The following is a 56,624-nucleotide window of genomic DNA, read 5'->3' on the forward strand; positions in this document are numbered from 1 at the left end:
CGCCGTCCTCCGCCTTCGCCGTCCTCCGCCTTCGCCGTCCTCCGCCTTCGCCGTCCTCCGCCTTCGCCGTCCTCCGCCTTCGCCGCCCTTCGCCGCCCATCGCCTCCCGCCATCGACCGCCTCCGCCTGTCGCCAGCTCCTCGCAACCCGTCTCCGCTCCGTCGCGACGCGCCTTCGGACCCCACCACCCGTCCGTGTCTCCGCCATCCGGGCCCGTCGCCACACGTCGCCAGCTTCCTCGCGACCCGTCTCCTCATCCGTCGCCACGCCCCTTCTGGTTCCCACCACCCGTGGACCGTCTCTGCCGTCCGGTCCGTCGCCACGTATCGCCGGACCCTCGCAATCAGTCACCGCGTCCGTCGCTACACGCCTCCAGACCCCGCAACCTTCCGCGGTCTTCGCGTCCGTCGCCACGCGCCTCCCGCCACGCGCCTCCCGCCACGCGCCTCCCGCCACGCGTCTCTGCGCCCGTCGCTACGCGCGCCTCCGGTCCCCGCAACCTTCCGTCGTCTAGTGTCCGTCGTTTCCGGCGTCCGGCGTCCGGCGTCCGGCGTCCGGCGTCCGGCGTCCGGCGTCCGGCGTCCGGCGTCCGGCGTCCGGCGTCCGGCGTCCGCCGTCTTCCCGCTTACTGGTTGGGAGCAACGCCGTCTTCGCCGCGCTTCTGGTGGCCTTCCGATGCCCGCTGTCCCGGCACCATGTACCGGCAGCACCATCACCGAGTGCGTGTGGTTATAGGAGGAGGCGCTTCCGGCTTCCCGCTGCCGCCACCCATCTTCCGACGTCGAAACCTGCCGCTCTCACCGCTGCTCGACGTCCGCCGGTCCACCCCCAATTCCCCCGTTGAAGGCAAGGTCGGCTGCGCCGCGCTTCTGAGTGGCGACCTCCCTACCTCCTCCGCCTTCGCCGCCTCCGTCTGTCCGCCAGCTCCTCGCGACCCGTCTCCGCTGCCACGCCTCTTCGGCCCTACCCCCGTCCACCGTCTTCGCTGTCCGGGTCCGTCGCCACGTATCGCCGGAGCCGGCAACCTGTCTCCGCGTCCGCCGTCTCCCGCTTATCCGTTGAGGGCAACGCTGTTTTCGCCGCGCTTCTGGTGGCTTTCCGCCGTCCGCTGTCGCGGTACCCGCGTACGGGACGTCCATCGCCGAGCGCGTGTGGTTGAGCAGGCGAGCTTCCCGGCTTCTCTGCCGCCACCCATCTCCGGCTCCCGAACTTTCCTGCTTCTCGGCCGCCGCTTCTCGGGCTTCGCCTTGCGGCGATCGCGGCTGTGGGGGTGGGTTGCTTCCTGTCCTTCGATCGCAGCGCCTTTCGGGTGGGCTTGCTGAGTTGATCCGAGCTGTCTGGGGTGACTGAGGGGTGGTGCGGTCAGCTCGACTCAACGAGGTTCCGCCTTGCATTCTCGCGTCCGGGATGAGCAGCAGGGGGCTCAGGTGAGTCTTCTCGCCTGGGTGGAAAGGGCTTTCTCGTCGCTGGTTTCACGTGAAACACGTGCGGCGGAGGAGCCATCGAGTCGACCATGCGGGCGTGTTTCACGTGAAACGCAAGAGCGTGGGGGAGCGGGGCAAGCGGGGGCGAGCGTGAGGATCAGCGTCAGCGCGTGCCGTCCAACGCATACGCCGCCCAGCGTTCAGGTCGTTCGACGGACGTGCCGCCTCGCGGGCGCGCCGTTCGACCCATGTGGCGCCCGACGCCGGTGCCGCGCCCCGCGTGCGCGCCGTCCACGTACGTCGCGCGTGCGCGCCGTCCACGTACGCCCGGCGTGCTTGTCGCCCGACGCCTGCGGCCCGGTGCGAGTGCGGTCCGGCTTGCGTGCGGCTCGGGGTGCGTGCCGTTCCACGGGTGCGTGCTGTCCGGCGCACGCGCTCTCCGCCGTGTGTACCCCGTCCCGATGTACACGCGCCGCCGGATGTGCGTCCGCCCGGTGTGCGTGCCGCCCCGGCGTGCGCGACGTTCGATGTGCGTGTCGCCGGGTGGGCGGGCCGGCCAACGTCGCGTGCCGCCGGGTACAGACGCCGCAAGGTGTGCGGGCCGTTCGGCGTGCGTGCGGTCCGACGCAGGTGCCGTTGGACGTGCGTGTCGCCGGGTGGGCGGGCCGGCTAACGTGCGCTTGTCGCCGGGTGCACGCGCCGCATGTGGGCTGCTCGGTATGCGCGGCGTTCGGTGTGCGACCGGCGTGCTTGCCGTTGGACGTGTGTGACGCCGGGTGGGCGGGCCGGCCGACGTGCTGGTTGCCTGGTGCGGGTAGTCCGCCGTGCACGCGCCGCCGGGGGTGTGGGACGCCCGGCGTGCGTGGGGTTCGGCGTACGTGCCGCCTGGGGTGCGGATTGTTCGGCCTGCGCGCTGTCGCGCGTCGTGCAGGCCGTCGAAGGGTGACATTGACCGAGGCGTTTCGATGCCCGTCCGCTGCCGACCGACTGCGTCCGCCGGTCGGGTGCGGCGGATAAAGGCGTGGGGTGAACGCGTGGATCGCCCTCGCGTAGATCGTCCTCGCGTGGATCGCCCTCGCGTAGATCGCCCTCGCGTAGATCGTCCCCGCGTGGATCGCCCTCGCGTAGATCGTCCCCGCGTGGGGAGTTGTCGGTGATGTTGCTGTGGAGGTCGTGCCGTTGCGGTGCCGGTCGGTGTTCTTGGTGGCGGTAGTTGGATGTGTCTGTGTGGTGATCGACTTTTGCGGTGATCCAGTTCGCGAGGCTTCGGGTTTCCCGTCTCCCGGGGCCCGGTGTTGCTAGGCGGAGGCGGCCTTGTGAAGGTCGTCGAGGAAGTCGTCCACTTGTTCCGGGGTGGTGTCGAAGGCGGTCATCCAGCGGACTGTGCCGGCGGTCTCGTCCCAGTAGTGGAACAGGTAGCGCTGGCGGAGGGTCTCGGCGACGGCGATCGGAAGCGTGGCGAAGACGGCGTTGCCCTCGACGGGGTAGGCCAGTGAGACGCCGGGGACGTCGGTCAGTCCGTCCGCGAGGCGGGCGGCCATGCGGTTGGCGTGGGCCGCGTTCTGGCGCCAGAGTTCGTCCGTGAGGAGCGCCGACAGTTGGGCTGAGATGAAGCGCATCTTCGAGGCGAGTTGGAGCGACTGGCGGCGAAGGAACGGGACGCCGTCCGCCAGCGACGGGTCGAGGACCACGACGGCCTCCGCAGCCAGGGCGCCGTTCTTCGTGCCGCCGAAGCTGAACACGTCCACTCCGGCGTCCGTGGTGATGGCCTTCAGATCGCAGTCGAGGTACGCGGCCGCGTTGGCGAGTCTGGCGCCGTCCACGTGAAGCCGGAGCCCCTTTGCGTGGGCCGTCTCGGCGAGGGCGGCGATCTCGGCGGGGGAGTAGCAGGTGCCGAGTTCCGTGACCTGAGAGATGGAGACGACGGCCGGCTGAGATTCGTGGGGGTTGCCGACCCCGCCGAGGCGTGACTCGATGTCGGCCGGGCGCAGCTTGCCGTCCGCTGTCGGGATCGTCATGAGCTTCACCCCGAGCAGCCGCTCCGACGCCCCCGCTTCGTGGGTGGCGATGTGGGCGCTGTCGGCGCAGAGGATGGCGTCGTACCGGCCGAGCATGAGGGCGAGGCCGACCATGTTGGCGCCCGCCCCGTTGATGACGGCGAACCCCTGCGCCTGCGGGCCGAACGTCTCCTTCGCCTTGGCCTCGAACGTCGACGTCCAGCTGTCGTCGCCGTACGCGGGGGCGTCTCCTTGGTTCGCCGCGGTGATGGCTTCGAGGATGGTGGGGTGGACGCCGGCGTGGTTGTCGCTGGCGAAACTCTTGGGGTACATCGAATCGATCAGCACAGGGCAAGGCTACTTCTGGGACGGAGGTTGCCAGTGCCCACCCCTACGAGCCAAGCCTCGTGCTGTCCGGTCGGAGCCAACTCTCGTCTGGACGTCTGGTCTCGGCTCGGCACTGCTCAATTGGTCTCGGCTCATCTCGCCTCACCTCGGTTCGGACCGGATAGGTACCCGTGCTGCCGTCTCGGGTGTCCCTCGCTCGGCCGTCTCGGGTGGCGGCTCGGTTCGGCTTGGGCGGGTCAGTGAGGTTGCCGGTTCGAGTTCGGTGCCGCCACTGGTCGGCTGTCCTCGCTCAGGCGTCATTCCCGCTCGATCGTGCCGGCGGACTTCGGCGCACGACCAGAGGTGGAGGCGTCCGAGGGTGGCGCTGGAGGCGTCGCACCGTCGGGTGAATGGTGAATGGGGGGAGACGACGTGGGTGTTGGAGGCGGTGCAGACGTCGGAGTGGGTGGCTGTCAGAGTCCGTTGTTCAGACCCGGACGTCATCGCTCGGGCATCTGGGATTGGTCGTCTCGGCCTGGGGTTGGCTCTGCTCGGCGGTCGCCTGCCCGGATGAACGCACTCCGTATAGCTAGGGCGGCAGAGTGGGAAGCGATGGCACGGTCACAGCCGGCCGGGACGATCGCAGCGGATCGTCCTGCTGCGTGCCCAGGGTGCGCGGACGGTCAGCACCGAGTTTGCGCCGCTGCCATTCAGGTACGCCGAGGGCATCGTTCTCCGCCGCGCCGGGAAAGCGTGCGCGTGCGTACGGCACGCCGTCGAAGAGTCCGAGCCGGTCCCGCCGACCACCCGCGTACCGCGCGTTCTCCGACGCAGCCTGTGCGGTGGGTTGCTCGCGGGCGGTCGGGTCAGGTGCGGGAGGCGGCGTTCTGGAGGAGGGTGCGGCAGAGGTCACCGAGGTCCTGGCCGGCGGCCTCCGCCGACATCGGCAGCAGCGACGTCTCCGTCATGCCGGGCGCCACGTTGACCTCCAGGAAGTGCGGCACCCCGTCGGCGTCCACGATCAAGTCGGTACGGGAGATGTCCCGCAGGCCCAGGGCGGTGTGTGCGGTGACCGCCGTCTCGGCGCAGGCGGTGGCCGCCTGGACGGACAGGCGGGCCGGGGCGAAGAACTCGGTGTGGCCGGCGGTGTAGCGGGCCGCGTAGTCGTAGACGCCTTCGTCCGGGACGATCTCGACGGCGGGCAGGGCCACGGGGCCGTTGCCGAAGTCGACGACGGAGACCGCCACCTCCACGCCCTCCACGTACCGCTCGATCAGCGCCGTGTCGCCGTAGGCGAAGCAGCCGACCATCGCCGCGGGCAGCTCTTCGGCGGTGCGGACGATGGAGGCGCCCAGCGCGGATCCGCCACGGGCCGGCTTGACGAAGAGAGGCAGCCCGAGCCGCTCCACGATGCGCCCGAGCACCACCGTGGCGCCGAGGTCGTGGAACGTCTCCTTCGGCAGCGTGACGGACTCGGGCGTACGTACGCCGAAGGAGCGGACGACGGCCTTGGCGGTCGGCTTGTCGAAGGCCACCCGGCAGGCGTCGGGATCGGCACCGACATAGGGGACGTTGAGCAGCTCCAGCACGGAACGGATGGCGCCGTCCTCTCCGGCGCCTCCGTGCAGGGTCACGAACACCGCGTCCGGCGGGTCGGCCAGGATCGAGGGGACGAGTGAGGCGTCGGTGTCGCGGGCCTCGACGTCGACGCCCGCCGCGCGCAGCACCTCGCTGACCCGGCGACCCGAGCGCAGAGACACCTCCCGCTCATAGGAGAGGCCTCCGGCCAGCACGAGCACGTGGCCCAGATCGCTCATCACATCTCCTCTGCTGATGCCGCTGATGGCACGCTGTCCAACCGTACCGGCGTGGGCGGTGAAGGGTGTACGGGGAGGTGTCTTCTGGTGCCCTCTCCCTCAGAAGTCCGCTGGAGCGCCGGCCCGTGCCCCGGAAGGACGTCCGCTCCTCCAGGAGCGGCCACACCGGGAGGCCAGGAGACGGAAAGGGGGCCGGCGTCGCCCGCCGGCCCCCTAGAAGTCCTCGCGGCGGTCAGGCCAGGTCGGGCCCGGGCGTGTCGACGCCTTGGTGGTCGCGGGTGGACGACGTGCCGAACGTGTCTCTCAGCTGCATCTCCTGGTCGATCACCCCGGCCAGCCGCCGCACCCCCTCACGGATCCGGTCGGGCTCGGGGTAGCAGTAGGACAGCCGCATGTGCCGCGCCCCGCTGCCGTCGGAGAAGAACCCGGTCCCGGGTACGAACGCCACCCGCTCGGCCACGGCCCTGGGCAGGATCGCCTTCGAGTCGAGCCCTTCGGGCAGCGTGGCCCAGACGAAGAAGCCGCCCCCAGGCCTGGTCCAGGTGACCTCGGGCGGCATCAGCGCTTCGAGCGCGTCGAGCAGCGCGTCGCGGCGCTCGCGGTAGAGCTCCCTGAACGTCTTGATCTGCTCCTGCCACGGCTGCGTGGCCAGGTATTCGCCCACCGCGAGCTGCGTGAACGAGGAGTGGGACAGCACGGCCGACTCCATGGCGAGCACGAGCTTCTCGCGGATGGCGTGCGGGGCCAGCGCCCAGCCGACGCGGAAGCCGGGGGCGAGCGTCTTGGAGAACGAGCCGAGATAGACCACGCCGTCGGGATTGTCGGCCCGCAGCGCCGGCAGGGGATCGCCGTCGAAGCCGAGCAGCCCGTACGGGTTGTCCTCGATGATGAGGATCCCGGCCCGCTGGCAGATGTCGAGGACCTGCTGCCGGCGGGCGATGTTGAGCGTGACGCCGCCGGGGTTGTGGAAGGTCGGGATCGTGTAGAGGAACTTGATCGGCGCCCCGGCCGTCTCCAGCGCGTAGATGGTCTGCGCCAGCGATTCAGGCACGATGCCCTGATCGTCCATGGCGATATGGACCACTTTCGCCTGGTAGGCGGCGAACGTCCCCAGGGCTCCCACGTACGAGGGTCCCTCGGCCAGGATCACGTCACCCGGGTCGATGAAGATCCGGGTGATCAGGTCGAGGGCCTGTTGCGAACCGACGGTGACGACCACGTCGTTCGCCCCGGCGTTGATCCCCTCCAGCCGCATGACCTCGCAGATCTGCTCACGCAGATGCGGGTCGCCCTGGCCGGAGCCGTACTGCAGCGCGACGGGGCCGCGCCGGGTGACGAGCTCGGAGACGAGCTCGCCGACCATGTCGAGGGGGAGCGCCGTGACGTACGGCATGCCGCCGGCGAGCGAGACCACCTCGGGCCTGGACGCGACGGCGAAGAGAGCTCGGATCTCGGAGGCGACCATCCCGGTAGCTCGCGCGGCATACCGATCGACGTAGGCGTCGATGCGCGACCCTTGGGTCGCGGGTGTCTGACCGTGATCCCGCTCTTCCGTCACGGCCCACCTCCTAGGTTCATATCGGACGGAAATACCAGATTACGCCAGACGGACATGTCGCCCGTCGCCGGGCTCGCCGGTGGTGGTGTCCGCTGGCGGCATCTTCACTGAGCTACGATGCCACCTGTAGACGCGGTTTTCGCGCGCTTTTCCGGGTCAAGGATAGGGGCCGTAGTTGTCGCGCCGGCTGGTCAACATAACCCTGGACAATGTGGAAGATCTACCGCGGCGCTGCCGAAGGTGCGTCTTCTGGGAGCTCGATCCCATGAGCGGGGAGCGGGCGGTCGATTCAGGCGATCCTGCGCTGGAGAAGGAGGCCTGGATCTCCGGCACCCTGCTCGAATGGGGCAGTTGCGGGAAGATCGCCTATGTCGACGGGGTGCCGGCGGGGTTCGTGCTCTACAGCCCGCCGCTCTACACGCCGCGTTCCGTGGCCTTTCCCACCTCGCCGGTCAGCGCCGACGCCGTGCTGCTGATGACCGCGCACATCATTCCCGAGTTCTCCGGTGGCGGGCTGGGCCGGATGCTGATTCAAGGGGTGGCCAAGGACCTGACGCGGCGCGGGGTGAAAGCCATTGAAGCTTTCGGGGACCTCAAGTGGGAAGAACCTAGTTGTGTAGTTCCTGCCGAATATCTGCTTTCTGTGGGGTTTAAGACGGTTCGTCCGCATTTGCGATTTCCGCGGCTCCGACTGGAACTGAAGAGCGCCGTTTCGTGGCGTGAGGACGTCGAGGTGGCGCTGGAACGGCTGCTCGGCTCCATGAGCCCGGAACGGGCGCTACGTCCCGTCTGAGAGCGACTCAGAGCCGCACAGACGAACGCAAGCGGCGCCGACGAGAGCCGGCCGACGCAGACCTGTACCAAGCCGGGCCAAGGGAGCCTGGACACGCGAAAGCCCCTCGTGAGCCAGAACGAGGGGCTTTCGGCGGGCCGAGCACGCCCCGAGACCGGGCGAGCCCCCGCAGGGGGCGTGCTAGATGATGCCCTCGAGCTCGCGAAGCAGCATGGCCTTCGGCTTGGCGCCGATGATCTGCTTCACGACCTCGCCATTCTTGTAGACGTTCATCGTGGGGATCTGGAGCACACCGTACTTGCGCGGAACCTCAGGATTCTCGTCGATGTTCAGCTTGACGATCTCCAGCTTGTCGCCGTGCTCCTTCTCGATCTCCTGAAGGATGGGCGCGACCTGACGGCACGGGCCGCACCACTCGGCCCAGAAGTCGACCAGGACGGGCTTGTCGCTCTTGAGGACCTCGGACTGGAATGTGGCGTCGGTGACAGCCTTCACGGTGACGCTCCTTTACTTCTCGTGGTTCGCGAGCCAGCGCTCGGAGTCGAGCGAGGCCGCACAGCCGGTGCCGGCCGCGGTGATGGCCTGGCGGTAGGTGTGGTCCACCACGTCACCTGCGGCGAAGACGCCGTCGATGTTGGTCGCGGTGGTCGGCGAGGCGACCTTGATGTAGCCGTCCTCGTCGAGGTCGATCTGGCCCTTGACCAGCTCGGTGCGCGGATCGTGGCCGATGGCCAGGAACATCGCGTCTGTGGCCAGCTCGCACTCCTCGCCGGTCTTGACGTTGCGCAGCTTCACGGCCTCGACCTTGGTATCGCCGAGCACGTCGACGACCTCGGAGTCCCAGACGAAGCGGATCTTGTCGTTGGCCAGGGCCCGATCCTGCATGATCTTGCTGGCCCGCAGCGAGTCACGGCGGTGCACCACCGTCACCATGCGCCCGAACCTGGTCAGGAACGTGGCCTCCTCCATCGCGGTGTCGCCGCCGCCCACGACCACGATGTCCTTGTTGCGGAAGAAGAACCCGTCACAGGTCGCGCACCAGGACACGCCGTGCCCGGACAGCCGCTTCTCGTTCTCCAGGCCGAGTTCGCGATAGCCGGAGCCCATGGCCAGGATGACCGACTTGGCGTAGTAGGTCTCGGTGTGGGTCTTGACGACCTTGGGGTTGGCCTCCAGGTCGACCTCGACGACGTCGTCCGCGACCAGCTCGGCGCCGAACCGCTCGGCCTGCTTGCGCAGGTTGTCCATCAGGTCGGGGCCCATGATGCCGTCGGGGAACCCGGGGAAGTTCTCCACGTCGGTGGTGTTCATCAGCGCACCACCGGCGGTGACGGAACCCTCGAAGATCAACGGCTTGAGTTCGGCGCGCGCGGAGTAGACGGCCGCGGTATAGCCTGCTGGGCCGGATCCGATAATGATCACGTTACGAACGTCGCTCAACGCTCCCACGCCTTCCTCGTCTGCTGTTGCCACCGGCGTCAACAGATCCTAGGCCGCCGAGATTCCCGCCCCTACCGGGCAACGCCATGACACGGCCGAGACAAAACGAAAGAGCCCGCCGAAGCGGGCTCTGACGTGCAGCTTTGCCTACCAGCGGCCCAGGGAGGGCTTGCGCAGGTTCTTGCAGCTGAACGGATCGACGACGTCGATGCGGACCTTCTTGGCGGCCCGCTGCTTCCACGAGGCCACGATGAGCGCCTCCTGGCCGTTGTACTGGCCCTGGTCCACCGCGAACACGTCGAGCTTGGCCCGCCGCGACACGGTGGTGACGCACTTGGCGACCTCGTCAGCGCTGGACGGGCTGCCGATGATGGGAGCCGGACCCAGGAAGCTCTGCAGGGACATCCGCAGTTCGGGGTCGCTGTAGTTGTGGTTGCTGTCGGTCAGCGCGTAGGACTTGGCTCTCACCGCGTCTCTCGTCGGCTGCTGGGGCGTCGACGGCTGCGACTGGGTCTGCGGGGGCAGGGCGACCGGTGCCGCGCCGCCTCCGCCGCCTCCTCCCGCGGCCAGCAGGTTGGTGGAGGCCACGGCCGTGCCGACCACGACGGCCGCCGCCGCCGCCGCCGCGACCGCGGGCATCGCCCATCGGCGCCGCCGGATCGTCCGGCTCCTGGCCGGGACGATGTCGCCGTCGTCGGAGACCACGCCGAGCCGGACCGGCTGGGGGACCTCATCGACGCCCGTCACGCCTGGAGGCGCGGGCTGTGGCGTCTCGGCCTGCCGCTCCCACGGGGAGTCCCGCATGAGCTCGTCCCAGTCCGGTGCTTCCGCCAGGCCGACACCTCCGCCGCGCCTGGAGTCCGCCTCGGCGGCCAGGGCTTTGTCGATGCGCAGTGCGACACCCATCGGCATGGCCGGAGTGGGGGTCGCCGCCAGCACCTCGCGAACCGCCGCCAGGTCGGCCAGTAGCTCCCCACAGGGGTCGCAGACCGCGAGATGCCCGCGGACCTGGCGCGCCGTGCCGACGTCCAAGAGGTCCTCGGCCAGTTCGGCGAGGATCTCAAGATCGTAGTGCGTATCACCCGTCACGAAGTTCTGCTCCCTTCGCGGATGAGACGCGATTGAGTTCCGATCGGTTCCGCAGATGCGAAAGAATTGGGGCAAGTTTCGCGCGTCCTCGGGCACACCTGCTCTTCACCGTGCCGCTCGGCACCTGGAGCACCTGAGCTGCGTCTTCGACCGAATAGCCCATCATGTCCACCAGCACCAACGCTGCGCGCTGGTCGTTGGGCAGCAGTTTGAGCGCGGCCGAAACCTCCATCGAGACCTCGCGCTCGACGGTCTGGTCGGGCAGCGGGGTCTCGCGCTCCGCGGCCTCGATGAGCTCGTCGTCGGCGACCGGTCTGACGGACTTGCGGCGCATCCGGTCGAGGCAGGCGTTGACCACGATCCGGTGCAGCCAGGTGGTGACGGCCGCCTCGCCACGGAACGTGGCGGCCTTGCGATATGCGGAGACGAAGGCGTCCTGCACGGCGTCGGCGGCCTCGTCGGGGTCACCGAGCGTACGCAGGGCGACCGCCCACATGCGGTCGCGGTGTCTTTTGACGATTTCGCTGAAGGCGTGTGGATCCCCATGGATGTGCGCGGTCAGCAGCTCGGCGTCTGTGACCGCCGGCCGCTCCGCTGCTGAGGGTGTCTCGGGTGGGGAGTTCACAAGAGAGTTTCCTGATTATGCCGATCCGGGAGAGTGCACCACTACCTCATAGATGGTGCCATGAAAAGTGCCTGCATCCGTCGGAACACGCGTAAACCAGATCAAAACGTACTGACCGCTTGCTGCCTGGTCAGGGGTAAGGGTGGTTTTACCTGCGGCGTTCTTCTTGGTCGCCACGGTCTTCAACGAGTCGAGATCGGCTGAGTCGCCCACCTTGAGCTCGACGTTCGCGCCCGGCGCATCCGACAGCGTAGCGACCACGTCGCTGATCTGCACGGACTTGCCCATGTCGAGCAGCAGGCCCACGCCGTCCTTGAGGCGGCCCAGGTCGGCGCTGGTGTAGGTCTCGGTCTTCCACAAGGTGCTGGGCTTGCCGTCGATGGCCAGCTTCGCCAGGTCGGGCTTCTCGTCGCCGTCGCCCAGCGGGTCGAAGCCGCGCGCCTTGTCCGGCTTGACGGTCTCGGCGGCGGCCGAGGGGGACGCGGAGGCCGTGGGCTCGGCGCTGGCCGTCCCCGGCGTGGTCGGGCTGCCCAGGCTGCGGCCGATCGTCCAGGCGCCGACACCGACCGCGGCGATGACCAGCAGCACCACCAGCGTCATCAGCACCCGGTTGAGCGTGCTGCCGCCGCCGTTGGAGGGCCGGCGCGGTGGCGCGGGAGGCAGCGGCGGGGGAGTGGAGGCCTTGTGCCGGTGGGCGATGTCGAGGCCCTCGGTGTGGGAGGCCGAGGCCACGGCGGGCGTCGAGGGGTAGGAGATGGGGATCGGCATCGGCCTGGCCACGTCGGCCAGCGCCTCGGCCACCTCGGACGGGGTGGTCAGCGGGCTCTGGCCCCGGCGTGACTCGGGCAGGCAGGCGCGCACGGTGACGGCGTCGAGGTAGCCGGGCACGCCGGCGGTGACCTGGCGGGGCGTGCAGAAGTGGCCGTCGATCATGGGGGCCGCGGGCAGGCCGCCCTCTTCCTCGTCGCCCGGCCAGTGGCCGGTCAGCCCGGCGTACAGCAGCCGGCCCAGCCCCTCGGCGTCGTCGAGCGCCGGCTGGTCGGTGGTCAGGCCGTACATGGCCGCGTCGACGGCCACGCCGAGCACCTTGACCGTGTTGCCGGTCGTCCACACCAGATGGGAGGGCTGCAGGCACAGATGGAAGAGCTGCGCCTCGTGGGCGTGCGCGAGCGCCTCGGCGGCCTCGGCGACCAGCCCGGCCGCACGGTCGGGCTCCAGCGGCCCCGAGGCCAGCAGGTCGGTCAGGGTCTCACCGGTGACCCACTCGCTGACGACGTAGGAGGCCTTCTCGTCCTCGGCGGCGTCGAACACCTGGGTCAGGCGGGGGTCGGTCAGCCTGCTCGCCGCGCGCGCGGCGGTGACGACCTCGTGGACACGGGGGAAAGAGGAGTCGAAAGTGTGCACGGCCACGGGCCGGGCGAGGATCTCGTCGATGGCCTTCCACAACGTGGCGCCTTCGGACTCGCTGACGCGGTCCTCGAGCCTGAATCGCTCGGCTAGACGAGTGCCGGGTTCGACGGCCGACGTGCTGCTCACTGGCTCACTCCGCTGGGCCGATCGGGCGTGCTCATTATTGGACGCGCCTGCGTGGTGGTGTCCCACGAAGGCACGTTATGTCGGATGGATCCGCCCACGCCCCTCCTGCTTCCATTCGCGCGTGTCGGGCTCCATGGTAGTGCCGAGAAGATTCCGCCCGCGTTCTTTACCGACCTACCCGCCTCGCGACCATCCCAACGATCGAGTTGACCTCGGGAATGCGCATTCTGTGGGCAACGCCGAGATACAGCAGTATCCCGAGCCCGCCGCCGATCGCCAGCACGATCACCGAGTTGAGGAAGTCGAGCCCGCCGAAGACCGTGGTGAACAGCCAGACCGAGGCCAGCGCCAGCACGGCCGTGGGGATGGCGGCCAGATACATCCTGGTCATCGCCATGCCGACGGCCCAGCCGCCCAGGCCCCGCACCCGGCGTGAGGCCAGCATCCAGGCCAGGACCGCGCCCAGCCCGTACGCGATCGCGTACGCCAGAGCCAGCCCCATCACCGCGTACTGGGCCGGCAGCAGCACGAAGAACAGCACCATGAGCAGCGCGTTGACCACCGTCGTGCCCGCCCCGATGAACACCGGCGTGCGTGTGTCACCGAAGCTGTAGAAGACGCGCAGCAGCAGCTGGAACACCGCGAACGGCACCAGCGCCAGCCCGTAGACCTGCAGCACGTTGCCGATGTAGACGGCGTCGGCGACGCTGTTGGCGCCGTGGCCGTAGATGGGCACGGTGATCGCCGGGCCGAGCACCATGAGCAGCAGCGACACCGGCACCATCAGCGAGCAGACGAGCCGCACGCTGGAGCCGAACTCCTCCCGCACGTCGGCGAAGCGCCCGTCGGCCACCGCCCGGCTCATCCGCGGCAGCATGGCCGTGATCACCGAGACGCCGATGACGCCGTACGGGAGCTGGAAAAGCTGGAACGCCAGCGTGTACGGGCTGATGCCGTGACCGGCGACCACGTTGCCCGCCGAGCTGGCCAGGTTGGTCGTCAGCATGAAGCCGAGCTGGGTGACCACCACGTAGCCGATCGTCCACACGCCCGCCCTGCCCATCTCGCCGAGCCGGGCGTTTCGCAGGTCGAAGCGGGGCACGAAGGAGAACCCGGCCCGCCGCAGCGCCACGATGAGCACCACGGCCTGCCCCACGATGCCCGCCGTGGTGCCGAGGCCGAGGAGCGCGAGGTCGGTGTCGGTGACCTTGTCGATGTCGCCGCCGGTGCCGACCACGGCGTAGAGCACGAACACCACGATGACGACGAGGTTGTTGACCACCGGGGCCCACATGGGGGCGCCGTAGCGGTCACGCGTGTTGAGGATGGCCCCGGCCACCGCGCCGACGCCGAAGAAGGCGAGCTGCGGCAGGATGAAGCGGGCCAGCGTGACCGCGACCTCGAAGCGCCTGCTGCCCGGGTCCCAGTCGGTGTAGAGGTCGATCAGCAGTGGCGCGGCCAGCACGGCCGCCACCGCGACCACGATCAGCGCGACCGTGGAGATCGTCAGCAGCCGCTGCTCGTAGGCCCGCCCGCCGTCCTCGTCGCTCTGCTGGGCCCGGACGATCATCGGCACCACGACGCTGCTCAGCACGCCGAGCAGCAGCAGGTCGAGGATGCTGTACGGGATCGCGTACGCCGCGTTGTAGGCGTCGCCCAGGGCCGCCGTGCCGATGGCGTAGGCGAGCACCATCGTCCGCACGAACCCCGTGACCCTGGACACCATGGTGCCCGCCGCCATGATGGCGCTGGCCCGAAGCATGCGGCTCATACGGATTCACTCTCCCGGGTCTTGGCCCGCGCGAGTCTACGCTGGGACCGGCGGCGCAGCAGCCGGGTCACCACGGCCGCGAGCATCACGGTCAGCGCCGCACCCACGATCACCAGGGCGATCCCGGTGTAGCCGGTGGTGCGGATGGTCAGGCGCTGCGGTTTGCTGTACGCCTGGCCGTCGGCGGTCCGCAGCTGCACGGTCACGGTGGCGTCGCCGCTGGTGTCGGGGGCGGCGCTCATCGGGACCTGGATCGTGCCGATCTGGCCCCCGCCGATCGGCAGCGACCAGACCGGCCGGTCGGCGTTGATCAGCAGCAGCTCGGGGTTGTTGGACTTGACCTCGACGAGCAGCTCGACGGGAGTGGACAGCGAGTTCTTCACGCTGATGGGCACGACGCCGTTGCTGCCGGCCAGCGTACGCGGCCGGTCGGGACCGGAGCCGGTGATCTGGATCTTGTTCGTCTGGGCGTCCACCACCGCGCTGACCAGCTTGGTGGCCGCCCGGCCGGCGCGGGTGCTGTTGCGCCAGGCCGACGAGGTGAGCCGCAGCACCGCCGCGTCGAAGCGCGACTGCGTCTTCTCGGCCGTGATCAGCGAGGTGAGCTGGGCCTTCGACCAGGCGTCCGCGACCGGGGCCAGGTATTTCCTGCTCAGCTCCTCCTTGCGGTCCTGCTCGGTGTAGGTCAGGCCGGCCCGCGGCACGGACGCCTTACCCGGCTTGAGCGACTCCAGGGGGGCCAGCTGCAGCCACGGCAGCCGGCCGGCCGTCTTGATCAGCGCGGTGACCAGCGCGGGGTTGGGGGACCAGCGCCGCGAGGGGGCGACGACCAGCGACCGCGGCAGGACCTGCCCCGGCTCGCCGGCGACCATCGCGGTCTCGGCGATGAAGCGCTGCGTGCTGAGCAGCACCGACGTGCCGGAGGCCGGCTCGAACAGCTTGCTCAGCTCGGCGTCGGCGACCAGCGCCGTGACGGGGCCGTTGACCGAGTCGAGCGTCGCGGCAGCGTCGGGGGTGGTGGTGACGGGCGGCTGCGGCGGCAGGTTGGTGGAGTTGAGCAGCACGGTGTTGACGCCGCTGATCGCGAGCAGGTCGAGCGCGTCGGGGTCGAGCACGCCCGCCGCCGGCCAGTTGACGTTGGTCTTCGCGTTGCGGCTGAGCAGCGCCTTGGCGCTCTGCCCACCCAGCTCGATGGCCCGCTTGGTCTGCGAGTCGAGCCCCTGGTGCGCCAGCGCGGCCACGTCGGGGTCGGCGTAGGGGATCGCGGCCACGGGCGAGGAGGCCAGCGCGGTGCGCATGCCCGTCAGCCACTGCCCGGCCTGGGTGCTGGCCGGCTGGGACTGCTCGCCGTCCTTCGTCCTGACCTTGTAGCCCTTGGTCATCGCGTTGAGGTCGTTGAGCAGCGCCGGGTCGATCACCCAGGTGACGCTGGTGGGTGCGGACTGCGCGATCTGCAGCAGGTCGGCCAGGCGGCCCTTGCCGGCGATCGACTGGCTGAGCTTGTCGTCGATGAACAGGTTGTCGTCGGTGGCGCGGTGGGGCTGGTCGATGACGGGCAGCGCGATGGCGAGCTTGTTGCGCGGGGGACGCTGCGGCGTGACCGGCGCGTACGTGAGCATGGTGCGCTCCGCCGTGATCGGCACGCGGTACTGGGCGACATCGACGGCGATCCGGTAGACGCCGAACTCCCGCAGGCCGAGCTGCACGGGCGTGGCGGTGATCTCCCAGCGCTGCGAGGCGCCCGCGGCGAGCGGCGGGATGTCCATGAACGAGTTACGCGTGGACACGTTGAACGGCAGCGTCTGGTTGTTCTGGTCGCTCAGATAGGCGGCCATGGCGGCGCGGTCGGTGACCTTCTGGGCGTCGTAGCGCAGCCGTACCTGGAGGCCGGACATGGGGGCGCCGGTGCCGTTGCGGACCGTACCGGTGATCTTGATCACATCGGTCACGTTCTTCGGCACGTCCGGCGTGATCGACGTGATCGACACGGAGAGTTCCTGCCGCGCCGCGGCCGATGCGGAGGAGACGCTCGTCTTCGTGGCAGCCGCGCCCGGCGCCACCGCCACCAGGGGGGCGAGCAGCGCGGCTGACAACGCGGCGAGCAGCGTGGCCTTACGGATCACGCGAATGCCCGGCCTGGACTACGACGACGCACGCCCGCAATGGTACGGGCTCAGTGCCGTCGTGCGACCGCCACACGTGATCCTCGCGGGCGTGGGCCACGTAGGTCGACCATCTTGCCTGGCAGGACGGTCAGCAGGTCGAGCGCACGAAGAGAGAGGGCGGTGTGCCGCTCGCCGGTGGCGGTGAAGAGGGGTTCGTCGTCGAGGACGAGCCGGTCGTCGATGAACATGGGCAGCGACTCCGGCAGCAGCAGCGGGCAGACGAGCCCGTCGGCGTAGTCGGTGGCCGCGTTGACCACGCGGGCGGGTGCGGGACGGACCTGGCGGGCGCCGAGCAGCGCGCCGACGACTCCGGGCCGCGCGGGTGCGGAGACGGGCGAGGTGACCCCGATGACGACCTCGCTGCCGACCCTGGTCGTCACTTCGAGCACCGTGACCGTGAGGCACCGCCCGGGCGCCGCGGAGACCGCCTCCGGCAGCTCTTCCGCGCATGTCATGGGACGCGGAAGGCGTACGATCTCATGATGGACCTGGTGTGCGAGGAGCCAGCGGTGGATCGCGAGGGCGTCCTTCATATAGTCCTCCTTGCCTCATTCCATGGCCCCCGACGGTCCTTGGACCGACGGTAACCCGGACCTGGTGTGGCTCGGGGGATATGTTCCGGAAGCGCACAAGAAGGCCGACTCAGTTTGTCCGACACAACTCTGACCGAAAGCCAGCAGCAGGCCATGAACGACCTGTTCCGCAAGATCGCCCCGGTGGCCGACGAGCTCGGCCGCCTGTTCGCCGCGCAAGGCCACGAGCTGGCCCTCGTCGGTGGTCCCGTGCGTGACCTCCTGCTCGGCCGCGTCGGCAACGATCTCGACCTGACCACCGACGCCCACCCCGAGCGGGTGCTGGAGATCGTCAGGGACTGGGCCGACTCCGTGTGGACGATCGGCATCGACTTCGGCACGGTGGGCCTGCGCAAGGGCAGCTGGCTGATCGAGATCACGACGTACCGGAGCGAGTCCTACGACCCGAAGTCGCGCAAGCCCGAGGTCATGTACGGCGAGACGCTCGAAGCCGACCTGGAGCGGCGCGACTTCGCCGTCAACGCGATGGCGGTACGCCTGCCGGGCCACGAGTTCGTCGACCCCTACGGCGGCCTCGACGATCTGCGCGCCAAGCTGATGCGCACTCCGGGCCCGCCCGAGCGGTCCTTCGCCGACGACCCGCTGCGCATGCTGCGCGCCGCCAGGTTCGCCTCGCAGCTCGGGTTCGCCGTCGACGAGGCGGCGACCACGGCGATGACCGCGATGGCCGAGCGGATCGAGATCGTCTCGGCCGAGCGCATCCGCGACGAGCTCGACAAGCTGATCTGCGGCGCCGGCCCGCGCGAGGGCCTGCGGCTGCTGGTGGAGACCGGCCTGGCCGCACACGTGCTGCCCGAGCTGCCCAAGCTGCGCCTGGAGATCGACGAGCACCACCGGCACAAGGACGTCTACGAGCACACGCTGACCGTGCTCGACCAGGCCATCGCCCAGGAGGAGGACGGCAAGCCCGACCGCATCCTGCGCTGGGCCGCCCTCATGCACGACATCGGCAAGCCCAAGACCCGCCGCCACGAGGCCGGCGGGCGGGTGTCGTTCCACCACCACGAGGTGGTCGGCGCGCAGATGACCAAGAAGCGCATGACCGAGCTGAAGTTCCCCAAGGACGTGGTGGCCGACGTCTCCCAGCTGGTCGAGCTGCACCTGCGCTTCCACGGCTACGGCACCGGCGAGTGGACCGACAGCGCGGTGCGCCGCTACGTGCGCGACGCCGGGCCCCTGCTCAGCCGGCTGCACAAGCTGACCAGGGCCGACTGCACCACCCGCAACAAGCGCAAGGCCGCGGCGCTGTCGCGGACCTACGACCAGCTCGAGGAGCGCATCGCCAGGCTGGCCGAGGAGGAGGAGCTGGCCAAGATCCGGCCCGAGCTCGACGGCAACGAGATCCAGAGCGTGCTCGGCATCGGGCCCGGCCCGGTGGTGGGGCGGGCCTACAAGTTCCTGCTCGACCTCAGGCTGGACAAGGGCATGATCGGCAAGGAGGCCGCCACCGAGGCGCTGCGGGAGTGGGCCAGGTCAAACGACCTTGGCGCGTGAGGGCGCGGTGATCATCCGGTAGGCGAGCCCGGCCACGGGATAGCCGAGCGAGATGATCACCACGGCCAGGTAGGACTTGCCGTTCGGCGGCAGGATGGCCGCCGACAGGGCCGCGGCGAGCACGTACATGCCGTTGAAGAGCATGTCGTAGATGGAGAAGGCGCGGCCCCGGTAGAGGTCCTCGACGTCGCGCTGCACGGTCGTGTCGGCGCAGATCTTGACGCTCTGCCCGGCCACGCCTAGCACGAACCCGGCCAGCGGCAGCCCCCACTCCTGGAACGGCAGCACCAGCGCCGCCGTCAGCACCCCGGCCACGCTCAGCGCGATCGTCACCCACCGTTCGATGCCGAACCGCTCGGTCGCGTACGGGGTGATGATCACGGCCAGGAAGTAGCCGAAGCCGGAGACGGCCACCACGAGGCTGATCCCGCGCAGCGCGGCCTCGGAGTCGCCGTCGGTGAAGTAGTAGCGGTAGAGGATGATGCCGAGCGCGGTGCACATGCCGTACAGGAAGCGATGGGCGGCCATCGCGCCCATCGTGGCGGCGGCGGTGCGCCGGTGGACCAGGTGCCTGGCGCCGTCGGCCAGGCCGGTGACCACGTTGCGCATGGCCTGGCGGGCCTGCGGCCGGTCCAGGTCGGGGTCGGGGCCGAGCAGCTGCCGGTCCATCAGCCGGGCGACCAGCGCGCTCATCCCGAACACCACGCCCGAGATGACGAGGAGCAGCGCCACGCCGGCGTCGTCGCCGCCGACGAGCTCGCGCAGCAGGAACCCGACGCCCGCGCCCACGAAGGTGACCACGGTGCCGGACGTCGGCGTGACCGCGTTGGCCGCCATCAGCCGGTCGGAGGGCACCACGTGCGGCAGCGAGGCGCCGAGGGCGGCCAGGAAGAACCGGTTGACGCCCAGCACCGCCAGCGCCGCCCCGTAGAAGGCCGCGTCGGGCGCGTCGGCGGCCACCAGCCCGGCGGTCACCAGCAACAGCACGCCGCGCACGAACGGGGCCACCATCAGGATCTGCCGCCGCGACCAGCGGTCGATGAAGACGCCGACGAACGGCCCGAGCACGCTGTAGGGCAGCAGCAGCACGGCCAGGCCCGCGGCGACCTCCAGCGCGGTCGTCTGGTTCTCCGGGCTGAAGAAGGCGAAACCGGTCACCGCGAACTGGAAGATCCCGTCGGAGAACTGGGAGATCAGCCGGGTGCCGAAAAGCCTTCTGAAGTCTCTGCCCCGCAGGACCACACGCAGATCGGCGACGAAAGACACGCCGACAGCCTAGCCCCGCACCGTCGTCTAGGATGCGGCGGAGGTTGGCGCTGCAGGTGCGCACCGGGTTCCTAAGCGTGCGGGTGATCTCGTACGCTTCATAGCGTGACGACAGAGGAACACGTTGTGCTGGTCGACCGCGCCGGCCGCGCGCTCGGCACCGCACCGAAGACGTCGGTGCACGGTCGTGAGACCCCCCTTCACCTGGCGTTCTCCAGCTACGTCTTCGACGGGGAAGGCCGCGTGCTGCTCACCAAGCGGGCGGATCACAAGATCACCTGGCCGGGGGTGTGGACCAACAGCTGCTGCGGCCACCCGATGCCGGGCGAGGCCCTCGACCACGCCGTCGTGCGCCGGCTCTCCTACGAGCTGGGCCTCGTGGCCGAGCGCGCCGACCTGCTGCTGCCCGACTTCTCCTACCGGGCGGTCATGGCCAACGGCATCGTGGAGCACGAGCTGTGCCCGGTCTACCGCGTGCTCGTCGACGCGCCCGTCGCACCCAACCCGGACGAGGTGGGGGAGACGTGGTGGATGCCGTGGAAGGAGTTCGCCGACGCGGCGCGCAACGGGCTGCTGGCGATCTCGCCGTGGTGCAGGGAGCAGGTGCCGCTGCTGATCGAGCTCGGCTCCGATCCGCTGACCTGGGCGCCGGCCTCCCTCGACGAGCTCCCGCCGGCGGCTCGCCCGTAGCGGCCGCACCCCCGTGGACCGGGGGTGCGGCACCTCAGACGGAAGCGGCGCTCAGCGCTCGACCTCGCCCCTGATGAACTTCTCGACGTAGTCGCGGGCCTCGTCGTCGGAGTACTGCTTCGGCGGCGACTTCATGAAGTACGAGGAGGCCGACAGGATCGGCCCGCCGATGCCGCGGTCGAGCGCGATCTTGGCCGCGCGCACCGCGTCGATGATGATCCCCGCCGAGTTGGGCGAGTCCCACACCTCCAGCTTGTACTCCAGGTTGAGCGGCGTGTCGCCGAACGAGCGCCCCTCCAGGCGGACGTAGGCCCACTTGCGGTCGTCGAGCCACGGCACGTGGTCCGACGGGCCGATGTGCACATCGGCCTTGCCCATCTCGTGCGGGATCTGCGAGGTGACCGACTGCGTCTTGGAGATCTTCTTCGACTGGAGCCGCTTGCGCTCCAGCATGTTCATGAAGTCCATGTTGCCGCCGAAGTTCAGCTGGTACGTACGCAGCAGCTCGACCCCGCGGTCCTCGAACAGCTTGGCCAGCACGCGGTGCGTGATCGTGGCGCCGACCTGCGACTTGATGTCGTCGCCCACGATCGGCACCCCGGCCTCGGTGAACTTCTCCGCCCACACCGGGTCGGAGGCGATGAAGACCGGCAGCGCGTTGACGAACGCCACCTTCGCGTCCAGCGCGCACTGCGCGTAGAAGCGGTCGGCCTCCTCCGAGCCCACCGGCAGATAGGACACCAGCACGTCGACCCGGTTGTCACGGAGCACCTGGACCACGTCGACGGGCGTCTCGTCGGACTCGTCGATGATCTCCTGGTAGAACTCGCCCAGGCCGTCGAAGGTGTGGCCCCGCTGGACGGTCACCCCCGTGGGCGGCACATCCGTGATCTTGATCGTGTTGTTCTCGCTGGCGACGATCGCCTCGGACAGGTCGCGGCCGACCTTCTTGGCGTCCACGTCGAAGGCGGCGACGAACTCGACGTCGCCGACGTGGTAGTCGCCGAACTTCACGTGCATGAGGCCCGGCACCCGTGTGTCCGGGTCCGCGTCCTTGTAGTAGTGAACGCCCTGGACCAGTGACGACGCGCAGTTGCCGACACCGACAATGGCCACGCGAACCGAACCCATCGCACTCGCTCCCTTACTCATCAGTTGACGTATCTCTTTCGGGCCTCTCCTCTGACGAGGCCCGACGCTCAGTTGCGATCAGCTCGTTCAGCCAGCGCACCTCGCGTTCGACGGACTCGAGCCCGTGGCGTTGCAGCTCAAGCGTGTAACTGTCGAGACGCTCCCGGGTACGCGCCAGCGCGGTGCGCACCGCGTCGAGCCGCTCCTCCAGCCGGCTCCTGCGGCCTTCGAGGATGCGCAGGCGCACCTCCGCCTCGGTGTGGCGGAAGAAGGCGAAGTGCACCCCGAAGCTCTCGTCCTCCCAGGCGGAAGGACCGGCCTGCGTCAGCAGGTCCTGCAGTCGTTCCTTGCCCTCGGCGGTCAGCTTGTAGACGATCTTCGATCTGCCGCCGACGATCGCGGCGGGAGCGGGCTGCTCCTCCGCGATGAGGCCCTGGGCCAGGAGCGAGCGCAGGCACGGGTACAGCGACCCGTAGGAGAACGCACGGAACATCCCCAGCAGGGCGTTGAGCCGTTTGCGCAGCTCGTAGCCGTGGAGCGGAGTCTCGTGCAGCGACCCGAGCACGGCCAGTTCCAGGACTCTGCCCTGTCCGCCGGCCATGGGAACCGTCCCCTCTCGCGTCGATGTATCGAGCCGATACATCACGAGGATACGTCGGGCCGCTATATGACGGCAATCTCTGAATCTGCCAAGGCGTTGGGATCAACCCGAAAAACGCCGTAGTCTGGCGCCCATGTGGTCACAGAGAAGGGTGGTGGATTACGGCCTCGCGAAACGGGCGGTGGTCCGCTCCCTGCGTTCGGGGCGCGCCTCGCGCGGCGACGTCTGTGACGCACAGCCCTACCTCCTTCGCGCGGCGCGCCACTTCGGCGAACCGACCGAACGCCCCTGCCCGGTCTGCGAAAAGGAGAACGTCACCAACGTGACCTATGTCTACGGCGATTGCCTCGGAAGGCATGCCGGTCAGGCAAAGGTCGCATCAGAACTCGCCGCGATGGCCCATCATTACGATGAGTTCCGGGTGTACGTTGTCGAGGTCTGCCAAGGTTGTTCCTGGAATCACCTGACGGTTTCGTACGTCCTCGGGAACGGACCGCCTGACCTCGTCGGCCAAGCGTGAAGACAGAGGGCGGCGAGAAACCTCACGCCCAACCGCCGTTTCTGTTCCGACGACGTTGCGAGGACGTGTGAGTAACAGCATGAATGAGGGGACCGGCCGCCCGGGGAGACGCCGACGCTCCAGCTCACCCCGTTCTTTGCCCCAGAGTGGCACGCCGCAAACCGGCGAGCAGGGCTGGGACGCCAGGCAGCCGCCGCGTCGTGCTGAGGCCGCGTACGAGCAGACCGGCGCCATGGCCGCGCAACCGTACGACGAGGGCCCGCCTCGACGCTCCGAGCAGCGGCAGGCGCGAGCCGAGCAGCACCAGGGCCCCGGCGACCCCTACCAGCGCGGTGGCGAGCAGCCGCCGCGCTCGCGCGCGCGCCAGGACGCGCGGGCGATGGGCAACCAGGAGACGATCGTCAGCGACGGGCCGCGGCGCTCGCGCCGGCGCGGCTCGGGCGGGCCACCCGAACCTCCTGGACCCCCGGCACCCCCGAGAGACAAGGACGGCGGCGGCAGAGGCGGCTGGCGCAGGTTCGTCCCGAGCTGGAAGATCGTGGTGGCCGGCGCCGTGGTGCTCGCGGCCGGCCTGTTCGGCATGATCATGGTCGCGTACGCCAACACCCCGGTGCCCAACGCCGCGCAGGCCGAGGCGCTGGCCCAGCAGAGCACGATCTACTACAGAGACGGCAAGCACGTCATCGCCAAGCTGGGCTACAAGCGCGAGATCGTGCCGATCGAGAAGATGGCCGACAGCGTCAAGGACGGCGCGGTGGCCATCGAGAACGACACGTTCTACGAGGACTCGGGCATCTCCATCTCGGGCATCTTCCGCTCGGCCTGGATGACCGCGACCGGGCAGCAGCTCCAGGGCGCCTCCACCATCACCCAGCAGATGGCCCGCGGCTACTACGACGGCCTCAGCCAGGAGGTCTCGATCAAGCGGAAGATCATGGAGATCTTCGTCGCGGTCAAGCTCGACGACACCATGAGCAAGGACGAGATCCTCGCCACCTACCTCAACACGGTCAACTTCGGCCGGGCCTACGGGGTGGAGGCCGCCGCCAAGGCGTACTTCGGCAATCGCGTCACCGCCGCCAAGCTGACCCCCGAGCAGGGCGCCTACCTGGCCGCGCGCATCCAGCAGCCCGCATGGGAGCCCGACGCCCCCGAGCTCAAGGCGCGCTTCAACACGGTCATCCAGTACATGGCCGAGCAGTGGCCGGAGAAGTACGGCAACCTGCCGAAGACCGCCAAGTTCCCCAAGACGCGCAAGAACGCCGGCGACGACGGCCTGGGCGGCCTCAACGGTTACATGGTCGAGCAGGTGCTGAAGGAGCTGAAGGGGCGCGGCCTGACCCCTGACATGGTCAAGAGCGGTGGCTACGACATCATCTCGACCTTCGACAGGAAGCTCATGAGGGCCGCGCAGACCGCGGTGAAGAGCACGCGCAAGGCGTTCAACATGTCCACCGAGTTCCACGGCGGCCTGGCCGCGGTGGATCCGAAGAACGGGCGCGTGCTCGCCTTCTACGGCGGCGACGACTACCTCACCGACCCGTGGAACGAGCCCTTCCAGTCCACCAAGCAGGCGGCCTCCGCGTTCAAGCCCTATGTGCTGGCGGCCTGGCTGCAGGCCGGCTACTCGCTCAAGAGCTACGTGCCGGGCAACCAGACCGTGCCCAAGGAGCTGCCCGGCCAGCAGAAGGGCGGCATCACCAACAGCCACAACGTCGGCGCGGCCGTGGACGTGGTCAAGGCCACCGCCCAGTCGGTCAACACGGCGTTCGTGTCGATGGCGTACGCGCTGCCGAACAAGCTCGACGACGTCAAGAACCTCGTCGAGGCGGCCGGGTTCAACACCCAGCGCATGGAGGACGACGTCAAGGTCCACCACTACCAGTTCGCCATCGGCAGCGCGCTGGTGACTCCCGTGGAGCAGGCGGCCGGCTACGCGATCTTCGCCAACGGCGGCAAGTACACCCGCTACCACGTGGTGCGCCAGGTCAAGCTCAACGGCAAGGTCGCCTACCCCGAGCAGGCCCCCACCAAGACGGTCATCGACCCCGGCGTGGCGGCCGACTCCACGATCGCCATGCAGGAGGTGCTCAAGTCGGGCACCGCGGCGGGCAAGGGTCTGGGCGCCAGGCCGGCCGCCGGCAAGACCGGGACGAACAACGACGAGAAGGAAGCCTGGTTCGTCGGCTACACGCCGCAGATCTCCACGGCGGTCGGGTTCTACCGTGAGGAGTGCAGGACCAAGTCGGGCAAGGTCGTTCCGCCCGAGCACTCCAACTGCCCGGTCTTCCGCAAGGGCAGCAAGAAGTACGGGTGGAACAACCCGTACACGCGGCCCTACGAGGTCTCGCTCCGGTTCGAGGGCGCCGGCCCGCCCACGATCGCCTGGCAGAAGTTCATGCAGCTCGCCCACGAGGGCCTGCCCATCGAGCAGTTCCCCGACCGGGCCGAGGTGGGCGTGGCCGAGAACATCGTGCCGAGCCCGACGCCGACCCCGACGCCGACGCCGGACGGCGACAACCCGTTCGACACCGACAACCCGTTCGACCAGGGCGACGAGGACTGCTTCGTCAACTGCGGCGACAACGCGGGCACCGACGACGACGCCTCCATCGACGACGGCCTCGACGAGGACACCGGCGGCCCGGCCTCGGGCGACCTCGACTTCTCGGGCGGCGGCGCCGCTCCCGACGCGAGACCCACCGGGACCGGACCGATGTACCTCAGGCCAGAGGACCAGTGACGAGCACAGAGGCACGCGCCACCTGGGTGACGCGTGCCGTGCCGTACCTGCCCCTGGGCCTGATCGCGGCCCTCGGTGCGAGCCTGGCGTACGTGGTGCGCCTGCCCTGCCGCACCGGGGGCTGGAACGACCAGGTCACCACGTACACGAACTTCTGCTACACCGACATCTACCCGCTCTACTTCGATCGGGAGCTGGCCACCCAGAACCCCTACTTCGCCGCGGTGCCGTTCGACAAGCAGGTCGAGTACCCGGTGGTGCTGGGCGAGGTCATGCAGGTGATCAGCTGGATCTCGCGGGCGCTGGAGCCGGACCGGGTCGCGCAGGCGGTGCGCTTCTACGACCTGACCGTGGTCCTGCTCGGCGTCAGCCTCGTGATCGGCGTGCTGCTGATGGCCGCGGTGGCCGGGCCGACGCGGCGGTGGGACGCGCTCTGGTACGCGATCTCGCCCGCCGTGGTGCTGGCCGCCTACATCAACTGGGACCTGGTCGCGGGCGCGCTGTCCATGGGCATGCTGCTGGCCTGGAAGCAGCAGCGGCAGGTGCTGGCCGGAGTGCTGCTGGGGCTGGCCATCGCGACCAAGTTCTATCCGCTGATGTTCGTCGGCGCGCTGTTCCTGCTGACGTTGCGCACCGCGCGATGGCGGCCGTTCCTGGTGACGTCGGCCGCGGCCGCGGGCGCGTGGCTGGCGGTGAACCTGCCGTTCATGATCTTCGCGTGGGACGGCTGGCGCAGGTTCTACGTCTTCTCCGAGGAACGCGGCGTCGACTGGGGCTCGGCCTGGCTGTTCTTCCAGAACAAGGGCTGGCCGGTGCTGGGCAGCGGCGACGTGAGCGTGCTGGGGATGGCCTCGCTGGTGATCCTGTGCGCCGGCATCGCGGTGCTCACGCTGGCGGCGCCGCGCCGGCCGCGGCTGGCGCAGATCTGCTTCCTGGCGCTGGCCGCGTTCATGATGACGAACAAGGTGTGGTCGCCACAGTTCGTGCTGTGGCTGGTGCCGCTCGCGGTGCTGGCCAGGCCCAACTGGAAGCCGCTGGTGTTGTGGCAGCTGGCCGAGATCTGGTATTTCGTCGCCATCTGGCTCTACCTGGTCGGCCAGTCGCCGCTCGACCGCGACGATCTGGGCATCGGCGACGACACGTACTTCACCGCCGTCTGGGGCCGGATCATCACCATCGGGATCATGATGGCGTTCGTGGTGCGGGACATCCTGCGCCCCGAGAAGGACGCGGTGCGCCAGGCGGGCCTCGACGACCAGACGGGCGGCGTGTTCGACGGCGCCCCGGACCGCTTCACGCTGGCGGCCCTCGTCCGATGAGCACCCGCCGCACACCGGCGGCCCCGGCCGGATGATCACCCGTTCCACCGGCCGGGACGCGCTGCTGCTCTGGTTCGGCTCACGGGCGGGGTTGCTGGTGGCGACCCTGCTCGGCGCGACGCTGGCCGGATACGCCGACAAGTGGCGCAAATGGGACACGACGCTCTTCATCACCATCGCCGAGCACGGGTACGACGGCGAGCCGGGACAGCCGGTGGACGACGGCCTGCCCGCGTTCTTCCCCGGGCTGCCCCTCGCGCTGCGGCTGGTCCACCTCGTGCTGCCGGACTGGACGGCGGCCGGGCTCGTGGTCTCGCTGGTGGCCGGGGCGGTGGCCATGGTCGCGCTGGCCCGGCTGGCCGAGGCCGAGGGTGCCTCGGGCTGGATGGCCGTGCTGGCGCTGCTGCTCTTCCCCATGGCGGTGTTCCTGGCCGCCGGATACAGCGAGTCGCTGTTCCTGGCCTTCGCGATCCCGGCGTGGCTGACCGCCAGGCAGGGGCGGTGGCCGGCGGCCGTGCTGCTGGCCGCGGGGGCGTCGTGCGTGCGGATCACCGGGTTGTTCCTGGCGGTCGCGCTGGTGGTGGAGTTCGCGATGCGCCGGGAGCCGGTGCGGCGGGCGGGGTGGCTGGTCGTGCCGGTTCTTCCGCTGGTGGCGTACTCGTACTACCACTACGGCAGGACCGGCGACTGGCTGGCCTGGAAGCACGCGCAGGAGGCCGGCTGGGGGCGGGACTTCGCCTGGCCGTGGGAGGCATGGGCGACGACCTGGGGCACGGCCATGGGCGAGGGCGAGTCCGCGGTGGCCTTCCGGATGGAGCTCGCCGGGGCCGTGGTGGTGGTGGCCGGGCTGGTCTGGCTGCTCGTCCTGCGGCGGTGGAGCGAGGCCGTCTACACGGGCACACAGGCGGCGGCGCTGATGACCTCGGCCTACTACCTGTCGATCCCGCGCTCGCTGCTGCTCTGGTTTCCGCTGTGGGTGCTGGTGGCCAGGGTCGCGACCCGGCGCACGTGGGTGATCGTCCTTTACGCCCTGATCTCGGGGCCGCTGATGCTGGTCAACGTCGGCCGATTCCTGAGTGGCGCGTGGGCGGGCTGAGACCTCTACCCACTTTTCCGTCTCGGTAATCCAGGGAAGTTATCCACAGGCTGTGGGCAACTGTTGACCTTGCCGCGGCGCGTCAGAGGTGCTTGCGCAGGAAGGCGATGTCGTCGGCCTGGCCCTCGGCGGGCGTCTCCACCACGATCGGCGCCCCGGCCGCCCGGCAGACCGCGAGGATCAGCTCGGAGTCGATCTTCCCCTGGCCCAGGTTGGCGTGACGGTCGGCGCCCGAGTCGAAGTCGTCGCGCGAGTCGTTGCAGTGGACGAGGTCGATGCGGCCGGTGATGGCCTTGATCCGGTCGACCACGTCGACCAGCTCCTCGCCGCCGGCGTGGGCGTGGCAGGTGTCGAGGCAGAAGCCCACGTCGAAGCCGTCGAGCGCGTCCCACAGCCGGGCGATCCGGTCGAGCTTGCGCGCCATCGCGTTGCCGCCGCCCGCGGTGTTCTCGATCAGCACCGGGATGGGGCACTCCATGCGCTCGAACACCTTGCGCCAGTTGTCGAACCCGGCCTGCGGGTCGTCGCTCTTGTTGACGTGGCCGCCGTGCACGATCAGGCCCTTGGCGCCGAGCCCGGCGGCCGCCTTCAGGTGCTGTTCGAGCAGCTTGCGGCTGGGGATCCTGATGCGGTTGTTGGTGGTCGCCACGTTGACCAGATAGGGCGCGTGAATGTAGACGTCGACGCCCTCGACCGGCTTCTCGGGCAGCACGGGCTTGTCGTAACCCTGCGGGTCGCCCAGGAAGAACTGCACCACTTCGGCCCCCACCCGCGCGGCGTGGGCGGCGGGGTCGTCCTGACCGACATGAGCTCCGATGCGCACCATGCGCACGAGCTTATCCCCAGCCCGCGGAGCGGCGTTTGGCCAGCGCGCCGGAGGGCAGTCGGGAGACACCCCCTACCCCGAGGAGAAACCCTATGAGCCGCTGGCGCTTACGAGCGCTGATCATCCTGGTCTACGTGATCGTCGGCATCTACGTCGCCTGGGTCTACGACTACATCACGCCAGGACTGCTGCGGGACCTCGCGGAGGCGCTGCTCGCGGTGTTCCTCTGGTTCCTGATCCTGCTCGGCATCGACCTGCACATCGGCGCGTGAGCCATATCGCGCGAGTCACATATCGAACGGCACATGTCGAACGGCCCCGGTGGACGTGCCGCCGGGGCCGTCGCTCGTGGAGGCGGAAGTCATGGGTGGGGGAGGAAGCCGCCGTGGGCGATGCCCAGCGCGGCGCCGACGAACGCGCCGACGAGCCCCACGATGTTGAGCACCCGCTGCGGCGTCGTCGCCGAGACGTACTGTGAGTAGAGGCCCACGCCGAACCCGAGCGTGCCGGCCCACGACGCGATCATGTGCGCCGAGGTCCAGAACGTCGCGATGAAGGCGACCACGCCGCACACCACGGTGACGACGGCGAGAACGTTCTCGACCGGATGCGGGCGCCCGTCGGTGTTGAGCGTCAGCCTGAAGCGTTCCCTCTCGGAGGGTTGAAGCACATGTGGCACGACCACCACCCCCTAGGTTTCCTAAAGGCCTTCCCACCTACTCGCTGCTGGTAACCTGGGGCACGCTGCGTTGTGATGGGTGATCCATCGACCCGGGCTGCCGAAAGGGGCCCGCCCGGGGTAAGACGTCAGCGTCCTCCTGTCACGGCAGAGTGTCGTGACCGCAAGAGTCCAGAGGAGGTTGGAGTCCCGCATGCGTCGTTACGAAGTAATGGTCATTCTGGACCCTTCGCTCGATGAGCGCACTGTCGCGCCGTCCCTCGACCAGTTCCTCACCGTGGTCCGCAACGACGGCGGCACCGTGGAGAAGGTCGACGTCTGGGGCCGTCGCCGTCTCGCCTACGACATCGACAAGAAGTCGGAAGGCATCTACGCCGTCATCGACCTGTCCGCGCAGCCCGCGACGGTCAAGGAGCTCGACCGGCAGATGAACCTCAACGAGGGCATCCTGCGCACCAAGGTCCTGCGTCCGGACGTGCACTAACCTCCGGCTTTTGTCGGAGGAGCCCCGTACTCTGAGCCGTAATCCAAGCGAAGGCGTGCAGGAAGGCGAGCGCTAGCCATGGCAGCAGGCGACACCGTAATCACCATCGTCGGCAACCTGGTCGACGACCCGGAGCTGCGCTTCACCCCGACGGGGCAAGCGGTGGCTCGATTCCGCATCGCGTCCACTCCGCGGTTCATGGATCGACAGACCAACGAGTGGAAAGACGGCGAAAGCCTCTTCCTGACCTGCAACGTCTGGCGGCAGGCGGCGGAGAACGCCGCTGAGAGCCTCCAGCGCGGCATGCGGGTCATCGTGCAGGGGCGGCTCAAGCAGCGGTCTTACGAGACCAAGGAAGGCGAGAAGCGCACGGTCTACGAGGTCGAGGTCGACGAGGTCGGCCCGTCTCTGCGCAACGCCACCGCCAAGGTCAACCGCACCTCCCGCCAGGGCGGGGGCGGCGGTGGCTTCGGCGGCGGTCCCGCCGACGACCCGTGGGCCTCGGCCACGCCCGCCTCGCCTCAGGGCGGCGGCTTCCAGGGCGGCGGCGGAGGCGGCGGTTTCGGCGGCGGCGGTGGTCAGCAGAGCGGTGGCTTCGGCGGCGGCGGCGGCAACGACTTCAGCGACGAACCGCCTTTCTAAATCCCAGTCCACAAGCCCGAGTCCATTCCCGCTCTGACGGCGGGGCTCTGAAAGGAGCACCACGATGGCCAAGCCGGCACTGCGCAAGCCCAAGAAGAAGGTTTGCCTGTTCTGCCACGACAAGATCTCCTACGTCGACTACAAGGACACGGCGCTGCTGCGGAAGTTTATCTCCGACCGCGGCAAGATCCGTGCGCGCCGGGTGACGGGCAACTGCACCCAGCACCAGCGCGACGTGGCGACCGCGATCAAGAACGCCCGTGAGGTGGCTCTGCTGCCTTACACGAGCACCGCGCGTTAAGGAGGCCTGTCGAAATGAAGCTCATCCTCACCAACGAGGTCTCCGGCCTCGGCACCCCCGGCGACGTGGTCGAGGTCAAGGACGGCTACGGCCGTAACTACCTCATCCCGCGCGGCTACGCCATGCGCTGGACGCGCGGCGCCGAGAAGCAGATCGAGACCATCCGCAAGGCTCGCGACGCTCGCGAGATCCGCGACCTCGGCACCGCCAAGGAGGTCGCCGGCCAGATCGGCGCGCTGCGCGTCCGCCTGGCCACCCGCGCGGGCGACTCCGGCCGCCTGTTCGGCTCGATCACCACGGGCGACATCGCCGACGCCGTCAAGGCCGCCGGCGGCCCGATCCTCGACCGCCGTCGCATCGAGATCGTCAACCCGATCAAGAGCGTCGGCTCCCACAAGGTCACCGTCAAGCTGCACCCTGAGGTGTCGGCTTCGGTCGACGTCGAGGTCGTCGCAGACTGACGCCTGTTTTCTCGAGAAGGCCCCCGCTTGCGGGGGTCTTCTCTTTTTTCCGGCTCTCTTTTGTTACGGCAGGCCACCGCGAACCACCCGCCGCACTCCGGCTGAGCGCCCTCCAGGAAACGCCCGCTGACCCTTCACCGGCGTGCCGCCGCGACGCGAGCCCCCCTGGGCCGATCGCCGTGGTCAGGTGAACCCGGAACGATAATCCCTGGTGTCCCCGCGTAGAATCTCCTCGTTCTGGCACGTTCCCCCCTGGAGGCTTGGCCATGGGCCGTTCCCTCATGCTGCTCGCGCTGGCCGTGGCGCTCGTCGGCTGCGCACCGGTCGACGACACGGCGACCACGGCCGCTCCCACCACCTCCACCGCCTGCACCAAGGAACAACTCACCCTGGTCACGCCCGGCAAGCTGACGATCGGCACCGACAAACCGGCCTACGAGCCCTGGTTCAAGGACGACGATCCGGCCAACGGGCAGGGCTTCGAGAGCGCGGTGGCCTTCGCCGTCGCGGGGGAGCTCGGCTTCGACCGTACCGAGGTGCAGTGGAACACGGTGAAGTTCGACTCCGCGTTCGCACCGGGGGAGAAGCAGTTCGACTTCGACGTCAACCAGGTCTCGATCACCCCTGACCGGGCCAAGGCGGTCGATTTCAGCAAGGGCTACTACACGGTCAAGCAGGCCGTCGTTGCGGTCGAGGGCGGGAAGTACGCCGAGGCGAAGAGCCTGGCCGAGCTCAAGGACGCGAAGGTCGGCGTACAGGTCGGGACGACCGCGCTCGAAGCGGTCAAGAACGTCGTGCAGCCCTCCGACGACCCCAACGTCTACAACGAGCAGATCGACGCCGTGAACGCGCTGAAGAACAAGCAGGTGGACGTGCTCGTCGTGGACCTGCCGACGGCGTTCTACGTGACGGCGGCCCAGGTGGAGAAGTCGAAGATCGTGGGCCAGTTCAGCTCGACGGCGGGCACGCCTGAGGAGTTCGGGCTGGTCATGGAGAAGGGCAGCGCGCTCAAGCCGTGCGTGGACAAGGCCGTCGACGCCCTGAAGTCGAAGGGCGAGCTGGCCAAGATCGAGCAGGCGTGGCTCGGCTCGGCGGCGGGCGCCCCCGAACTGCGATGAGCGAGTGGGTCAAGTCCGAGCGCCAGGTCAAGCGGGAGCAGGTCCGCAGGTCGTACGCCCGGCGCTCGACCTCGATCGCGACGGCCTCGACGATCGTCTTCATCGTCCTGCTGGCTTGGCTGGTCACCCGCTCGCCGGGCTGGCCCCGGGTGCAGGCGACCTTCTTCGACGGGGGCCAGTTCGCCGAGGCGCTGCCCGATGTGCTGAAGGGGTTCCTGCTCAACATCAAGATCTTCCTCATCGCCGAGCCGCTGATCCTCATCGTGGGATTGCTGGTGGCGCTGGCCAGAGGCATCAGGACGCCCGCGTTCTTCCCGATCAGGGCTTTGGCCACCCTCTACACCGACGTGTTCCGGGGCGTGCCGACGATCCTGGTGATCTACCTCATCGGGTTCGGGCTGCCGGCGCTCAGGCTGCAGGGCATCCCCACGGATCTGGCGACGCTGGGGATCATCGCGCTGACGCTCTCCTACGGCGCGTACGTGGCGGAGGTCTTCCGCTCCGGCATCGAGTCCGTGCATCCCAGCCAGGTGGCGGCGGCCCGCTCGCTCGGGCTGAGCCATGTCAAGACGATGCGGTTCGTGGTGCTGCCGCAGGCCACCCGCCGGGTCGTGCCGCCGCTGCTGAACGACTTCGTCTCGCTGCAGAAGGACACCGCCCTGGTCGCCACGATCGGGCCGCTGGAGGCGCTGCGGCAGGCGCAGATCCACGCGGCCAGCACCTTCAACTACACGCCCTACCTGGCCGCCGCGCTGCTGTTCATCCTGCTCACCATTCCCATGGCCAGGTTCACCGACCACCTGGCCGCCCGCACGCGCAGGAGGCGCGGAGCATGAGCGAGCCGACGACCACCCGCCGCCCCACCGGGGAGGCGGCATGAGCCTGCTGACGATCGAAGGGGTGTGGAAGAACTTCCACGGCCACCCCGTGCTGCGCGGCATCGACCTGGAGGTGAACCCGCACGAGGTGGTCAGCCTCATCGGGGCCTCCGGCTCGGGCAAGTCCACGCTGCTGCGCTGCGTCAACCTGCTGGAGACCGTGGACGACGGCACCATCTACCTCGACGGCGAGGAGATCACCGACCCGCGGGCCGACGTGGACCAGGTGCGCAAGCGGCTCGGCATCGTGTTCCAGGCGTTCAACCTGTTCCCGCACATGACCGTGCTGGACAACATCACGCTGGCGCCGCGCCAGGTGCACCGGGTGGAGCGGGCGCGGGCCGAGGAGCAGGCGTACGACCTGCTGAGCAGGTTCGGGCTGGCGGAGAAGGCGCGGGCCTACCCCGACCAGCTCTCGGGCGGCCAGCAGCAGCGGGTGGCCATCATCAGGGCGCTGGCCACCCAGCCCCGGCTGATGCTGCTGGACGAGGTCACCTCCGCGCTCGATCCCGCCCTGGTCGTCGAGGTGCTGGGGATCATCAGGGAGCTCAAGGAGTCGGGGATGACGATGATCCTCACCACCCACGAAATGGGCTTCTGCCGCGACATCTCCGACACCGTGTGCTTTCTCGACGGGGGCGTGCTGCTGGAGAAGGGGCCTCCCGAGCAGATCTTCACCGCGCCTGAGCAGCCGCGTACCCAGGAGTTCCTGCGCAGCGTGCTGGAGTCGGGCAGGTTCTAGCGCCCGCGCACCGGCGCGGCGGGTTTCAGCGATCCGTGCACCGGCGCGGCAAGGATCTGGCGATCCGTGCACCGGTGAGGCGGGTCTTAGCGCCGGTGCCGGCCGTGCACCGGGCGCGGCTGTGGGTTCGGGCGGGCAAGAAGGCTGTTGCGGCGGCCGTACACGAGGTAGACGAGCAGGCCGAAGGCCATCCACAGGACGAACCAGGCCCAGGTCAGCACGCGCAGGTTGACCATGAGCCAGAGCGTGGCCAGCAGCGACAGCGCCGGCAGCAGCGGCGAGAGCGGCACCCGGAAACCCCGCTCCAGGTGCGGCATGCGCCGGCGCATCACGATCACCCCGGCCGCCACGAACGCGAACGCGAACAGCGTCCCGAGCACCACGAGCTCCTGCATCGTGAGCACCGGCACGAACTCGGCCAGCACGATCGCCACGAACCCGATCACCAGCGTCACCCGCGTCGGCGTGTGGTAGCGGCGGCTGACCGTGGCCAGGCCGCGCGGGATCAGCCCGTCGCGGGCCATGGAGAACAGCACCCGCGTCTGCCCCACGATCAGCACGAGGATGACGGTGGTCAGCCCGAGCACCGCGCCCACGTCGATGACATGCACCATCCAGTCCACGCCCACCGCCCTGAACGCGCTCGTCAGCGGCGCGTCCTCGGAGATCTGCGTGTACGGGGCCAGGCCGACCATGACCAGCGCCACCGCGATGTAGATGACGGTGGCGATCACCAGGCTGCGGATCATGCCCTTGGGCACGGCCTTGCGCGCGTTCACCGTCTCCTCTGCGGAGGTGGCCACGATGTCGAACCCGATGTAGGCGAACGCGATCGCCGAGGCCGCCGCGAAGATGCCGAACCAGCCGAACGCCTGGCTCTCGCCGTAGAAGATCTCCAGCACGGTCGCCGGCGCGACGTCCAGCGTCTTGGGCGGGACGTAGAACTCGCCGTAGTTGGCCACGTCGATGTGCATGACCCCGACGACGATGACCGCGCCGATGGCCAGCAGCTTGGCCGACACCATGATCCACAGCGCCCGCAGCCCGATGCGCGCGGCCAGCGCCACGATGCCGGTGAGCAGCACCAGGATCACGAACACCAGCAGGTCCTTGACGATCCCGGAGGCGGGGACGCGGACGCCGAAGTTCGCCACCGCACCGACGGCGATCTCGCCCCAGGCCCTGGCCACCACCGCGGCGGCCAGCTGCAGCTCCAGGATCAGCGCCCAGCCGATGATCCACGCCCAGACCTCGCCGAAGATGACGTACGTGAACGTGTACGCGCTGCCCGAGGTCGGCATCGTCGAGGACAGCTCGGCGTAGCACAGGCAGGCCAGCAGGCAGGCGATACCCGCGATCATGAAGGACAGGATCACGCCGGGCCCCGCCGTGGTGGCGGCCTGGCGGCCGGCGATGCTGAAGATGCCGGCGCCGATCATCACCCCGAGTCCGAGCACCACGAGGTCGGCCGGGCGGTAGAGCTCGGCCAGGCTGTGCCGGGCGCCGGTGCGCAGGCCGGTCGCCTCGGAAGGCGGTAAGCGCCGCAGGATCGTGGACAAGGAACACCCCGCTCAGGGAACCCGCCCACAATGTCTCACCCCTCGGACAACAGCAAGCACGAAACCATCACGTTGGCACTCCAACCGGACCCGTGCGGCATCCCATGCGGGGGGCGGTAGGCGCGGGGGCGCGGGCGCGGGGCGAAGCATGACCGTGGGGAGCGGCGACGGTCAGGCCGGTGTTTCGATGCGCGACTGTCTAGGCGCCGGTCACCAGCCAGGCGGTTCCGGCCGCCCGCCGAGTCAAGGTGACCCACCGCGCCACCATCCACACCCCGAGCGCGCACCAGAGCGCGACCACCCCGAGCCCCGACGCCAGCAGCGCAGCAGGCAGGTACGCCGCCGTCGTCCACACCCCCGCCCAGGCCAGGTACCGCTGGTCGCCCGCGCCGATCAGCACCCCGTCGAGCACGAACACCACCCCGCACACCGGCTGGAACAACGCCACCGGCCAGAGCAGTGCCAGCAGCAGCTCGGCCACCCGCGGATCGGCGTCGAACAGGCCGGGCAGCACCGGCCTGGCTGCCACGACGAGCAGCCCGAGCAGCACGCCCGACCAGAGGCCCCACTGGGTCATCCGCCTGGTCGCGTCCCTGGTGGCGGGCACGTCTCCGGCGCCGAGCGAGCGCCCGGTGATGGCCTGCCCCGCGATGGCGATGGCGTCCAGCGCGAAGGCGAGCAGCGTCCACACCTGCGTGGCCAGCGCGTACGCGGCCAGCTCCGCCTCGCCCATCCTGGTGGCGATCACGGTGGCCACGAGCAGCACGATCCGCAGGCACAGGGTACGGATCAGCAGCGCGACCCCGGCCGTGCCCGCCTGCCTGATCCCGTCCATGCTGGGCGCCAGCGACGTACCCAACCGAATGGCCCCCCGAGCCACCACGACCAGATAGACGGCCGCCCCCGCCACCTGGGCGATGACCGTGCCCCATGCCGACCCGGCGATGCCCCAGCCGAGCCCCAGCACGAACCAGGCGTTCAGCCCCGCGTTCAACGCGAACGACCCCACGGCCACCACCAGCGGCGTCACCGTGTCCTGCAGCCCGCGCAGCACGCCGGTGCCGGCCAGCACGACGAGCATCCCGGGCGCGCCGAACAGGCTGATCCGCAGGTACGTCACCGCCTGCGCGGCCTGCGTGCCGGTCGCGCCGATCAGCTCCACGATCGCCGGCGCCAGCGGCCAGCACACCACGATCAGCCCCGCCCCGATCGCCAGCGCCAGCCAGATGCCGTCCACACCGTTGCGCATGGCCCGCGCGTGGTTGCCCGCTCCCGACTGGCGGGCCACGGAGGCCGTGGTGCCGTAGGCGAGGAAGACGCACAGGTTGATCAGCGTCGTCAGGACCGTGCCCGCCACCCCCAGGGCGCCCACCGCCGTGGTGCCCAGGCCGTGCCCCACGATGGCGTAGTCGGCGAGCAGGAACAACGGCTCGGCCACCAGGGCCCCGAACGCGGGCACGGCGAGCCGCAGAATCTCCCGATCTCTGGAGGTAATGGGCATTCGTCCAGTATGGACCTTACTCGGCGTGTCGGGCCAACTTTCTTTAGTCCACAGCCGGTGGACACTGTTCGCCCTGCTCACCCGGGCTTCTGTGGATATCCGAAAGAGTTATCCCCAGGGCCGTCCACAGGTCGTTCACACCTTCAGCGGGATAGTGCACAGCTTGACCACAGGGTTGTCCACAGGCCACGTTGCCGTCAGCCCGCGACTCCGAGAAACTGTCACACCGGTCGACTACATATGGGGGTGGTGCGACCGCCTGCAAGTGTCTGAGGGGGCGCGGTGAGCATTGACCAGGAAGAGGCCGGCGGAGGCCCAGGTTTCGAGCGCACACCGCCGCACAACATCGACGCGGAGCAGTCGGTCCTCGGCGGCATGCTGCTGTCGAAGGACGCCATCGCCGACGTCGTCGAGATCCTGCGCGCCGACGACTTCTACCGCCCGGCCCACCAGATGGTCTACGAGGTCATCACCGACCTCTACGGCCGCGGCGAGCCGGCCGACGCCGTCACGGTCTTCGACGAGCTGCAGAAACGCGGCGAGATGGCCAGGGTCGGCGGCGCCGCCTACCTCCACACCCTCACGGCGGTCGTCCCCACGGCCGCCAACGCCGGCTACTACGCCAAGATCGTCCGCGAGCAGGCCATCCTGCGCCGCCTCATCGAGGCCGGCACCCGCATCGTCTCCTTCGGCTACGGCGGCCAGAACGAAGAGGTCGACGACCTCGTCGACCGCGCCCAGGCCGAGGTCTACAAGGTCACCGAGCGGCGCACCTCGGAGGACTACGCGCCCCTGGCCGACATCATGCCCGGCGCCCTCGACGAGCTCGAGGCCATCGGCAGCCGCAGCGGCCAGATGGTCGGCGTCCCGACCGGCTTCGCCGACCTCGACCAGCTCACCAACGGCCTGCACCCCGGCCAGATGATCGTCGTCGCCGCCCGCCCCGCCATCGGCAAGGCTCTGGCCCTCGGCACCCCGCTGCCCACGCCGACCGGCTGGACCACGATGGGCCAGGTCCAGGTCGGCGAGCTGCTCCTCGACGCCGCCGGCCGGCCGACCAGGGTGATCGCGGCGACCGAGGTGATGCGGGGGCGGCCGTGCTACGAGGTCGAGTTCGACGACGGCACCGTGATCATCGCCGACGCCCACCACCAGTGGCACACCACCCCCACCTCCAAGGCACCCCCACACCCCGCAGCCGCCCCCTTCTCCAACGCTCGCCACCCCCGGTCCACCACCACCCCCACCTCCCGCACGAGGACCACGACCTCCGCTTCCCGCGCTTCCCGTATGAGGGCTACGACCCCCGCTTCCCACGCTTCCTGTGCGGGGACCACGGCCTCCGCTTCCCGCACGAGGACCACGACCTCCGCTTCCTGCACAGGGACCACGACCCCCGCTTCCCGCGTGTTCCGTATGACGGCTACGACCGCCGCGTCCGGCGCCTTCCTGACGAGGGTCGCGCCCCCCACACTCACCGCCTCCCGGACGAGCACCCCGACCGCCCTTTCCACCGCCTCTCGGACGACGGCCACGCCCGCCGCTTCCCCCGTCCTCCGGACGTACGCCGCGACGACGACCGAGCCCGCCAGCGCCCTCCGCACGCAGGTAACGGCGGTGGCCGAGCGTGAGAAGGTCTGCCCCGCGACAAAGGGCGCGCGTCACGCGGTGCTCACGGCGACAGAGGCCGGGGGCCACGCGGTGCGCGCCGCGACACGGGGCGAGCGTCAGGCGGGGCTCATCCCTACAAGGGACGAGCGTCAGGTGGTGCTCACCACGGAAGAGATCGCCGCCTCCCTCCTCGACGCGTCCACCGGCCGGCCGAACCACGCGGTGCCCGTGGCGGCGCCGTTCCAGCTTCCGTCCCAGGACGTGCCGCTGCCGCCGTACGCGCTCGGCGTCTGGCTGGGGGATGGCCACGGCGCGACGGCTCGGATCAGCACCGCGGACCCCGAGATCATCGCCACCCTGGAGGCCGAGGGCCTGCGAGTCACGCGAGCCGACACCGCGCTCACCTACGACCTGTCACTCCCGGACCCGACCGATCAGCCGTCAGCTGAGCAGTCGTCAGCTGAGCAGGCGCCGGTTGGGCTGTCGTCCGAGGGCACTGTTTCCGGCATTCTTCGCGAGCTGGGCGTTCTGCACGACAAGCACATCCCCGCCGCCTACCTACGTGCCTCGGAGCAGCAACGACGCGACCTGCTGGCCGGACTGCTCGACACCGACGGACACATCGACGCGGACGGGCACATCCAGCTCAACCTGACGAACCGGCGCCTCGCGTACGACACGCTGGAGCTCATCCACAGCCTCGGCCACAGCGCGACGATGCGCACCGAGCCGACGACCGGGCCGACGACCGGGCCGACGACCGGGCCGACGACCGGGTCGGCCACAGGACCGACGGTCGAGACCCCCGTCTGCCACCTGATCGAGTTCACCGCGCCCGGCCAGGTCTTCAGGCTCGCCAGGAAGGCCGCCAGGCAGGCCACCGTCGCACCCGCGGCCACCCGCGTCCGCCGCATCGTCGACGTACGGCCGATCGCCTCGCGCCCGGTCCGATGCGTGGAGGTCGACAACCCCGACCACCTCTACCTGGCCGGCCGGGCCTGCGTGCCCACCCACAACAGCACCCTCGGCCTCGACTTCGCCCGATCCGCCGCGATCAAGTACGGGATGACCACGGTCATCTTCTCGCTGGAGATGTCCCGCAACGAGATCACCATGCGTCTGCTGTCGGCCGAGGCTCGCGTCTCGCTGCAGAACATGCGCTCCGGCACGATGAGCGACGACGACTGGACCCGTCTGGCCCGCCGGATGAGCGAGGTGGCCGAGGCGCCGCTGTTCATCGACGATTCGCCCAACATGTCGATGATGGAGATCCGGGCCAAGTGCCGCCGGCTCAAGCAACGCAACGAGCTGCGCTTCGTGGTCATCGACTACCTCCAGCTGATGAGCTCGCCGAAGAAGACCGAGAGCCGCCAGAACGAGGTCTCGGAGATCTCCCGTGCCATCAAGCTGCTGGCCAAGGAGCTGGAGGTCCCCGTCATCGCGATCTCCCAGCTCAACCGAGGCCCCGAGCAACGCACCGACAAGCGCCCCCAGGTCTCCGACCTGCGCGAAAGTGGATCCATCGAGCAGGACGCCGACATGGTCATCCTGTTGCACCGTGAGGACGCCTACGAGCGGGAGTCGCCTCGGGCCGGTGAGGCCGACCTGATCGTGGCCAAGCACCGTAACGGCCCCACCGCGACCGTGACGGTCGCCTTCCAGGGCCACTACAGCCGCTTCGTGGACATGGCTCAGCACTGAGGCGGGTGCCACTCGCACACAGATGCCGCGCGTTCAGGGCGATGAACGGGGACGCGATTGCGGTGGTGCCGATGAGTTCTGGGTGGATCCGTGGTCGATACGGCTGGACACACCCACAGCGGTGGGGCCTGTGCTGGGAAGGTCCCAGTGCGGGCGGAGGCACATGGAGGCAGTGATGAGCGTCGACGACTCCCGGCAGGCGCAGGACATCAGGACCGGCGAGCGGGGGGCGCGGATGAGCGGTCCCAGGGTGCTGGTGGCGGGGGCGAGCATCGCGGGGCCGGCGCTGGCCCACTGGTTGCGCCGGCGGGGGGCCGAGGTGACCGTGGTGGAGCGGGCACCCGAGCTGCGGCCCGGTGGGCAGGCGGTGGACGCGCGCGGGATCGCCAAGGAGGTCATCGGGCGCATGGGGCTGGACGCGGCGGTGCGCGCGGCCCGCACCGACACCGCCGGCGCGTACATGGTGGACGCGGACGGGAACACGCTGGAGACCCACCGCGCGGAGGACCACGGCGGCGACGGGTTCATCGCGGACATCGAGATCCTGCGCGGGGACCTGTCCCAGGTGCTCTACGACGACACCCGGGACGGTGTCGAGTACGTCTTCGGCGACCGGATCGCCGAGCTCAGCCAGGACGCGGACGGGGTCGACGTGGTCTTCGCCGGCGGTGACCGGCGGCGTTTCGACCTGGTGATCGGGGCCGACGGGCTGCACTCGCAGCTGCGCGCGATGGTCTTCGGGCCGCGTGAGCGCTTCATCCGCCACCTCGGGCTCGTGCTGGCCTTCTACAGCGTGCCGAACGAGTTCGGCGTGGACCGCTGGATGATCGACTATCAGGAGGCCGGACGGTCCGCCGGGCTGCGGCCCGTCCCGGACGCCACCCGGGCGATGGCCATGTTCTCCTTCCCCGCGGCCGACTTCGACGTCGACTACCGCGACGTCGAAGCGCAGAAGCGCCTGCTGCGCGAGCGGATGGACGGTTTCGGCTGGTTGACCCAGCGCATCCTCGCGCACGTGGACGACACCCCTGACTTCTATCTGGACCAGGTCGCTCAGGTGGTGATGGAGCGCTGGTCGAGCGGACGGGTGGGGCTGCTCGGGGACGCGGCGTTCAGCGCGTCGCCGATGTCCGGGGCGGGCACCGGGCTGGCGCTGGTCGGCGCCTATCTGCTGGCCGGTGAGCTGGCCGCCGCCGGATGGGACCCGGAGGCCGGGTTCGCCGGCTACGAGGCTCGGATGCGCTCGTACGTGCAGGCCAACCAGGAGATCGGCCGGTTGCACGTACGCAGCCTCGGGGTCCCGGGGCAGGACGACGAGCCGAGCCCCGATTTCACCGGCGAATGGTTCGCCGAACTGATCGATCGGGCGATCAACGGCGTCGAGCTGCCCGACTACGCCGGGGTGCCGGACTCCGGGGCGTCGGCAGGACTACAGGTGATCTCGTCGGCCAAGCCGTAGGCGTCGCATGACGTGGCTACCGGTCCGGCGGTGGCTGGTTGTGGGCGGTGTGCGAGGCTTGCGGGGTGGTCAAGCCCTTCCTCACGGTCGCCGTCTTCGTGATCACCGCCGTACCGAGTCTGCTGCAGTTCGTGCTGCCCGGCCTGGAGCCGGCCCTTATGCGCGATCCGGCGGCCATCGCCGGCGGGGAGTGGTGGCGGCTGGCGACGTCGCTGGTCGTGCAGGACGGCGGGGCGATCGGGACGCTGTTCAACCTGGGCTTCCTCGCCGTGCTCGGGTACGTGGCCGAGCGGGCCCTCGGCCGGGGCCGCTGGGTGGTGCTCTACCTGAGCGGGGCGGTGGCGGGGGAGGCCGCCGGGTTCCTGCTGGACCAGCCGGGTGCGGGCAACTCCGTCGCCCTGTGCGGCCTGGCGGGCGGGCTCGTCCTGATGACCGGCCCGCCTGCGCGTGCGCCCTTCGAACGGGCGCTGGGCGCGTTCTACGCGGTCGTCTCCGGCGCCTGGCTGCCGGCCGCGTCCGGCGCCATGTGGGGCTGGGTCGTCACGGTCGTCGCCGCGGCACAACTCGTCACCCATCGCGAACGCCTGCCGGGATGGTCGCCGGTGGCCGTGTTCGGTGTGGCGGCGGTGGTGTTGATGGTGCTGCGTGATCTGCACGGCTTCGCCCTGCTGGGCGGCCTCGCCGCCGGATGGATCTCCAATGCGAGGTTCCCGTTGACGCCTGGACGCACTTCGCCGGCGTGACCCGCACCTCCTGTCCTAGGACCTGCTGTCCTGGGCGGCCGCGTTCTGGGACTGCGGTCCGCGGGGCGGGCCCCCGAGGATGGAAAAGGGTTTGCGGCGGGGACAAGCGGTCGGGTAGATCTGTCGGCTGGAGCTCGACGGCAGATCCGTGGGGCCACGACACCGGAAGGAGGGATAAGCCGATGATGTCCCAGATCAATGCGCTTGAGCCCTCTCGGGGCGCGGACCGAGTCTGACCCCCGGAGCGGACGGGCGCCTTCACCGGAGCGTGCCTTGACCGTGGAACCGAACGACCTGACCATGCGCCCCATCACCGGGCGCGAAGAACTCGACCTCTTCTCCCGCCTGCCCTACGTCCTCGACGACGAGCTGGCGGACGACCTCACCGCCGGCCGCCGGCTGCCCGAATGGATGTGGGTGGCCCTCCGCGGCGACCAGCTGGTGGCCAGAGCGGCCTGGTGGTGCCCGACCAGCGACGACGCGCCGTTCCTCCTCGACGTCTTCGACCTCGACGACCGTGACGGCGACGGCGTCGACGCCGGCGTGAAACTGCTGCGCGCCGCCATGGCCGAGGTCGTCCCCGCGGGCGCCCGGCCGCCCGAGTACATCCGCATGGTGCCGCCCGACTGGCGCGAGACCCCGGCGGCCAGGCGCGTCGTCGAGGACCGGATGGCCGCGCTGGAACAGCTGGGCGCCGCCCTGCTCGTCGAACGGCTGCGCCTGGAGTGGCGTCCCGGCACCCCCGTGCCCGACCCGAGCGGGCGGCTGGTGTTCCGGCCGGTCGGCGACACCGAGGAGATGATCTCCCTGATGACCTCGGTGCTGGACGGGACGCTCGACGCGCACAGCAGGGACGACCTGAGCCGGATGTCCGCCCGCGAGGCGGCCGCCGCCCACTACGAGGAGGAGCTCGCCCGCTACCGGAGCCCCCACGACTGGTGGCGGGTCGCGACGTTGCCGGACGGCGAGCCGGTGGGGTTCGTCACGCCGGCCCGCAACGACTACAACGCCATCATCGGCTACATCGCCGTGCTGCCCAAGCACCGGGGCAACGGGTACATCGACGACATCCTCGCCGAAGGCACCCGCATCCTCGCCGCACAGGGCGTCCCGCGCATCCGGGCGGCCACGGACGTGGGCAACGTCCCCATGGCGAACGCCTTCCGCCGCGCCGGGTACGTCGACTTCGAACGTTCGATCAACATGACCTGGCCGTGAGGGCTCAGCCGAGGACGGCCGGCCTGAGCACGTCCCGGCACCACTGACGGAAACTGGTCGGCGTGCTGCCCTCAGGGGTACGGGTGACGCCGTTGTCGAGCCCGGCGTCCTTGGCCACGGCCATGTCGGCGTACGCCTGCGCCATCGGCTCCGACATGCCGAACTTCATCATCCGGTCCTTGACCTCGGCGGGGGAGACCGGTTGGAAGCGGATGGGCCGCTGGAGCTCGTCGGACATGATCCGGGCCATCTCGTCGAAGGAGAGGTCTTCCGGTCTAGGACGGGGACCTCTCCGACGCCGGTCCAGGTGTCGTCGAGCAGGAGGCCGGCGGCGACGGCGGCGATGTCCGCGACGGCGCAGGCAGGCGCCTTGAGGCTGCCGGAAACCGGCATGGTGAACAGGCCCTCGGTCCTGATCAGCTCGGTCTGGCGCAGCAGGTTCTCCATGAACGAGGGCATGGCCAGCGCTCGAAGGCCGACGCCCGTGCTCGCGAAGAGGTCGTCCACGGCGAGTGACGCGGTGACGAACCCGGCCCGGTCCGCCACGGGCGTGCCCCGGCCGAGCGCCGAGACGTTGACGACCCGCTTGACGCCCTGGTCCTTGACGGCCTGGGCCGCGGGGCGGCTGAAGCCCACGAACGCCTCCTCGACGCTGGGGCTGCGCGGGTCCGCCGGGACCAGCCAGAAGAGGGCGTCCGCCCCGGTGAAGGCCTCGTTCACCACCTCGCGGTCGCCGTGCGTGCCCTGAACCACCTCGACCCGTGCACGAGTCGCGGCGGGCAGGCGGGCGGGGTCGCGCACGATCACGCGGACGGCGGCGTCGGCGGCCAGCAGGCGCTCAAGGGTCAGCCGGCCGATCCGGCCGGTGGGAGCGGTGACGACGATCATGATTCACCTCGGTGAGAGTGCAGGTGAGCGGGGTCGTGCCCGCTGATGACGCTCTTCAGTGAATCCCCGGCGACGGCAGACCTGAAGGACCGATTCGGACGCCATTGATACTGTGGCGGTATGAGTGATCTGGAGGTCAGGCAGCTCCGCTATTTCGTGGCCGTCGCCGAGGAGCTCCACTTCGGGCGGGCGGCGGAACGGCTGGGCATGGCGCAGCCCCCGCTGTCGCGGGCGATCCGCGCGATGGAGCGGCAGCTCGGCGTCACGCTGATGGAGCGGACGACGCGCCGGGTCACCCTCACCCCCGCCGGCGAGACGCTGCTGCGCGACGCCAGGACGGCACTCGACGCGGTCGCGGCGGCGGCCCGGCGGGCCAGGAACGCGGGGCGGCCCGAGCCCGTGCTGCGGCTGGCGCTGAAGGCCGACTACGACGGCGGGCTGCTGCCGCAGATCATCGCCGCGTACCAGCAGGAGCCGGCCGCGCTGCCGGTGCGGCTCGTGCTCGGCGGGCGGGCCGAGCAGGAGCCGGCGTTGCGCGACGGCCGCGCGGACCTGGCGCTGCTGATGCGGCCGTTCGACGACCGCGACCTCGACGTCGAGCCGCTGCTGACCGAGCCCCGCCTGCTCGCCGTCGCGGCGAACGATCCGCTGGCCGCGCACACCGGCCTGCGCGTGGCCGACCTCGCCGGCCGGGTCCTGCCCGACGGATCTCCCGCTGACCGCGAGGACTCCGTGCCGCCCAGGGGTGGTCCGGCGCGCAATCTGGACCTGGCCCAGATCTTCAACCTGATCGAGCTGGGGGACATCGTGTGGTTCGTCCCCGAGTCGCTCGCTCGCCTGCACCCCCGTCCCGGGGTCGCGTACCGGAGCGTCGGCGATCTGCCGCCGCTGGAGTTCGCGCTGGCCTGGCCGCAGGAGTCGCGCTCCCCGGCCGTCGCCGCGTTCGTCCGTACGGCCTGCGCGGTCGCCGCCCTCGTGGAGCCACAAGCGGACGCCGCACAGGCGGCACTACGCCGAGTGGTGTGACAAAGCAGACATCGATCCGAGGTATGGCATCTGATCGCTTCGGCGCTCTAGCGAGGGAGTGAAGCGAAGGGAAAACGCCATGACCATCCTCGTCGCCTACGACGGCTCGGCCGATTCGCGCGCCGCCATCGAGTTCGCCGCCAAGCATCTCGCCGCCGAGCCCACACTCATCGTCACCGTGTGGGAGCCGCTGCTCGTCCAGCTGAAGAAGTACCCGCTGGCCGCCACCGGCGCGATCGACCCGGACACCGAGCAGGAGGCGCAGACCCAGGCCGAGCAGCACGCCAAGGAGGGGGCCGAACTGGCCATCGCGGCGGGGCTGAGCGACGTCACCTATCGGGCGGTGGCCGACAACGAGTCGATCTGGAAGACGATCGTGGACGTGGCGGACGAGGTCGACGCCTCGCTGGTCGTCACGGGGTCGCGCGGGCTGGCCGGGGTACGTTCCGTGCTGCTCGGCAGCGTCTCCAACCACGTCCTGCACCACGCCCACCGGCCCACGCTCATCGTCCCCCCGGCGAAGGCGTAGCCCCGAGGTCAGGAAGCCTGCGCGGGCGGGGCGCAGCAGTTCTGCGGCGGGCAGATCCGCGTGTCGATCCGCCGCGCGCCCGGCCCCTCGTCGCCCAGCCGGTCGTGCGGGTTGGCCACCGGGCACAGGTCCAGCGACAGGCAGCCGCAGCCGATGCAGTCGGTGAGGTCGTCCCGCAGCCGCTGCAACTGCTCGATCCGGTCGTCCAGCTCGCTCCGCCAGGCCGCCGACAGCCTGGCCCAGTCGGCGCGGGTCGGGGTGCGCTCGTCCGGCAGCTCGGCGAGGGCGTCCTTGATGACCTTCAGCGGGATGCCGATGCGCTGGGCCAGCCTGATGAAGGCGACCCTGCGCAGGCTGTCGCGGGAGTAGCGGCGCTGGTTGCCGGCGGTGCGCCGGCTGGCCAGCAGCCCCTTGGCCTCGTAGAAGTGCAGCGCGGAGACGGCGACGCCGCTGCGCTCCGCGAGCTGCCCGACCGTCAGCTCTTTGGCGTTCCAGGCGACCTTCGTCGTTGCAGTCATACCTGAAGATTACTTGAGGGTGCGTTCGAAGAACGTCTCCAGGACGACGATCGTCCGCGTCCCGGTCACGCCGTCCACCTGGAAGACCCGGCGCAGCACGTCCTGCAGCTCACGGGTGCCGGGGGTGCGGATCTTCAGCAGCACCGACGCGGGACCCGCGATGACGTGCGCCTCCTCGATCTCCGGGATCGCCGCCAGCTCCGCCGCGCTGTCGCCCATCCACGACCCGCCGTCCACCATCACGTAGGACGTCACCGTATGCCCGAGCGCCGCCTGGTCCACCTCGATCGTGGTCCGCCTGATCACGCCGCGCTCGCGCAGCTTGCGCACCCGCTCGTGCGCCGCCCCGCCGGACAGCCCCACCGCCTTGCCGAGCATCGCGTACGACCGCGTCGCGTCCTCCTGCAGCAGGCCGATCAGCATCCTGTCTATGTCATCCACAACAGGATGCTATCCGGAGATTCACCGGAGAAGCCGAACACCGTATGGTGTTCGGTATGACGGACACGATCCCCACTGAGTTCGAAGTGCTGGACGAGCGCTTCGCCGCGATCGGCGGAGACGACAAGATCGAGATTCTGCACACCGGCACCCGCTGGGCGGAGGGCCCGGTCTACTTCCCGGCCGGCCGCTTCCTGGTCTGGAGCGACATCCCCAACGAGCGGATGTTGCGCTGGGACGAGATGACCGGCGCCGTGGGCCCGTTCCGGCAGCCGTCCGGCTACACCAACGGCAACACGCTCGACCGCGAGGGCCGGATGATCTCCTGCGAGCAGGGCAACCGGCGCGTCACCCGCACCGAGCACGACGGCTCCATCACGGTCATCGCCGACCGCTGGCAAGGTAAGCGGCTCAACAGCCCCAACGACGTGATCGTCCGTTCCGACGGCTCCATCTGGTTCACCGACCCGCCCTACGGGATCATCAGCAACTACGAGGGCGTCGCCGCCGAGCAGGAGATCGACGGCTGCCACGTCTACCGGGTCGACCCGGCGACGGGCGAGGTGCGCGTCGTGGCCGACGACTTCGTCCGGCCCAACGGCCTGGCCTTCTCGCTGGACGAGCGGCGGCTCTACGTCGCCGACACCAGGGCCAGGCATCTGCGCGTGTTCGAGGTGGGCGAGGACGGCACGCTGGGCGGCGGCAAGGTGTTCGCCGAGGGCGTCGAGGGCGACAACTTCGACGGCCTGCGGCTCGACGACACCGGCCGGGTCTGGGCCGCGGCCGGCAAGGCGGTGCTCTGCTACGACCCCGACGGCACCCTGATCGGCCGGCTGCGGCTGCCCGAGTTCACCGCCAACCTGGTGTTCGGCGGGCGGAAGCGCAACCGCATGTTCATCACGGCCGCGTCCTCGCTGTACTCCCTCATGACCAACGTCACAGGTGCGCGCCCGGTGTGGGCCGGGCGCTGACACCCGCTGCCCGCCGCGCCCCTGCGACGGCGGGCAGGCCGAGGGGGCAGGCAGATCACTCCCACCGGAACAACCGCACGGCCAGCCCGCCGAACAGGGCCAGCCCGGCCGCGACCACCACCAGGTGGATGAGCTGTGGCGCGTGCCCCTGCCACGTGTCCTTCAGCGCCTGGGCGAACGGCCCCGCCACCGAATAGTCGCTGATCACCCGCAGCGCGTCGGGCATGACGTCGCGCGGCACCCACATCCCGGCCAGGAACAGCAGCGGGAACATCACCGCCGACCCGATCCCGGGCGCGACCTTGCCGTTCGGCGCCACCGCGGCGATCACCAGCCCCATGGCCATCAGCGCCGCCGTGCCGAGCAGGAAGACCAGGCCGAACCAGGCCCACTGCCGCGGCGCGGACGAGCCGAAGAACAGCGATCCGGCCACGATCAGCAGGACGACGGTGACCACCGCGACGACCAGGTTGATCAGCAACTGCACCCCCAGCAGCCGCCCGGGATGCACGGGAGTGGTGGACATCCTCCTGAGCACGCCCTGGTCGCGGTAGGTGGCCATGACCGCGGGCAGGACGCTGCAGGCCAGCGTCAGCAACGACAGCAGCGTCATCATGCTGGGCAGCTGCGTGTCCACGAACCGTTCACCGTTCTCCCCGACCTTCGTGAAGTCCGGGATGCTCGTCCCCAGCACGATCAGCAGCAGCAGCGGCAGCCCGACGGTGAACATCAGGAACGGCCATTCCCGCAGGTGCAGCTTGGCCTCGACGAAGAGCAGCTTCATGACAGTTTCCTTCCGGTGAGCGCGAGGAACGCGTCGTCCAAGGTGGCCTGCTCGATGCGCAGGTCGCCGGGGACGATCTGGTGGTGGGCCAGGGCGAGGGTGACGGCCGGAGCGAGGTTGCCCGAGCCGCTCACCACCATCTGCTCGCCGCTCCTGGTGACCTCACGGACCTCGGGCAGGGCCAGCAGCAGGGAGTCGTCCACGGGCGCCGACGGCCGGAACCGCACCCGCTGCTCGCCGCCGACTCGCGCGATGAGCCCGGCGGGCGTGTCGATGGCCACCACCTTGCCCGCGTCGATGAGCGCGATCCGGTCGCAGAGGCGCTCGGCCTCCTCCATGAAGTGGGTGACGAGCACGATGGTGACGCCCGACTCGCGTACCTGCTGGATCAGCTCCCACGTGTCCCGGCGCGCCTGAGGGTCGAGGCCGGTGGTCAGCTCGTCGAGCACGGCCACGCGCGGCTGTCCGACCAGCGCGAGCGCCACCGACAGGCGCTGCCGCTGCCCGCCGGACAGGTTCTTGAACGCGGTGTCGCGCTTGGCGTCCAGGCCGACCCTGGCCAGCAGGGTGCGCCAGTCCGCGGGGTCGGGGTAGAAGGAGGCGTACAGGTCCAGGGCCTCCCACACCTTGATCTTCTCCGGCAGCGCCGCGCTCTGCAGCTGCATGCCCAGCACGTGACGCAGCTCGTCGCGTTGTGTACGCGGGTCCAGGCCGGCCACCCGTACGGTGCCGCCGTCGTGGGCCCGCACGCCGGCCACGCACTCCACGGTGGTGGTCTTGCCGGCGCCGTTCGGGCCGAGAATGCCGAAGATCTCACCCTCGGCCACCTCGAACGACACGTCGTCGACCGCGAGGTGCTTCGGGTACTGCTTGCGCAGGTTCTCGACTTCGATGATTTTCATGCCACTGACGCTAGAAAAGCGGCGTTCACCGGGGAATCTGGGTGGATGCCGGGCAAGGGTGTACCTAGGTGCAGTGACCCCGAGGTGCCGTTGGCGCAGACTGGTGACATGCTTCGCAGGTTCGGCCACATCGCGACGCTGCTCGCGTTCACGCTGGTGCAGCTGCCCATCATGCTCGTGACCGGGGTCATGCTGCTGCTGTCCTTCGCCCTCGGGATGGTGTTCCTGTTCCCGCCGCAGGTGGGCATGGTCCGGCGGCTCGCGGAGTTCAACCGGCGGCTCGTCCGGCGCCAGACGGGGATCGACATCGCCTCGCCGTACCTGCCGGCGCCCGCTCCGCCGGTGCCGCAGCCGGACGGGATGTACCGCTCGGAGCGCACGCTCTACAAGACGCCCCGCATACCCGCGTGGAACAACCGGTGGAAGTGGCTGGTCAGCGATCCCGCGACCTGGCGCGACGAGCTCTGGCTGCTGCTCGACCCGCCGGTGAAGATCGCGCTCGTGCCGCTGTTCGTGCTGCTCCCCGCACGTGGCCTGCGCCTGTACGGCCTGTGGAGCGAGCTGCTGCTGGCCCCCACGGCCGCCAGCCTCCTGGCCGGGCAGGTGACCCATTTGCGGCGCACCCGCAACCTGGCCGCCGACTCGCAGGCCGCCGAGATGCGCAGGATCGAACGGGACCTGCACGACGGCACGCAGGCCAGGATCGTCGCGATCGGCATGACGCTCGGCGCGGTCGAGCAGCTCGTCGAGGATGATCCCAAGGCGGCCAGGGCGCTGCTGGCCAAGGCGCGCGACGCCTCCTCAGAGACGCTCACGGAGCTGCGCCGGGTCATCCGGGGCATCCATCCTCCCGTGCTGGCCGAGCGCGGGCTGGCCGACGCCATCCGGGCCCTGGCCATGGACAGCGTGATGCGGGTCTCGGTGGACGTGGAGCTGGAGCACCGGCCGGAGTCGCCGGTGGAGGCGGCGGTCTACTTCGCGGTCAGCGAGCTGCTGTCGAACGCCGCCCGGCACGGCGACGCGCGCACGGCGTCCGTGGACATCAGCGGCAACGGCCCCGACCTGCGCGTCACGGTCACCGACGACGGCCTCGGCGGCGCCGACCCGGCCAAGGGCAGCGGCCTGGCCGGCATCGAACGTCGGCTGGCCGCCTTCGACGGCGTCCTCGCCCTGAACAGCCCGCTCGGCGGGCCCACGACCGTGACCATGCTGCTGCCCAACGTCCTGCCCGGCCACAGCGCGGGCGGCACGCGCGGAATGCCGCGCTGGAAGACGGTCACCGTCATCCTCCTCTGGGGCACCGCCTGGTGCCCCACGTTCCCGCAGGGCATCGTGGCCGGCGTCTTCAAGGCGTTCGGGATCGAGGAGAAGGCCTGGTTCCTGCCCCTGTACCTGCCTGAGCCGTGGCAGTGGCCGGTGATCGTGGCCATGACCCTCGTCGGCCTCCTCATGCACGTCATGGCCATCCGCATCCCCGCCACGCATGACCCGGACCGGTACATGGAGGAGGCCTCCGTGCTGAAACCCTGGTGCTCATGAGTCGCGTACTGATCGCCGAAGACCTCTACCTGCTCAGGGACGGCCTGGTCCACCTGCTCCAGGCGCACGGCTTCACCGTCGTCGCCGCTGTGGAGAGCGGGCCCGAGCTGCTGAAGGGGCTGCTGGAGCTGCGGCCCGACGTCTCGATCGTGGACGTGCGGCTGCCGCCCACCTTCACCGACGAAGGGCTGCAGGCCGCGCTCGCGGCCAGGCAGCAGCTGCCGGGGTTGCCCGTCCTCGTGCTGTCCCAGCACGTCGAACAGCTCTACGCCCGCGAGCTGCTGGCCGACGGCTCGGGCGCGATCGGCTACCTGCTCAAGGACCGCGTCTTCAACGCCGAGCAGTTCATCGACGCCGTACGCAGGGTCGCCGCCGGCGGCACGGCCATGGACCCCGAGGTGATCGCCAAGCTGCTGGCCAGGAACGCCAGGAACGAGCCGCTGGCCGCGCTCACGCCGCGCGAGCGCGAGGTGCTGGAGGCCATGGCCGAGGGCCGCTCCAACGCCGCCATCTCCCAGCGCCTCTACCTGAGTGAGAGCGCCGTGGCCAAGCACACGGCCTCCATCTTCGCCAAGCTCGGCCTGGCTCCCTCCGACGACGACAACCGCCGCGTCCTGGCCGTGCTGGCCTACCTCAACAGCCGCTGATCACGCGGGCTCGACCTGGGGCGAACCGCACGGACTTGTCGGTGGCACCGGCTATTTTCATAGAGGCACGGTGCGACGAAGAGGTGGTATCAGGTGAAAATCCGGGTAAACCGCGATGTTCTGGCAGATGCGGTGGCATGGGCTGCCCGAGTCCTGCCCAGCCGCCCCGTGGTGCCCGTCCTGTCCGGGCTGTTGCTGGAGGCGGGCGAGGACCTGACGCTGTCCGCGTTCGACTACGACGTCTCCGCGCGGGCCACGGTCGAGGCCGACGTGGCCGAGGAGGGCCGCGTGCTGATCCCCGGCCGCCTGCTGGCCGAGATCAGCCGCAGCCTGCCCGCCGAAGACGTCGAGATCACCACAGACGGCCAGGAGGCGGTCCTCACCTGCGGCAGCGCCGAGTTCGGGCTGATCACGATGCCGGTCGAAGACTTCCCGACGCTGCCCGCAATGCCGCCGAGCATCGGCGCGATCGGCGGCGGCGTGTTCGCCTCCGCCGTCGGCCAGGTGGCGCCCGCGGCCAGCCGCGACGACACGCTGCCCATGCTCACCGGCATCAGGATCGACATCGAGGGCGAGGCGGTGGCGATGGCGGCCACCGACCGCTACCGCATCGCGGCCCGCGACTTCGCCTGGCGTCCGGCCGGGCCCGACGTCGCCGTCTCCGCCATGGTGCCCGCCCGGGTGCTCGTCGAGGTGGCCAAGTCGCTGCGGGGCGGCGAGGTCTCGGTCGCGATGGGCGACGGGGTGGCCGGGTTCGAGAGCGTGGGGCGCAGCACGACCGTGCGGCTGCTCGACGAGCAGTTCATCGACTACCGGGCCAGGCTGATCTCCGACTGGTCGATCAGGGCCGACGTGGCGGTGGCGCCGTTCGTGGGCGCGATCAAGCGGGTGGCGCTGGTGGCCGAGCGCAACACCGCGATCCGGCTGTCGTTCAGCCAGGGCCAGGTGCTCATCCAGGCCGGCGGCGGCGACATCGGGCGCGGCGCCGAGGTGGTCCCGTGCGAGCTGCGCGGCGACGACATCCAGATCGCCTTCCAGTCGCAGTTCCTGCTCGACGGGTTCACCGGGATCGAGAGCGAGCTGGCCAGGATCAACCTGGAGTCGCCCACGAGGCCGGCGCTCATCCAGGACGTGCCGGGCGACGCCGAGCCCGCGTTCCGCTACCTGGTCATGTCGCTGCGCCAGTCCTGACGGCGCGACACCGCTCGGGGGCGTCGTACCGGGCGGTGGGATCAGCTTTCGGCGGGGTCGTGGCCCGGGGTGGGGTCACCGCTTGCCGCGCGCCCGCCCGCCTGGCGCTCGGCGACCAGCCGGAAGACCCGCTTGAACTCGGCGTACGCCTCCTCGCCCACGGCCCGCGCATGCCCGGACTCCAGTTCGGCGAGGATGGCGTCCGACCTGGCGATGTGGTCGCGCCCCTTGGCGGTGGGCACGATCAGCTTGGCCCGCCGATCGCCGGGGGCGGGCCGCCGTTCCACGTAGCCGAGCTCGACCAGCTCGTCCACCAGCGTGCCGATCACCTGCTTGTGCCGGCCCGACCAGGCGGCCAGGTCGGTGGCCCTGCTGCCTTCCGGGTCGAGGTAGGCCAGCACCGCGCCGTGACGCGGCCGTACGTCGGGATGCCCCTGCTCGGCGAGCTTCGCGAACAGCTCGCGCTGCAGACTGAACAGGGTCCGGCCGGAGAGCACGCCGAGATCGGGGTCGTCCTGCCTGCGCACCACGCACCCCCTCGATGGATCTCGGTGTGTCGTGACGCCTGGGCCCCTGGTCGGAGGACCGGGGGCCGGGGGATCAGGCTTCGGTGAGGGCGATGAGGATGTGCTCCATGCAGGCGTGCCCGGCCCGCTCCGCCGCCGCCGCGTCGCCGGCCGCGATGGCTCTGGCGATGGCGTCGTGCGGGATGTAGCTCTTGTTGAGCGACGTGCCGGCCGCCGTGATGCTGGCCCGCAGCGCGGCCGAGAAGTCCTCGAACAGGTCGATCAGCACGAGGTTGTGCGTGGCGTGCGTGACGGCCATGTGGAAGGCCAGGTCGGCCTCGACGAAGAAGTCGGGGTCGTCCAGCTCCCAGGCCCGGTCGCGCTCGGCCAGCGCCGCCTCTATGCGCCTGATGTCGTCGTCCGTGCGCCTGGTGGCGGCCAGACGCGCGGACTCGACTTCGAGCGCGCGGCGTACTTCGAGGATCTCCAGCTGCTCCGCCTGGCGCAGCCGCCGCAGCATCGCGCCGGAGAGCTCGCTGGTCGCCCGGACGTAAGTGCCGTCGCCCTGACGGCACTCGAGCAGCCCGGCGTGCGTGAGCGCGCGTACGGCCTCACGAACGGTGTTACGACCCACTCCGAGTTGCTCGGCGAGCACCGTCTCGGTGGGTATCTTGCCGTTCATCGGCCACGACCCTGACGTGATCTGCTCTTTGAGCTGATCGATGACCTGGTCGACGAGCGAAGCCCGCTGCGCCGTACGCAGACTCACAGTCCGCCTCCTCCGGGGAAACCAATCATCCTATGAGTCAATGACTGGTCGACCCTAATTATTCCAGACTCAAAAGGCCAAATCTGGAGCTCCCGGAGGATCAACTGGAGACTGTGGCGTCAACCGTCACCCCCGCCATGGCGGAGCGAACTCCGGCAGCTTCGAGGGCCTTACGATATGCGGCGGTCTGCTGTGCCCTGTCACCGGCCCTGCCGTAGAGGTCGCCCAGCTCACGCCAGCACCGGGCGGCCTGGCGGTCGGAGCCGAACACCGGACGGTCGAGCCCGCCGAGCAGCTCGTGCGCGTTGCGCAGATGGGTCGAGGCGTCGCCCTCCTGCTCCAGCACCACGGTCGCGAGCACGAGGTGGGCCTCGGCCGGCGTCGTGCCCGGGTGGTCCTGGGAGACGCCCAGAGCCACCACGGCCAGCTCGGCCGCGCTCGCGGACTCGCCGGCGCGCAGCTTGACCCGCGCGTGCACGATGAGGCTCTCGCCGTGCTCGCGCGCGGTCGAGGGGAACACGCCGAACGCCTTGACCGCGCCCGCGACGAGCCGCTCGGCCTCGTCGATCGGAGCCGAGGCCATCCGGGCCCAGTGCATGGCGGTCCTGGCCAGCTGCAGCGCGAGCCGCGTCTGACGGCCCGCCGTGATCGCGTCGTCGGCCAGGCGCACGGCCAGGGCGGAGTCCTCGCCAGCGGCCGCGGCGGCACTGGCGTGCCACAGCGCCCTGATCTCCCCGGAACGGTCCACAACTTCAGGAGAGCCGCTCATGTCCAGGACGTGCTTGACGTAGGTCAGCTCGGGGGAGTCGCTCTCACGCTCGCCGCGCGCCTCGACCAGCGCACTGGCCAGGTCGGTGGCGAGCTCGCCCTGTGTGATGGAAAGCCGCTCCGCGTGCGCCAACGCGGCGCTCGCCAGGTCGCGCGCCCGCAGCCGGTCGCCCGCCCGCTGGTAGCAGCGGCTCAGCGCGATCGTGAGCGGAAGGTCGGCCAGCCGCTCGGGATGAGCCGCGGCCTCCCTGCGCAGGCGCTCGAAGGCCTCCACGGCCTGGCCGAGCCGGCCCTGCGCCTCCAGCGCACGAGCCCTGCCGAACCGCGCCTGCGCGGTCAGCATGGCGTTCTCCTCGTCGGCCGCCTTCACGATCTCCGTGAAGCGGTCGGCGGCGACGGACGGGTCGCCGTGCTGCAGCTCCAGCTCGGCGTGACGCAATCCGAGCTCCGTGTCGATGCGCTGACGAGGCTCGATCCCGTGAAGGAGGAACTCCGTCGTGCATCCAAGCCGCTCGGCCAGGAGTCTGGCCACAACAGGAGTCGGCGTGCGCTTACCCGACTCAATGAGCGAGACATAACTGTCAGACAGGTCGGGTCCGGCCAGCTGGGCCTGAGACATCCGCCTGTTCAGCCGCAATCCGCGGACGCGGTCACCGATGGTTCCCTGACTCGGCATCTCATCTCTCAAGGCGGGGAAGGGTCAACAACACGCAATGATTGCATGAAGTAGCCGAATCTGGTATCCCCGCGTGAAGAATTTGCCACGCTGTGATTAATCGTCGCTGTCGTCCTTGCTGGGGAAAAGCATCTGACAGACCTCGAGGTACAGGGTTTCCGGATACGGAATGTACTCGACCGTTGACAGAGCCTGATCCTGGCCGGCCGACTCGAGGATGAACTCACCGTAGCCGAGCATGCGCCCCAGCAGAGATCTCTGGAAGCTCATGTCGGTGACCTTGCCCAAGGGCATCATCGCGACCTTGCGCGTGATGAGACCCGTGGTGAGCAACATGCGCTTCGACGTCACCACAAAGTAATCGACCGACCACTCCGCGACTTTCCATACGAAACGGATCAGAAGCAGGAGCCACAGCCACCAGACGACGACGAGCGCCGTGCCGCCCGCCTCGCCGCCGCCGAAGAATCTGCTGAGCAGTCCGGCGATCACGAGACCGCCGAGCACCTCGGCGACGGGACGCAGCAGAATGGCAGGGTGCCGCCGCACCA

Annotated in this window: 53 protein-coding genes (1 of these 53 running past the window's edge); 25 read left to right on the top strand and 28 right to left on the bottom strand. The window is 69.8% G+C overall.

Going from position 1 to position 56,624, the window contains the following annotated elements:
• Nucleotides 1–2,722: 2,722 nt before the first annotated feature.
• The 3 genes from B0I32_RS22905 to B0I32_RS22915 form a co-directional block, all read right to left on the bottom strand.
• Nucleotides 2,723–3,769, bottom strand: coding sequence for a threonine aldolase family protein (locus B0I32_RS22905; RefSeq protein WP_106242825.1), 1,047 nt, complete (start codon nt 3,767–3,769; stop codon nt 2,723–2,725).
• Nucleotides 3,770–4,614: 845 nt separating this feature from the next.
• Complete coding sequence (locus B0I32_RS22910) at nt 4,615–5,565, bottom strand: D-alanine--D-alanine ligase family protein (RefSeq protein ID WP_106242828.1); 951 nt, start codon at nt 5,563–5,565, stop codon at nt 4,615–4,617.
• A gap of 232 nt (nt 5,566–5,797) precedes the next feature.
• A complete protein-coding gene (locus B0I32_RS22915; protein WP_245956003.1) occupies nt 5,798–7,030 on the bottom strand; it encodes an aminotransferase-like domain-containing protein in 1,233 nt (410 codons plus the stop codon).
• A gap of 358 nt (nt 7,031–7,388) precedes the next feature.
• On the opposite strand from B0I32_RS22915, the gene B0I32_RS22920 reads away from it, so the two are divergent.
• A complete protein-coding gene (locus B0I32_RS22920) occupies nt 7,389–7,916 on the top strand; it encodes a GNAT family N-acetyltransferase (RefSeq protein ID WP_245955976.1) in 528 nt (175 codons plus the stop codon).
• Nucleotides 7,917–8,096: 180 nt separating this feature from the next.
• On the opposite strand, the gene trxA is transcribed toward B0I32_RS22920, so the two are convergent.
• The 8 genes from trxA to B0I32_RS22960 all read right to left on the bottom strand — a co-directional run bounded on the left by trxA (nt 8,097) and on the right by B0I32_RS22960 (nt 17,075).
• Nucleotides 8,097–8,411, bottom strand: a complete 315-nt coding sequence (trxA, locus tag B0I32_RS22925; protein WP_106242835.1) for a thioredoxin — start codon at nt 8,409–8,411, stop codon at nt 8,097–8,099.
• 12 nt (nt 8,412–8,423) lie between these two features.
• Nucleotides 8,424–9,356 carry a thioredoxin-disulfide reductase gene (trxB, locus tag B0I32_RS22930; protein WP_106242837.1) on the bottom strand — a complete coding sequence of 311 codons (933 nt, stop codon included), beginning with the start codon at nt 9,354–9,356 and terminating at the stop codon, nt 8,424–8,426.
• Nucleotides 9,357–9,503: 147 nt separating this feature from the next.
• Entirely contained in the window at nt 9,504–10,445 is a 942-nt protein-coding gene (locus tag B0I32_RS22935) for an anti-sigma factor (RefSeq protein WP_106242840.1), read from the bottom strand.
• Nucleotides 10,435–11,070 (bottom strand): RNA polymerase sigma factor SigM, encoded by a 636-nt coding sequence (gene sigM, locus B0I32_RS22940; protein WP_106242843.1) that lies wholly within the window; start codon nt 11,068–11,070, stop codon nt 10,435–10,437. The genes B0I32_RS22935 and sigM overlap by 11 nt, the downstream gene beginning before the upstream one ends.
• Nucleotides 11,071–11,085: 15 nt before the next feature.
• Complete coding sequence (locus B0I32_RS22945; protein WP_106242846.1) at nt 11,086–12,606, bottom strand: protein kinase family protein; 1,521 nt, start codon at nt 12,604–12,606, stop codon at nt 11,086–11,088.
• Between the two features lie 166 nt (nt 12,607–12,772).
• Nucleotides 12,773–14,377 carry a murein biosynthesis integral membrane protein MurJ gene (gene murJ, locus B0I32_RS22950; protein ID WP_245955977.1) on the bottom strand — a complete coding sequence of 535 codons (1,605 nt, stop codon included), beginning with the start codon at nt 14,375–14,377 and terminating at the stop codon, nt 12,773–12,775.
• Nucleotides 14,374–16,500, bottom strand: coding sequence for a DUF6049 family protein (locus tag B0I32_RS22955; protein ID WP_106242850.1), 2,127 nt, complete (start codon nt 16,498–16,500; stop codon nt 14,374–14,376). The genes murJ and B0I32_RS22955 overlap by 4 nt, the downstream gene beginning before the upstream one ends.
• A gap of 50 nt (nt 16,501–16,550) precedes the next feature.
• Nucleotides 16,551–17,075: an aminoacyl-tRNA deacylase gene (locus B0I32_RS22960; protein WP_106242852.1), complete on the bottom strand. Its 525-nt coding sequence runs from the start codon at nt 17,073–17,075 to the stop codon at nt 16,551–16,553.
• A gap of 153 nt (nt 17,076–17,228) precedes the next feature.
• Here B0I32_RS22960 and B0I32_RS22965 point away from each other — a divergent pair, with 153 nt between their 5' ends.
• A complete protein-coding gene (locus tag B0I32_RS22965) occupies nt 17,229–18,629 on the top strand; it encodes a CCA tRNA nucleotidyltransferase (RefSeq protein ID WP_106242854.1) in 1,401 nt (466 codons plus the stop codon).
• Here the strand turns inward: B0I32_RS22965 and B0I32_RS22970 are convergent.
• Nucleotides 18,609–19,895, bottom strand: coding sequence for an MFS transporter (locus B0I32_RS22970; RefSeq protein ID WP_106242856.1), 1,287 nt, complete (start codon nt 19,893–19,895; stop codon nt 18,609–18,611). The two genes, B0I32_RS22965 and B0I32_RS22970, sit on opposite strands and share 21 nt — an antisense overlap.
• Before the next feature lie 105 nt (nt 19,896–20,000).
• On the opposite strand from B0I32_RS22970, the gene idi reads away from it, so the two are divergent.
• Nucleotides 20,001–20,585, top strand: a complete 585-nt coding sequence (gene idi, locus B0I32_RS22975) for an isopentenyl-diphosphate Delta-isomerase (protein ID WP_106242859.1) — start codon at nt 20,001–20,003, stop codon at nt 20,583–20,585.
• 51 nt (nt 20,586–20,636) lie between these two features.
• Here the strand turns inward: idi and B0I32_RS22980 are convergent, their stop codons facing one another.
• Nucleotides 20,637–21,716 (bottom strand): inositol-3-phosphate synthase, encoded by a 1,080-nt coding sequence (locus tag B0I32_RS22980; RefSeq protein ID WP_106242861.1) that lies wholly within the window; start codon nt 21,714–21,716, stop codon nt 20,637–20,639.
• Nucleotides 21,717–21,729: 13 nt separating this feature from the next.
• Nucleotides 21,730–22,317, bottom strand: a complete 588-nt coding sequence (locus B0I32_RS22985; protein ID WP_106242863.1) for a PadR family transcriptional regulator — start codon at nt 22,315–22,317, stop codon at nt 21,730–21,732.
• Between the two features lie 133 nt (nt 22,318–22,450).
• On the opposite strand from B0I32_RS22985, the gene B0I32_RS22990 reads away from it, so the two are divergent.
• The 4 genes from B0I32_RS22990 (at nt 22,451) to B0I32_RS23005 (ending at nt 27,995) form a co-directional block, all read left to right on the top strand.
• On the top strand, nt 22,451–22,837 hold the full coding sequence (locus B0I32_RS22990; RefSeq protein ID WP_106242866.1) for a DUF5318 family protein: 387 nt from the start codon (nt 22,451–22,453) through the stop codon (nt 22,835–22,837).
• 136 nt (nt 22,838–22,973) lie between these two features.
• A complete protein-coding gene (locus tag B0I32_RS22995; protein ID WP_181307678.1) occupies nt 22,974–25,580 on the top strand; it encodes a transglycosylase domain-containing protein in 2,607 nt (868 codons plus the stop codon).
• The gene (locus B0I32_RS23000; protein ID WP_106242870.1) at nt 25,577–26,899 is read left to right on the top strand and encodes a glycosyltransferase family 87 protein; all 1,323 of its coding nucleotides are present in this window, start codon (nt 25,577–25,579) and stop codon (nt 26,897–26,899) included. The genes B0I32_RS22995 and B0I32_RS23000 overlap by 4 nt, the downstream gene beginning before the upstream one ends.
• Nucleotides 26,900–26,930: 31 nt before the next feature.
• Entirely contained in the window at nt 26,931–27,995 is a 1,065-nt protein-coding gene (locus tag B0I32_RS23005; protein WP_106242873.1) for a mannosyltransferase family protein, read from the top strand.
• 82 nt (nt 27,996–28,077) lie between these two features.
• Here the strand turns inward: B0I32_RS23005 and B0I32_RS23010 are convergent, their stop codons facing one another.
• Nucleotides 28,078–28,821 (bottom strand): deoxyribonuclease IV, encoded by a 744-nt coding sequence (locus tag B0I32_RS23010; RefSeq protein ID WP_181307681.1) that lies wholly within the window; start codon nt 28,819–28,821, stop codon nt 28,078–28,080.
• 92 nt (nt 28,822–28,913) lie between these two features.
• On the opposite strand from B0I32_RS23010, the gene B0I32_RS23015 reads away from it, so the two are divergent.
• The gene (locus B0I32_RS23015; RefSeq protein WP_106242875.1) at nt 28,914–29,093 is read left to right on the top strand and encodes a hypothetical protein; all 180 of its coding nucleotides are present in this window, start codon (nt 28,914–28,916) and stop codon (nt 29,091–29,093) included.
• Between the two features lie 89 nt (nt 29,094–29,182).
• Here the strand turns inward: B0I32_RS23015 and B0I32_RS23020 are convergent, their stop codons facing one another.
• On the bottom strand, nt 29,183–29,500 hold the full coding sequence (locus B0I32_RS23020; RefSeq protein WP_245955979.1) for a hypothetical protein: 318 nt from the start codon (nt 29,498–29,500) through the stop codon (nt 29,183–29,185).
• Nucleotides 29,501–29,693: 193 nt separating this feature from the next.
• Here B0I32_RS23020 and rpsF point away from each other — a divergent pair, with 193 nt between their 5' ends.
• From rpsF to B0I32_RS23055, 7 genes are all read left to right on the top strand, one after another.
• Entirely contained in the window at nt 29,694–29,984 is a 291-nt protein-coding gene (gene rpsF, locus B0I32_RS23025) for a 30S ribosomal protein S6 (protein ID WP_106242878.1), read from the top strand.
• 78 nt (nt 29,985–30,062) lie between these two features.
• Nucleotides 30,063–30,626 (top strand): single-stranded DNA-binding protein, encoded by a 564-nt coding sequence (locus B0I32_RS23030; protein WP_106242880.1) that lies wholly within the window; start codon nt 30,063–30,065, stop codon nt 30,624–30,626.
• A gap of 64 nt (nt 30,627–30,690) precedes the next feature.
• Nucleotides 30,691–30,927, top strand: a complete 237-nt coding sequence (gene rpsR, locus B0I32_RS23035; RefSeq protein WP_020543048.1) for a 30S ribosomal protein S18 — start codon at nt 30,691–30,693, stop codon at nt 30,925–30,927.
• A gap of 14 nt (nt 30,928–30,941) precedes the next feature.
• Nucleotides 30,942–31,388: a 50S ribosomal protein L9 gene (gene rplI, locus B0I32_RS23040; protein WP_106242883.1), complete on the top strand. Its 447-nt coding sequence runs from the start codon at nt 30,942–30,944 to the stop codon at nt 31,386–31,388.
• Nucleotides 31,389–31,654: 266 nt separating this feature from the next.
• Nucleotides 31,655–32,506, top strand: a complete 852-nt coding sequence (locus tag B0I32_RS23045) for an ABC transporter substrate-binding protein (RefSeq protein WP_106242886.1) — start codon at nt 31,655–31,657, stop codon at nt 32,504–32,506.
• Entirely contained in the window at nt 32,503–33,342 is an 840-nt protein-coding gene (locus B0I32_RS23050; protein WP_106242888.1) for an amino acid ABC transporter permease, read from the top strand. Before B0I32_RS23045 ends, B0I32_RS23050 begins: the two co-directional genes overlap by 4 nt.
• A 40-nt stretch (nt 33,343–33,382) precedes the next feature.
• The gene (locus B0I32_RS23055; RefSeq protein ID WP_106242891.1) at nt 33,383–34,126 is read left to right on the top strand and encodes an amino acid ABC transporter ATP-binding protein; all 744 of its coding nucleotides are present in this window, start codon (nt 33,383–33,385) and stop codon (nt 34,124–34,126) included.
• 86 nt (nt 34,127–34,212) lie between these two features.
• Here the strand turns inward: B0I32_RS23055 and B0I32_RS23060 are convergent, their stop codons facing one another.
• Together B0I32_RS23060 and B0I32_RS23065 are read right to left on the bottom strand one after the other, a co-directional pair.
• A complete protein-coding gene (locus B0I32_RS23060; protein WP_245955980.1) occupies nt 34,213–35,685 on the bottom strand; it encodes an APC family permease in 1,473 nt (490 codons plus the stop codon).
• 199 nt (nt 35,686–35,884) lie between these two features.
• Complete coding sequence (locus B0I32_RS23065) at nt 35,885–37,186, bottom strand: MATE family efflux transporter (protein WP_106242894.1); 1,302 nt, start codon at nt 37,184–37,186, stop codon at nt 35,885–35,887.
• 282 nt (nt 37,187–37,468) lie between these two features.
• On the opposite strand from B0I32_RS23065, the gene dnaB reads away from it, so the two are divergent.
• From dnaB to B0I32_RS23085, 4 genes are all read left to right on the top strand, one after another.
• A complete protein-coding gene (dnaB, locus tag B0I32_RS23070) occupies nt 37,469–40,498 on the top strand; it encodes a replicative DNA helicase (RefSeq protein ID WP_106242896.1) in 3,030 nt (1,009 codons plus the stop codon).
• A gap of 175 nt (nt 40,499–40,673) precedes the next feature.
• Nucleotides 40,674–41,957, top strand: coding sequence for an FAD-dependent monooxygenase (locus B0I32_RS23075; RefSeq protein ID WP_219911973.1), 1,284 nt, complete (start codon nt 40,674–40,676; stop codon nt 41,955–41,957).
• 65 nt (nt 41,958–42,022) lie between these two features.
• Complete coding sequence (locus B0I32_RS23080) at nt 42,023–42,700, top strand: rhomboid family intramembrane serine protease (protein WP_106242898.1); 678 nt, start codon at nt 42,023–42,025, stop codon at nt 42,698–42,700.
• Between the two features lie 273 nt (nt 42,701–42,973).
• The gene (locus B0I32_RS23085; RefSeq protein ID WP_106242901.1) at nt 42,974–43,918 is read left to right on the top strand and encodes a GNAT family N-acetyltransferase; all 945 of its coding nucleotides are present in this window, start codon (nt 42,974–42,976) and stop codon (nt 43,916–43,918) included.
• A 4-nt stretch (nt 43,919–43,922) separates the two neighbouring features.
• On the opposite strand, the gene B0I32_RS58945 is transcribed toward B0I32_RS23085, so the two are convergent.
• A complete protein-coding gene (locus tag B0I32_RS58945) occupies nt 43,923–44,090 on the bottom strand; it encodes a hypothetical protein (RefSeq protein ID WP_219911974.1) in 168 nt (55 codons plus the stop codon).
• The gene (locus B0I32_RS23090) at nt 44,087–44,806 is read right to left on the bottom strand and encodes an NAD(P)H-binding protein (protein ID WP_219911975.1); all 720 of its coding nucleotides are present in this window, start codon (nt 44,804–44,806) and stop codon (nt 44,087–44,089) included. The genes B0I32_RS58945 and B0I32_RS23090 overlap by 4 nt, the downstream gene beginning before the upstream one ends.
• Nucleotides 44,807–44,926: 120 nt before the next feature.
• On the opposite strand from B0I32_RS23090, the gene B0I32_RS23095 reads away from it, so the two are divergent.
• Both B0I32_RS23095 and B0I32_RS23100 read left to right on the top strand, forming a co-directional pair.
• Complete coding sequence (locus B0I32_RS23095; protein ID WP_106242903.1) at nt 44,927–45,832, top strand: LysR family transcriptional regulator; 906 nt, start codon at nt 44,927–44,929, stop codon at nt 45,830–45,832.
• 79 nt (nt 45,833–45,911) lie between these two features.
• The gene (locus B0I32_RS23100) at nt 45,912–46,361 is read left to right on the top strand and encodes a universal stress protein (RefSeq protein ID WP_106242905.1); all 450 of its coding nucleotides are present in this window, start codon (nt 45,912–45,914) and stop codon (nt 46,359–46,361) included.
• An 8-nt stretch (nt 46,362–46,369) separates the two neighbouring features.
• Here B0I32_RS23100 and soxR read toward each other — a convergent pair whose 3' ends face one another.
• A complete protein-coding gene (soxR, locus tag B0I32_RS23105) occupies nt 46,370–46,879 on the bottom strand; it encodes a redox-sensitive transcriptional activator SoxR (RefSeq protein WP_106242908.1) in 510 nt (169 codons plus the stop codon).
• Between the two features lie 9 nt (nt 46,880–46,888).
• Nucleotides 46,889–47,320 (bottom strand): Lrp/AsnC family transcriptional regulator, encoded by a 432-nt coding sequence (locus B0I32_RS23110; protein WP_106242911.1) that lies wholly within the window; start codon nt 47,318–47,320, stop codon nt 46,889–46,891.
• Between the two features lie 56 nt (nt 47,321–47,376).
• On the opposite strand from B0I32_RS23110, the gene B0I32_RS23115 reads away from it, so the two are divergent.
• Entirely contained in the window at nt 47,377–48,291 is a 915-nt protein-coding gene (locus tag B0I32_RS23115; protein WP_106243531.1) for an SMP-30/gluconolactonase/LRE family protein, read from the top strand.
• 55 nt (nt 48,292–48,346) lie between these two features.
• Here the strand turns inward: B0I32_RS23115 and B0I32_RS23120 are convergent, their stop codons facing one another.
• Complete coding sequence (locus B0I32_RS23120) at nt 48,347–49,075, bottom strand: ABC transporter permease (RefSeq protein WP_106242914.1); 729 nt, start codon at nt 49,073–49,075, stop codon at nt 48,347–48,349.
• Complete coding sequence (locus B0I32_RS23125) at nt 49,072–49,977, bottom strand: ABC transporter ATP-binding protein (protein ID WP_106242916.1); 906 nt, start codon at nt 49,975–49,977, stop codon at nt 49,072–49,074. The genes B0I32_RS23120 and B0I32_RS23125 overlap by 4 nt, the downstream gene beginning before the upstream one ends.
• A 108-nt stretch (nt 49,978–50,085) precedes the next feature.
• On the opposite strand from B0I32_RS23125, the gene B0I32_RS23130 reads away from it, so the two are divergent.
• From B0I32_RS23130 to dnaN, 3 genes are all read left to right on the top strand, one after another.
• Complete coding sequence (locus B0I32_RS23130) at nt 50,086–51,516, top strand: sensor histidine kinase (RefSeq protein ID WP_181307683.1); 1,431 nt, start codon at nt 50,086–50,088, stop codon at nt 51,514–51,516.
• Entirely contained in the window at nt 51,513–52,163 is a 651-nt protein-coding gene (locus B0I32_RS23135) for a response regulator transcription factor (RefSeq protein ID WP_106242918.1), read from the top strand. The genes B0I32_RS23130 and B0I32_RS23135 overlap by 4 nt, the downstream gene beginning before the upstream one ends.
• Before the next feature lie 93 nt (nt 52,164–52,256).
• The gene (gene dnaN / locus B0I32_RS23140; protein ID WP_106242919.1) at nt 52,257–53,354 is read left to right on the top strand and encodes a DNA polymerase III subunit beta; all 1,098 of its coding nucleotides are present in this window, start codon (nt 52,257–52,259) and stop codon (nt 53,352–53,354) included.
• 41 nt (nt 53,355–53,395) lie between these two features.
• Here dnaN and B0I32_RS23145 read toward each other — a convergent pair whose 3' ends face one another.
• From B0I32_RS23145 to B0I32_RS23160, 4 genes are all read right to left on the bottom strand, one after another.
• Complete coding sequence (locus tag B0I32_RS23145; RefSeq protein ID WP_245955981.1) at nt 53,396–53,881, bottom strand: MarR family winged helix-turn-helix transcriptional regulator; 486 nt, start codon at nt 53,879–53,881, stop codon at nt 53,396–53,398.
• Nucleotides 53,882–53,954: 73 nt separating this feature from the next.
• A complete protein-coding gene (locus tag B0I32_RS23150) occupies nt 53,955–54,629 on the bottom strand; it encodes a FadR/GntR family transcriptional regulator (RefSeq protein ID WP_106242922.1) in 675 nt (224 codons plus the stop codon).
• A gap of 100 nt (nt 54,630–54,729) precedes the next feature.
• Nucleotides 54,730–56,073 (bottom strand): helix-turn-helix domain-containing protein, encoded by a 1,344-nt coding sequence (locus B0I32_RS23155; RefSeq protein ID WP_106242924.1) that lies wholly within the window; start codon nt 56,071–56,073, stop codon nt 54,730–54,732.
• Between the two features lie 96 nt (nt 56,074–56,169).
• Nucleotides 56,170–56,624, bottom strand: the 3' portion of a protein-coding gene (locus tag B0I32_RS23160) for a PH domain-containing protein (protein WP_106242925.1). The gene runs 79 nt beyond the window's last position; 455 of the gene's 534 nt are visible here — the last part of the coding sequence; the start codon falls outside the window, past its right edge; it ends in the stop codon at nt 56,170–56,172.

This window comes from Nonomuraea fuscirosea, from assembly GCF_003001935.1.
Lineage (GTDB): Bacteria > Actinomycetota > Actinomycetes > Streptosporangiales > Streptosporangiaceae > Nonomuraea > Nonomuraea fuscirosea.

What these genes read in the sequence shown, in the direction of transcription:
- B0I32_RS22910 (WP_106242828.1), bottom strand. Translation starts at nt 5,565, where the DNA reads ATGAGCGATCTGGGCCACGTGCTCGTGCTGGCCGGAGGCCTCTCCTAT.
- B0I32_RS22915 (WP_245956003.1), bottom strand. Translation starts at nt 7,030, where the DNA reads ATGGTCGCCTCCGAGATCCGAGCTCTCTTCGCCGTCGCGTCCAGGCCC.
- B0I32_RS22920 (WP_245955976.1), top strand. Translation starts at nt 7,389, where the DNA reads ATGAGCGGGGAGCGGGCGGTCGATTCAGGCGATCCTGCGCTGGAGAAG.
- murJ (WP_245955977.1), bottom strand. Translation starts at nt 14,377, where the DNA reads ATGAGCCGCATGCTTCGGGCCAGCGCCATCATGGCGGCGGGCACCATG.
- B0I32_RS22960 (WP_106242852.1), bottom strand. Translation starts at nt 17,075, where the DNA reads ATGAAGGACGCCCTCGCGATCCACCGCTGGCTCCTCGCACACCAGGTC.
- B0I32_RS22965 (WP_106242854.1), top strand. Translation starts at nt 17,229, where the DNA reads ATGAACGACCTGTTCCGCAAGATCGCCCCGGTGGCCGACGAGCTCGGC.
- B0I32_RS22980 (WP_106242861.1), bottom strand. Translation starts at nt 21,716, where the DNA reads ATGGGTTCGGTTCGCGTGGCCATTGTCGGTGTCGGCAACTGCGCGTCG.
- B0I32_RS22985 (WP_106242863.1), bottom strand. Translation starts at nt 22,317, where the DNA reads ATGGCCGGCGGACAGGGCAGAGTCCTGGAACTGGCCGTGCTCGGGTCG.
- B0I32_RS22990 (WP_106242866.1), top strand. Translation starts at nt 22,451, where the DNA reads ATGTGGTCACAGAGAAGGGTGGTGGATTACGGCCTCGCGAAACGGGCG.
- B0I32_RS23005 (WP_106242873.1), top strand. Translation starts at nt 26,931, where the DNA reads ATGATCACCCGTTCCACCGGCCGGGACGCGCTGCTGCTCTGGTTCGGC.
- B0I32_RS23010 (WP_181307681.1), bottom strand. Translation starts at nt 28,821, where the DNA reads ATGGTGCGCATCGGAGCTCATGTCGGTCAGGACGACCCCGCCGCCCAC.
- B0I32_RS23015 (WP_106242875.1), top strand. Translation starts at nt 28,914, where the DNA reads ATGAGCCGCTGGCGCTTACGAGCGCTGATCATCCTGGTCTACGTGATC.
- rpsF (WP_106242878.1), top strand. Translation starts at nt 29,694, where the DNA reads ATGCGTCGTTACGAAGTAATGGTCATTCTGGACCCTTCGCTCGATGAG.
- B0I32_RS23030 (WP_106242880.1), top strand. Translation starts at nt 30,063, where the DNA reads ATGGCAGCAGGCGACACCGTAATCACCATCGTCGGCAACCTGGTCGAC.
- rpsR (WP_020543048.1), top strand. Translation starts at nt 30,691, where the DNA reads ATGGCCAAGCCGGCACTGCGCAAGCCCAAGAAGAAGGTTTGCCTGTTC.
- rplI (WP_106242883.1), top strand. Translation starts at nt 30,942, where the DNA reads ATGAAGCTCATCCTCACCAACGAGGTCTCCGGCCTCGGCACCCCCGGC.
- B0I32_RS23045 (WP_106242886.1), top strand. Translation starts at nt 31,655, where the DNA reads ATGGGCCGTTCCCTCATGCTGCTCGCGCTGGCCGTGGCGCTCGTCGGC.
- B0I32_RS23050 (WP_106242888.1), top strand. Translation starts at nt 32,503, where the DNA reads ATGAGCGAGTGGGTCAAGTCCGAGCGCCAGGTCAAGCGGGAGCAGGTC.
- B0I32_RS23055 (WP_106242891.1), top strand. Translation starts at nt 33,383, where the DNA reads ATGAGCCTGCTGACGATCGAAGGGGTGTGGAAGAACTTCCACGGCCAC.
- B0I32_RS23065 (WP_106242894.1), bottom strand. Translation starts at nt 37,186, where the DNA reads ATGCCCATTACCTCCAGAGATCGGGAGATTCTGCGGCTCGCCGTGCCC.
- B0I32_RS23075 (WP_219911973.1), top strand. Translation starts at nt 40,674, where the DNA reads ATGAGCGTCGACGACTCCCGGCAGGCGCAGGACATCAGGACCGGCGAG.
- B0I32_RS58945 (WP_219911974.1), bottom strand. Translation starts at nt 44,090, where the DNA reads ATGATGAAGTTCGGCATGTCGGAGCCGATGGCGCAGGCGTACGCCGAC.
- B0I32_RS23090 (WP_219911975.1), bottom strand. Translation starts at nt 44,806, where the DNA reads ATGATCGTCGTCACCGCTCCCACCGGCCGGATCGGCCGGCTGACCCTT.
- B0I32_RS23095 (WP_106242903.1), top strand. Translation starts at nt 44,927, where the DNA reads ATGAGTGATCTGGAGGTCAGGCAGCTCCGCTATTTCGTGGCCGTCGCC.
- B0I32_RS23100 (WP_106242905.1), top strand. Translation starts at nt 45,912, where the DNA reads ATGACCATCCTCGTCGCCTACGACGGCTCGGCCGATTCGCGCGCCGCC.
- soxR (WP_106242908.1), bottom strand. Translation starts at nt 46,879, where the DNA reads ATGACTGCAACGACGAAGGTCGCCTGGAACGCCAAAGAGCTGACGGTC.
- B0I32_RS23115 (WP_106243531.1), top strand. Translation starts at nt 47,377, where the DNA reads ATGACGGACACGATCCCCACTGAGTTCGAAGTGCTGGACGAGCGCTTC.
- B0I32_RS23120 (WP_106242914.1), bottom strand. Translation starts at nt 49,075, where the DNA reads ATGAAGCTGCTCTTCGTCGAGGCCAAGCTGCACCTGCGGGAATGGCCG.
- B0I32_RS23125 (WP_106242916.1), bottom strand. Translation starts at nt 49,977, where the DNA reads ATGAAAATCATCGAAGTCGAGAACCTGCGCAAGCAGTACCCGAAGCAC.
- B0I32_RS23130 (WP_181307683.1), top strand. Translation starts at nt 50,086, where the DNA reads ATGCTTCGCAGGTTCGGCCACATCGCGACGCTGCTCGCGTTCACGCTG.
- B0I32_RS23135 (WP_106242918.1), top strand. Translation starts at nt 51,513, where the DNA reads ATGAGTCGCGTACTGATCGCCGAAGACCTCTACCTGCTCAGGGACGGC.
- B0I32_RS23155 (WP_106242924.1), bottom strand. Translation starts at nt 56,073, where the DNA reads ATGCCGAGTCAGGGAACCATCGGTGACCGCGTCCGCGGATTGCGGCTG.